At 40.0% G+C, this 57,671-nt stretch carries 57 protein-coding genes, 1 tRNA gene and 1 pseudogene (1 of these 59 running past the window's edge); 26 read left to right on the top strand and 33 right to left on the bottom strand.

Features of this window, described 5'->3' with window-relative positions; genetic code table 11:
* The 6 genes and pseudogenes from B0O44_RS11390 to B0O44_RS11415 all read right to left on the bottom strand — a co-directional run.
* Window positions 1–3,518, bottom strand: a pseudogene (locus B0O44_RS11390) (immunoglobulin domain-containing protein); the annotation flags it as partial.
* 650 nt (window positions 3,519–4,168) lie between these two features.
* The gene (locus B0O44_RS11395) at window positions 4,169–5,068 is read right to left on the bottom strand and encodes an NAD(P)/FAD-dependent oxidoreductase (protein ID WP_110830488.1); all 900 of its coding nucleotides are present in this window, start codon (window positions 5,066–5,068) and stop codon (window positions 4,169–4,171) included.
* Between the two features lie 97 nt (window positions 5,069–5,165).
* Entirely contained in the window at window positions 5,166–5,756 is a 591-nt protein-coding gene (locus B0O44_RS11400; RefSeq protein ID WP_170123320.1) for a TetR/AcrR family transcriptional regulator, read from the bottom strand.
* A gap of 76 nt (window positions 5,757–5,832) precedes the next feature.
* Complete coding sequence (locus B0O44_RS11405; RefSeq protein ID WP_110831912.1) at window positions 5,833–7,467, bottom strand: ABC-F family ATP-binding cassette domain-containing protein; 1,635 nt, start codon at window positions 7,465–7,467, stop codon at window positions 5,833–5,835.
* A 65-nt stretch (window positions 7,468–7,532) separates the two neighbouring features.
* Window positions 7,533–8,225 (bottom strand): response regulator transcription factor, encoded by a 693-nt coding sequence (locus B0O44_RS11410; protein ID WP_110830493.1) that lies wholly within the window; start codon window positions 8,223–8,225, stop codon window positions 7,533–7,535.
* Window positions 8,222–9,679 carry a sensor histidine kinase gene (locus tag B0O44_RS11415; RefSeq protein WP_110830495.1) on the bottom strand — a complete coding sequence of 486 codons (1,458 nt, stop codon included), beginning with the start codon at window positions 9,677–9,679 and terminating at the stop codon, window positions 8,222–8,224. The genes B0O44_RS11410 and B0O44_RS11415 overlap by 4 nt, the downstream gene beginning before the upstream one ends.
* 110 nt (window positions 9,680–9,789) lie before the next feature.
* Here B0O44_RS11415 and B0O44_RS11420 point away from each other — a divergent pair, with 110 nt between their 5' ends.
* The 6 genes from B0O44_RS11420 (at window position 9,790) to B0O44_RS11445 (ending at window position 16,764) form a co-directional block, all read left to right on the top strand.
* Complete coding sequence (locus tag B0O44_RS11420) at window positions 9,790–12,177, top strand: outer membrane beta-barrel family protein (RefSeq protein ID WP_110830497.1); 2,388 nt, start codon at window positions 9,790–9,792, stop codon at window positions 12,175–12,177.
* A 207-nt stretch (window positions 12,178–12,384) separates the two neighbouring features.
* Window positions 12,385–12,894: a GNAT family N-acetyltransferase gene (locus tag B0O44_RS11425; protein WP_110830499.1), complete on the top strand. Its 510-nt coding sequence runs from the start codon at window positions 12,385–12,387 to the stop codon at window positions 12,892–12,894.
* Between the two features lie 638 nt (window positions 12,895–13,532).
* Entirely contained in the window at window positions 13,533–14,666 is a 1,134-nt protein-coding gene (locus tag B0O44_RS11430) for a helix-turn-helix domain-containing protein (protein ID WP_211321367.1), read from the top strand.
* 219 nt (window positions 14,667–14,885) lie between these two features.
* Window positions 14,886–15,113 carry a hypothetical protein gene (locus tag B0O44_RS11435; RefSeq protein ID WP_110830503.1) on the top strand — a complete coding sequence of 76 codons (228 nt, stop codon included), beginning with the start codon at window positions 14,886–14,888 and terminating at the stop codon, window positions 15,111–15,113.
* A 416-nt stretch (window positions 15,114–15,529) separates the two neighbouring features.
* Window positions 15,530–15,991 carry a hypothetical protein gene (locus tag B0O44_RS11440; RefSeq protein ID WP_110830505.1) on the top strand — a complete coding sequence of 154 codons (462 nt, stop codon included), beginning with the start codon at window positions 15,530–15,532 and terminating at the stop codon, window positions 15,989–15,991.
* 11 nt (window positions 15,992–16,002) lie between these two features.
* The gene (locus B0O44_RS11445) at window positions 16,003–16,764 is read left to right on the top strand and encodes a leucine-rich repeat domain-containing protein (RefSeq protein ID WP_146229816.1); all 762 of its coding nucleotides are present in this window, start codon (window positions 16,003–16,005) and stop codon (window positions 16,762–16,764) included.
* A 111-nt stretch (window positions 16,765–16,875) separates the two neighbouring features.
* On the opposite strand, the gene B0O44_RS11450 is transcribed toward B0O44_RS11445, so the two are convergent.
* The 10 genes from B0O44_RS11450 to B0O44_RS11495 form a co-directional block, all read right to left on the bottom strand.
* Window positions 16,876–16,955, bottom strand: a tRNA-Leu gene (locus B0O44_RS11450).
* Window positions 16,956–17,014: 59 nt separating this feature from the next.
* A complete protein-coding gene (locus tag B0O44_RS11455; protein ID WP_245943648.1) occupies window positions 17,015–17,326 on the bottom strand; it encodes a DUF3817 domain-containing protein in 312 nt (103 codons plus the stop codon).
* A 64-nt stretch (window positions 17,327–17,390) separates the two neighbouring features.
* Window positions 17,391–17,909 (bottom strand): iron-sulfur cluster co-chaperone HscB C-terminal domain-containing protein, encoded by a 519-nt coding sequence (locus B0O44_RS11460; protein ID WP_110830509.1) that lies wholly within the window; start codon window positions 17,907–17,909, stop codon window positions 17,391–17,393.
* A gap of 2 nt (window positions 17,910–17,911) precedes the next feature.
* On the bottom strand, window positions 17,912–19,249 hold the full coding sequence (gene rseP, locus B0O44_RS11465) for an RIP metalloprotease RseP (RefSeq protein WP_110830511.1): 1,338 nt from the start codon (window positions 19,247–19,249) through the stop codon (window positions 17,912–17,914).
* Between the two features lie 42 nt (window positions 19,250–19,291).
* A complete protein-coding gene (locus tag B0O44_RS11470) occupies window positions 19,292–20,443 on the bottom strand; it encodes a 1-deoxy-D-xylulose-5-phosphate reductoisomerase (RefSeq protein ID WP_110831917.1) in 1,152 nt (383 codons plus the stop codon).
* Between the two features lie 46 nt (window positions 20,444–20,489).
* Entirely contained in the window at window positions 20,490–21,995 is a 1,506-nt protein-coding gene (locus tag B0O44_RS11475; RefSeq protein ID WP_110830513.1) for a GH3 auxin-responsive promoter family protein, read from the bottom strand.
* Window positions 21,996–22,000: 5 nt separating this feature from the next.
* Window positions 22,001–22,792, bottom strand: a complete 792-nt coding sequence (locus B0O44_RS11480; RefSeq protein ID WP_110830515.1) for a hypothetical protein — start codon at window positions 22,790–22,792, stop codon at window positions 22,001–22,003.
* Entirely contained in the window at window positions 22,789–23,757 is a 969-nt protein-coding gene (locus tag B0O44_RS11485) for a glycosyltransferase (RefSeq protein ID WP_110830518.1), read from the bottom strand. The genes B0O44_RS11480 and B0O44_RS11485 overlap by 4 nt, the downstream gene beginning before the upstream one ends.
* 3 nt (window positions 23,758–23,760) lie before the next feature.
* Window positions 23,761–24,714 (bottom strand): glycosyltransferase family 2 protein, encoded by a 954-nt coding sequence (locus B0O44_RS11490; RefSeq protein WP_110830520.1) that lies wholly within the window; start codon window positions 24,712–24,714, stop codon window positions 23,761–23,763.
* Between the two features lie 170 nt (window positions 24,715–24,884).
* On the bottom strand, window positions 24,885–26,045 hold the full coding sequence (locus B0O44_RS11495; RefSeq protein ID WP_110830522.1) for a TlpA disulfide reductase family protein: 1,161 nt from the start codon (window positions 26,043–26,045) through the stop codon (window positions 24,885–24,887).
* 114 nt (window positions 26,046–26,159) lie between these two features.
* On the opposite strand from B0O44_RS11495, the gene B0O44_RS11500 reads away from it, so the two are divergent.
* Window positions 26,160–27,002, top strand: a complete 843-nt coding sequence (locus B0O44_RS11500; RefSeq protein WP_110830524.1) for a mechanosensitive ion channel family protein — start codon at window positions 26,160–26,162, stop codon at window positions 27,000–27,002.
* Window positions 27,003–27,007: 5 nt separating this feature from the next.
* Here the strand turns inward: B0O44_RS11500 and B0O44_RS11505 are convergent, their stop codons facing one another.
* The gene (locus B0O44_RS11505) at window positions 27,008–27,382 is read right to left on the bottom strand and encodes a hypothetical protein (RefSeq protein ID WP_110830526.1); all 375 of its coding nucleotides are present in this window, start codon (window positions 27,380–27,382) and stop codon (window positions 27,008–27,010) included.
* Between the two features lie 114 nt (window positions 27,383–27,496).
* Between B0O44_RS11505 and B0O44_RS11510 the strand changes: the two genes are divergently transcribed.
* Window positions 27,497–28,075 carry a peroxiredoxin family protein gene (locus B0O44_RS11510; RefSeq protein ID WP_110830528.1) on the top strand — a complete coding sequence of 193 codons (579 nt, stop codon included), beginning with the start codon at window positions 27,497–27,499 and terminating at the stop codon, window positions 28,073–28,075.
* 39 nt (window positions 28,076–28,114) lie between these two features.
* On the opposite strand, the gene B0O44_RS11515 is transcribed toward B0O44_RS11510, so the two are convergent.
* The 7 genes from B0O44_RS11515 to B0O44_RS11545 form a co-directional block, all read right to left on the bottom strand.
* Window positions 28,115–28,492 (bottom strand): winged helix-turn-helix transcriptional regulator, encoded by a 378-nt coding sequence (locus B0O44_RS11515; protein ID WP_110830529.1) that lies wholly within the window; start codon window positions 28,490–28,492, stop codon window positions 28,115–28,117.
* Window positions 28,493–28,696: 204 nt separating this feature from the next.
* A complete protein-coding gene (locus tag B0O44_RS11520) occupies window positions 28,697–29,056 on the bottom strand; it encodes a hypothetical protein (RefSeq protein ID WP_110830531.1) in 360 nt (119 codons plus the stop codon).
* Between the two features lie 105 nt (window positions 29,057–29,161).
* The gene (locus B0O44_RS11525; RefSeq protein WP_110830534.1) at window positions 29,162–29,737 is read right to left on the bottom strand and encodes a DUF4199 domain-containing protein; all 576 of its coding nucleotides are present in this window, start codon (window positions 29,735–29,737) and stop codon (window positions 29,162–29,164) included.
* A gap of 12 nt (window positions 29,738–29,749) precedes the next feature.
* Window positions 29,750–30,421, bottom strand: a complete 672-nt coding sequence (locus tag B0O44_RS11530; protein WP_110830536.1) for a hypothetical protein — start codon at window positions 30,419–30,421, stop codon at window positions 29,750–29,752.
* Window positions 30,414–31,676 (bottom strand): dihydroorotase, encoded by a 1,263-nt coding sequence (locus tag B0O44_RS11535; protein ID WP_110830538.1) that lies wholly within the window; start codon window positions 31,674–31,676, stop codon window positions 30,414–30,416. The genes B0O44_RS11530 and B0O44_RS11535 overlap by 8 nt, the downstream gene beginning before the upstream one ends.
* Window positions 31,673–33,712: a BatA domain-containing protein gene (locus B0O44_RS11540; RefSeq protein ID WP_110830540.1), complete on the bottom strand. Its 2,040-nt coding sequence runs from the start codon at window positions 33,710–33,712 to the stop codon at window positions 31,673–31,675. The genes B0O44_RS11535 and B0O44_RS11540 overlap by 4 nt, the downstream gene beginning before the upstream one ends.
* A gap of 12 nt (window positions 33,713–33,724) precedes the next feature.
* Entirely contained in the window at window positions 33,725–35,296 is a 1,572-nt protein-coding gene (locus tag B0O44_RS11545; RefSeq protein ID WP_245943649.1) for a L,D-transpeptidase family protein, read from the bottom strand.
* A 252-nt stretch (window positions 35,297–35,548) separates the two neighbouring features.
* On the opposite strand from B0O44_RS11545, the gene hisG reads away from it, so the two are divergent.
* The 9 genes from hisG to B0O44_RS11590 are packed head-to-tail and all read left to right on the top strand — an operon-like array spanning window position 35,549 to window position 43,534.
* Window positions 35,549–36,403, top strand: coding sequence for an ATP phosphoribosyltransferase (gene hisG, locus B0O44_RS11550; protein WP_110830545.1), 855 nt, complete (start codon window positions 35,549–35,551; stop codon window positions 36,401–36,403).
* A 59-nt stretch (window positions 36,404–36,462) separates the two neighbouring features.
* On the top strand, window positions 36,463–37,749 hold the full coding sequence (hisD, locus tag B0O44_RS11555) for a histidinol dehydrogenase (protein WP_110830547.1): 1,287 nt from the start codon (window positions 36,463–36,465) through the stop codon (window positions 37,747–37,749).
* A 1-nt stretch (window position 37,750) separates the two neighbouring features.
* Window positions 37,751–38,791, top strand: coding sequence for a histidinol-phosphate transaminase (gene hisC, locus B0O44_RS11560; protein ID WP_110830549.1), 1,041 nt, complete (start codon window positions 37,751–37,753; stop codon window positions 38,789–38,791).
* Window positions 38,792–38,796: 5 nt separating this feature from the next.
* The gene (gene hisB / locus B0O44_RS11565; RefSeq protein ID WP_110830551.1) at window positions 38,797–39,933 is read left to right on the top strand and encodes a bifunctional histidinol-phosphatase/imidazoleglycerol-phosphate dehydratase HisB; all 1,137 of its coding nucleotides are present in this window, start codon (window positions 38,797–38,799) and stop codon (window positions 39,931–39,933) included.
* Window positions 39,934–40,527 (top strand): imidazole glycerol phosphate synthase subunit HisH, encoded by a 594-nt coding sequence (gene hisH / locus B0O44_RS11570; RefSeq protein ID WP_110830553.1) that lies wholly within the window; start codon window positions 39,934–39,936, stop codon window positions 40,525–40,527.
* 1 nt (window position 40,528) lies between these two features.
* Complete coding sequence (hisA, locus tag B0O44_RS11575) at window positions 40,529–41,278, top strand: 1-(5-phosphoribosyl)-5-[(5-phosphoribosylamino)methylideneamino]imidazole-4-carboxamide isomerase (RefSeq protein WP_110830556.1); 750 nt, start codon at window positions 40,529–40,531, stop codon at window positions 41,276–41,278.
* A gap of 3 nt (window positions 41,279–41,281) precedes the next feature.
* The gene (hisF, locus tag B0O44_RS11580; RefSeq protein ID WP_110830558.1) at window positions 41,282–42,037 is read left to right on the top strand and encodes an imidazole glycerol phosphate synthase subunit HisF; all 756 of its coding nucleotides are present in this window, start codon (window positions 41,282–41,284) and stop codon (window positions 42,035–42,037) included.
* A 4-nt stretch (window positions 42,038–42,041) separates the two neighbouring features.
* The gene (hisIE, locus tag B0O44_RS11585) at window positions 42,042–42,632 is read left to right on the top strand and encodes a bifunctional phosphoribosyl-AMP cyclohydrolase/phosphoribosyl-ATP diphosphatase HisIE (protein WP_110830560.1); all 591 of its coding nucleotides are present in this window, start codon (window positions 42,042–42,044) and stop codon (window positions 42,630–42,632) included.
* 5 nt (window positions 42,633–42,637) lie between these two features.
* Window positions 42,638–43,534: a WD40 repeat domain-containing protein gene (locus tag B0O44_RS11590; protein ID WP_110830562.1), complete on the top strand. Its 897-nt coding sequence runs from the start codon at window positions 42,638–42,640 to the stop codon at window positions 43,532–43,534.
* Between the two features lie 4 nt (window positions 43,535–43,538).
* Here the strand turns inward: B0O44_RS11590 and B0O44_RS11595 are convergent, their stop codons facing one another.
* Complete coding sequence (locus tag B0O44_RS11595) at window positions 43,539–44,321, bottom strand: C40 family peptidase (RefSeq protein ID WP_110830564.1); 783 nt, start codon at window positions 44,319–44,321, stop codon at window positions 43,539–43,541.
* A gap of 251 nt (window positions 44,322–44,572) precedes the next feature.
* Between B0O44_RS11595 and B0O44_RS11600 the strand changes: the two genes are divergently transcribed.
* Window positions 44,573–45,022: a universal stress protein gene (locus B0O44_RS11600; RefSeq protein WP_110830567.1), complete on the top strand. Its 450-nt coding sequence runs from the start codon at window positions 44,573–44,575 to the stop codon at window positions 45,020–45,022.
* Between the two features lie 197 nt (window positions 45,023–45,219).
* Here B0O44_RS11600 and B0O44_RS11605 read toward each other — a convergent pair whose 3' ends face one another.
* The gene (locus B0O44_RS11605; protein ID WP_110830569.1) at window positions 45,220–45,570 is read right to left on the bottom strand and encodes a 4Fe-4S dicluster domain-containing protein; all 351 of its coding nucleotides are present in this window, start codon (window positions 45,568–45,570) and stop codon (window positions 45,220–45,222) included.
* A 166-nt stretch (window positions 45,571–45,736) separates the two neighbouring features.
* On the opposite strand from B0O44_RS11605, the gene B0O44_RS11610 reads away from it, so the two are divergent.
* From B0O44_RS11610 to B0O44_RS11645, 8 genes are all read left to right on the top strand, one after another.
* Entirely contained in the window at window positions 45,737–46,666 is a 930-nt protein-coding gene (locus tag B0O44_RS11610) for an acyl-CoA reductase (protein WP_317047146.1), read from the top strand.
* 65 nt (window positions 46,667–46,731) lie between these two features.
* Window positions 46,732–46,935, top strand: a complete 204-nt coding sequence (locus B0O44_RS11615; RefSeq protein ID WP_110830574.1) for a fructose-6-phosphate aldolase — start codon at window positions 46,732–46,734, stop codon at window positions 46,933–46,935.
* 2 nt (window positions 46,936–46,937) lie between these two features.
* Entirely contained in the window at window positions 46,938–47,621 is a 684-nt protein-coding gene (locus B0O44_RS11620; RefSeq protein WP_110830576.1) for a cell division ATP-binding protein FtsE, read from the top strand.
* Between the two features lie 124 nt (window positions 47,622–47,745).
* Window positions 47,746–48,330 carry a nucleotide exchange factor GrpE gene (locus tag B0O44_RS11625; protein WP_110830579.1) on the top strand — a complete coding sequence of 195 codons (585 nt, stop codon included), beginning with the start codon at window positions 47,746–47,748 and terminating at the stop codon, window positions 48,328–48,330.
* A gap of 4 nt (window positions 48,331–48,334) precedes the next feature.
* Window positions 48,335–49,498, top strand: coding sequence for a molecular chaperone DnaJ (gene dnaJ, locus B0O44_RS11630; protein WP_110830581.1), 1,164 nt, complete (start codon window positions 48,335–48,337; stop codon window positions 49,496–49,498).
* Window positions 49,499–49,697: 199 nt separating this feature from the next.
* Window positions 49,698–50,603: an ABC transporter ATP-binding protein gene (locus tag B0O44_RS11635; protein WP_110830584.1), complete on the top strand. Its 906-nt coding sequence runs from the start codon at window positions 49,698–49,700 to the stop codon at window positions 50,601–50,603.
* 3 nt (window positions 50,604–50,606) lie between these two features.
* Complete coding sequence (locus B0O44_RS11640) at window positions 50,607–51,938, top strand: ABC transporter permease (RefSeq protein ID WP_110830586.1); 1,332 nt, start codon at window positions 50,607–50,609, stop codon at window positions 51,936–51,938.
* A gap of 23 nt (window positions 51,939–51,961) precedes the next feature.
* Window positions 51,962–52,870: a Ppx/GppA phosphatase family protein gene (locus B0O44_RS11645; protein ID WP_110830588.1), complete on the top strand. Its 909-nt coding sequence runs from the start codon at window positions 51,962–51,964 to the stop codon at window positions 52,868–52,870.
* On the opposite strand, the gene B0O44_RS11650 is transcribed toward B0O44_RS11645, so the two are convergent.
* The 7 genes from B0O44_RS11650 to B0O44_RS11680 form a co-directional block, all read right to left on the bottom strand.
* Complete coding sequence (locus B0O44_RS11650; protein ID WP_110830590.1) at window positions 52,863–53,432, bottom strand: Maf family protein; 570 nt, start codon at window positions 53,430–53,432, stop codon at window positions 52,863–52,865. The two genes, B0O44_RS11645 and B0O44_RS11650, sit on opposite strands and share 8 nt — an antisense overlap.
* 66 nt (window positions 53,433–53,498) lie before the next feature.
* Complete coding sequence (locus B0O44_RS11655; RefSeq protein ID WP_110831920.1) at window positions 53,499–53,888, bottom strand: DUF4890 domain-containing protein; 390 nt, start codon at window positions 53,886–53,888, stop codon at window positions 53,499–53,501.
* A 169-nt stretch (window positions 53,889–54,057) separates the two neighbouring features.
* Window positions 54,058–54,585 (bottom strand): KdsC family phosphatase, encoded by a 528-nt coding sequence (locus B0O44_RS11660; RefSeq protein ID WP_110830592.1) that lies wholly within the window; start codon window positions 54,583–54,585, stop codon window positions 54,058–54,060.
* Window positions 54,586–54,587: 2 nt separating this feature from the next.
* The gene (gene iscX, locus B0O44_RS11665; protein ID WP_110830594.1) at window positions 54,588–54,830 is read right to left on the bottom strand and encodes a Fe-S cluster assembly protein IscX; all 243 of its coding nucleotides are present in this window, start codon (window positions 54,828–54,830) and stop codon (window positions 54,588–54,590) included.
* Between the two features lie 23 nt (window positions 54,831–54,853).
* Window positions 54,854–55,186 carry a 2Fe-2S iron-sulfur cluster-binding protein gene (locus B0O44_RS11670; protein ID WP_110830597.1) on the bottom strand — a complete coding sequence of 111 codons (333 nt, stop codon included), beginning with the start codon at window positions 55,184–55,186 and terminating at the stop codon, window positions 54,854–54,856.
* 70 nt (window positions 55,187–55,256) lie between these two features.
* Window positions 55,257–56,024 (bottom strand): Rossmann-like and DUF2520 domain-containing protein, encoded by a 768-nt coding sequence (locus B0O44_RS11675; protein ID WP_110830599.1) that lies wholly within the window; start codon window positions 56,022–56,024, stop codon window positions 55,257–55,259.
* On the bottom strand, window positions 56,021–57,671 hold the 3' portion of the coding sequence (locus B0O44_RS11680; protein ID WP_110830601.1) for a heme lyase CcmF/NrfE family subunit. It continues 824 nt past the right edge of the window; 1,651 of the gene's 2,475 nt are visible here — the last part of the coding sequence; its start codon lies off the right edge, out of view; the stop codon is at window positions 56,021–56,023. Before B0O44_RS11680 ends, B0O44_RS11675 begins: the two co-directional genes overlap by 4 nt.

Below are 57,671 nucleotides of genomic sequence, written 5' to 3' on the forward strand. Positions count from 1 at the left end.
GGTAAAGGGTTTACCTGAATGGTAATCACATTGGAAGGATCACTTGGGCAGGTGTTTGTATCGGTAATTGTCAGTGAGTACTTGCCACTGCTTTTCACTATGTATTTACTGCCGGTTGCTCCTGCTATTTTTGCACCGTCTTTGTACCACTGAAGATTGCCAGTAACATTGGAAGTTAAGGTCGCCGAATCCTTTTCACAGAACACCAGCTTATCTGCGGTGATCACAGGTGCCACTGGCAATGGGTTTACCTGAATGGTAATCACATTGGAAGGATCGCTTGGGCAGGTGTTTGTATCGGTAATCGTCAGTGAGTACTTGCCACTGCTTTTCACTATGTATTTACTGCCGGTTGCTCCTGCTATTTTTGCACCGTCTTTATACCACTGAAGCGTGCCAGTCACATTGGAACTTAAAGTAGCCGAATCCTTTTCACAGAGCACCAGTTTATCTGAGGTGATCACAGGTGCCACTGGCAATAGGTTTACCTTTACTGCAACAGATTTGGAATTACTACTACAACCATTTTCATTCGTAACAAGAACAAAGTATATCCCTGGATCTATTGCTTTGTAAGTCTTACCTGTCTCCCCAATTAATATTTCACCATCCTTATACCATTGGTTATTGGTGTCAGCAGAAGACTCCAGCAGAACACTGCCCCCTTTACAAAATGTAGTATCCCCGGTAATTTTGACTTGAGGAACAGGAGGCAAAGGGTTCATTTTTATTTTAACCGCTAAGGACCCCAGGCTCTCACATCCATTCTTATTCGTATAAGTAACGGTATAAGATCCTGTATCCTGCACTACATACGTTTTTTTTACGGCCCCGGGAATTGATTTACCATTTATATACCACTGGTTCCCATCATCAGCTGAAGATTTAAGCACTATATTTTCCCCGTCACAAAATGCAGTTTTTGAAGGCAGAATTGCGGGTGGTGAGGGTTTCGGGTTCACATTAAGCACTGAAATATCTGAATTCAATACACAACCAAAAGCTGAGCTCACAACCACCTGGATATTTGTTTTATCCATTCCCATTGTTACCTTAGAAACAATCAATGTGGAAGTATTAAAGCCTGTAGCCCCCTCGGCACTTGTATAATCCTTCCAAAGTCCGCCATTCTGGTACTGCCATTTATAAGTATTTCCTACTGAAGAGGAAACTATAGTAAACGTCGCATCTTTATCTTCACAAATTGTAACAGAAGCTGGTTGTGTGGTAATAACCGGCATAGGATTTACTTTAATCAACACGGTTGTCTTTTCCTTCTCGCTATTTACTGTTCCTAATGTAAACGCATAAATTCCAGCCAATAAAGGCTTACCCGAAACAGATAAGGTATTGTTCTCAAACTTTGATTCAAGCCAACCAGGTACTGCACCCGTAATTTCGCCTGAAGCTCCTCCAATCGACAAAGTATAAGCCACCCCTAACATCGGGTTCCCAATACAAAATTCCTGTGGGTTTACTATATTGTACTTTATGTTATTACAATTGCTAATGGCTGTCCCATTTAAGCATTCGTCATGTGGATTGACAGGACCAGTATTCGAATCAGGATTGGTTGCATCCGGGTCAGTCACGTCAGGTGGGCGCATGATACTCGCCTCAACAGGCACGATTTGATTTATAAGCGCCCCGGTTACTTTTCCTACAACTGTAAATTCGACAACAGACTGATTTTTCATATCCAGTTTTGCCTGATAACTATTGCCTGTGATCAAAGGAGCATTCACCGTGGCCGTACCCGTTCCACTTATTACAATTGGATTAACTGAACTAATGACAAAACCGGGGGGAGCTTTAAAATCAAATGTGGTTCCCGATACATCACTTGGTCCGTTATTTTTTGCCCTAACGGTATACATTAGCTGGTGATCCGAGAAGTAAAGATCTGTTGAAGGGGTAATACGCTCTATAAGAAGGTCTGCTGTTTTGATGACCATATTAAGGGGCTGTGACTCCTCACTTCCCTGAATATAGGCCCAGGTGTCCATTGATTTTGTATTCCCAAAACTAAATGAGCCTGATCCGGAATTACCAGAGCCCTCAGAAGCCTTGTATGCACCCCACTTATGCCCCAATAACTTACTTGATGCCCCGCCGGTTAAATTCACGAAAGGATTTGATGACTCTGGCAATGTACCAGCCCCAGACACATTTGAATCATCCCAGTACACTTTATCACTATACACCCCTTCATCAGCAGAATTTGTAATCAAATTATAATCCAGCGTATTATCCGTTAACTCTATGATAATCCCTTTAGGATTAATCTCCATATCTATATAAGGGAAATGCACCTCAGCAGATAAAAGCCTTGTTCTGATTTCACTTAATGTGGTTCCTGCAGGCACAAAACTGTTGTTTCCATCTTTTCCATCCCAAAACACCGTATTTGCCCCTACAGCCGCCACTCCAATGATGTTCCTGTCTGCACCGGAAGGAACAGGTATTACAATTTTGTATGTTCCGCCCGTTGTTGAATTAAATTTAATGTAAGCTCCTTTAACACTAACCTGCCCTATTGTTCCTTCTGTACCAACCACTTGTACATCACTGATTTTCGGAAGAACGGCAGTATTCTTTAACCAGGTAGTTGCTCCAGGAGTTCCCGCCAGGTAAATTGCTGCACTTGCAGGCAATTCTTTCGCAGGTTTGGCATAAAATATTTTATGTGTGACATTTTGTGCATCATCAGGGCTTCTTGGGTCGTGGGTTACATTAGAAACCTCAGTTTGGGTAGATACGTCAAGACTTTTATAAGTTGGTACGGAATTGTTCGTAAAGCCATTATTATTCGAAAAAAAAGTAAATCCTACACCATTACTGCCATTTGTCTGAATTCTATATGCTCGACCATCTCTGGTGAGTACATAATGAGAAGCATAATAACTTTTGTTTTCTTCAAAGCTATCCTTGATGTGCAAATTCAATACATTGGTAAATAACCTCCCAGTTTTCCAGGAAATATTATCCGATGTTACAGAAACATCCCAAGCTGCGATAATATCTCCATTGGTACCACCGTTTCCAGTTCCCTGTGTCCAGTCTGCATCAGCTGCAACATCCGGCACGGTGATATTGCTTGTGCCAGCTTCTCCTTTAGGCGGAATAAAATCCACTTTCCACACTCCTTCTTCACCAGATTTAACTATCAATGTATAAGGTTTATAACAGTTTACATTGCTACCCGAATTGATCCAGGGACCAGCCAGTTCCGCAGCCCTGTTGTTGATCCGTCCAACTGAAGTAGAAGTTCCCGAATTGTAAGAAACTCCATTTGGGGCAGTAAAACGGATGGTTCCAAGACCTACCCCCTGAGCGCTCGACCCAGCAGCAATAACCTCTCCGGTTTTCACATAAACATAATGTGTTCCTGGTGTTTTAAAAGGCCACGAATCTGTAAAGCTACTATTAGTATTGCAATAGAGAAAAGCCCTGTTTCCAGGAGTATTTTTGGGATACAAATCCTTACTGCCTTCAGCAAAAGCCAAAGAAGAGCTCATTAGCAGAAAAAAAAGAAAGTAAAGTCCGAAAATCGGATTAATACGAAGTTTGATCACGCTAAGGATTGATTAAATAACATCAGTTTACCCTCAAGAAACTCCTTTATTGTTTTTCTGAAAAACGCATTTCAGACAGATTTTACCCAATTGAATCTGACAACAACACGGACTCTATGTTTCTTTTAGGTTAACATGATTTTACATAACCAAAATACTTAGAATTTAGATTATTATTAAAAAAATAAAATAAAATTTATTTCGATAACAATAATCATTCCACAAACTTAAAAAAAGTATAAAAACAGTTTAATGCAACATTAAAAACCAAATAAAATTTAAAATCAAAATTTTAATAAAAAAATAACGGGTATTTTTGAGGAAAAAAATACCCATATTGTGCAACACAAAAATTATTTAAAATAATAATTTATGATGCCAATTTTTTACAAAAAAATACAATAAGCAAAAAAACTCCTTTTTTTGATTCAAATATTTATTTTTAAAAATTACATTGAAATTAATTTTCTACATTAATTAAACATTATTAAATAAAGAAATAAAAAACAAATTATCAGGTCTCATTAAATGCCTGGGCTCAACCACACCGAGAACAACAAGAAAAAAAGGACGATATACCCCAAAGGCGAGCACTAATTACCCGCTAACAGCTCATGGTTAATTGCCGCTCCAGCTCTTGTTCCGGCAGCCACAGCAGTCGAAACAGCCCTACCCATCGTCGTATTGTCGCCAGCAGCATAAATTCCTGCCACTGAGGTTTTTTGTAGCTCATCCACCTCAATATATCCTGTCGCCCCTATAACACAGCCCATAAGCTCTGGAATTTCACAATGTTGCTCAAAAGGAACCCTTGCATACATCACATCCAGCACCAATCTGCTGCCATCAACAAATGCTACACTGTGCAGATATCCTTTCACATGCTCAAATCCTTTAATCTTTTTCTCTACAATTTGTATATTCAAATCAGATAATTTTTTCATGTCCTCAGCATTAATAACTGACGGGCCATCCGTAAAAACAAAAAGCTCCTTAGTCCAGTTATGAATCAGGCGCCCAAATTCAAAAGCCTTATCCCCATTAACTAAAATCCCTGTCCTCCGGTCTCTGAATTCATACCCGTGACAATAAGGACAATGAATTACAGAAATACCCCAACAATCATCAAAAGAACTGATCTCCGGCATCAAATCTTTTACACCTGTAGCAAACAACACTTTTTTTGCTTCCACAATTTCACGATCATCAATCATGACCTGGAAATTATGATTAACCCCAGTCACCTGACTTACTCTCCCAGTCCTGATCTCAATTGTTGGATAAGCCATTACCTGCTCCCTGCCCAAAACAGAGATTTCAGCCGGTGTCTTTCCATCCTGGGTAAGGAAATTATGAGAATGTGGGGTGTGACGATTACAGGGCTTCCCACTGTCAACAACCAACACTTCTCTAATCGCTCTCCCCAAAGTCATCGCTGCAGACAAACCAGCATAACTTCCTCCTACAATGACTACATCAAATTTTCTGTTCATAATCTTATTTTAAATTTCATTGTTAATACAACCTTCTAATTCATTAATACAATCCACCTTTATGTCTCAAAAAAGAGACATAATAGGACAATTTTTTTTAAGCTCCAATTCCTTTACTAAAAGAAAACCATGCAAAATTCTTAAGCTCTTTTCTTTCAACCAAATGATTCACCTGTGCATTAATTGTCCCTATAATAATGCTGTTGTAAAGAATTTTAACCCATTCAAGCGTAACATGCTTACTAATTTTCCTTTTTTGCTGAAGTTGTTTTATAATATTTTTATAACAGGCATCGATTTCATCATATTCCACACAAGCCTCATTGGCCTTGTGATGCTGATGATCATGCATATTGTGCATTTTATAGAAAAAGGAATACTTTACCCCACAATCTATTCCTGCATAAAGCATGTGTTCCAACTGCTTAAGCGCGTCTGATGACGAATTCATTGCTGCCAGTATTCCCTTTCTGCAATTTCGCCTAATATCCTGCTCACACAGCTGCACCAATTCATTCCGATCCTTAAAATAACGATGTAAAGTTCTTCTGGTCACCAGTGCCTTTTCGGCTACCTTTTCAAGCGGAGAAGAAGGATCTTCATTAAAAACCAATATAGCGGCCTCAATTATTTTCTGCTGGGTATCCTGTACATTCATAACGGTGGCAAGGTAAGGTTTATTTCTCATATTTGAGACATTATTTTTTAAACAAAAAGCCTTAGAATGCACTAAGGCTTTTTGTTTAAATGGCCTGATTAACATCTTAGCCCTGTTCGATTTCCTTTAAGCTATCCATTTTTTTATAAGCCAGAAAGCCTTTAATATCCTCAAAATGCTCCCTAACACGTTTATTTCCAAATTCAAATACTTTTTTAACCAGTCCATCGAGAAAATCCCTGTCATGAGAAACCAAAATTAAAGTACCATCAAAATCCTTAAGAGCGTCTTTTATGATATCTTTAGTTTTCATATCCAAATGGTTGGTCGGCTCATCCAATATCAATAAGTTCACTGGTTCCAACAGTAATTTGATCATCGCTAAACGTGTTTTCTCTCCTCCGGAAAGCACCTTTACCTTTTTAGTGGTATCATCGCCACTAAACATAAAGGCACCCAAAAGATCCTTAATTTTTACAGTTCCATCACTTAGCGGAATCTGATCAATAGTTTCAAATACCGTTAAATTTTCATCAAGTAATGCCGCCTGGTTTTGAGCAAAATATCCAATCTTAGCATTGTGACCTACTTTTAAATCACCGTCAAAATCAATCTCACTCATAATTGCCTTAATCATCGTCGACTTCCCTTCCCCGTTTTTACCGACAAAAGCCACCTTTTCTCCACGTTCGATCACCATAGATGCTTTTTCAAACACAACATGATCTCCATAAGTTTTAGTTAGCTCTTCCACAATTACAGGATATTGACCAGAACGTGGCGATGGAGGAAATTTCAAGCGCAATGCTGAGGTATCCACTTCGTCAATTTCAATTATTTCCAGTTTTTCGAGCATCTTTACGCGTGATTGCACTTGTAAAGTTTTAGAATAAGTACCTCTAAAACGATCTATAAATTCCTGGTTATCTGCAATGAAACGCTGTTGTTCCTCGTAAGCTTTCAATTGGTGTACACGACGATCCGCACGCAACTGAAGATAATGGCTGTATTTGGCTTTGTAATCATAAATTCTACCCATAGTCACCTCAATGGTCCTATTGGTAATGTTATCTACAAAAGCACGGTCATGCGAGATCACCATTACGGCTTTTGCCGAGTTGATCAGAAAATCCTCTAACCATTGTATACTCTCGATGTCCATATGATTGGTGGGCTCATCAAGCAAAATGAGATCGGGCTTTTTTAACAGAATTTTAGCCAATTCAATACGCATACGCCACCCACCCGAAAACTCGGAAGTCTGGCGGGTAAAATCTTTACGCTCAAAACCTAATCCCTTTAATACCTTCTCCACCTCTGCATCATAATTGATCTCCTCGATAGAATAAAATTTTTCACTCAGTTCAGACACACGTTCAATTAGCTTCATATAGTCATCACTGTCGTAATCAGTACGAATAGTTAGCTGTTCATTCAGTTCATCAAGCTCTTTTTGCATCTGGTTTACTTCCTGAAAAGCTTTCATTGTTTCTTCAAAAACAGTAACCTTATCCTGAGTAAGTAAATGTTGTGGTAGGTATGCAATTACTGCATCCTTCGGACCCGTTACATTACCAGAGGTAGGCTTCGCTACATCGGCAATAATTTTTAAAATGGTCGACTTGCCTGCACCATTCTTACCCATAAGGGCAATCTTATCGTTTTCGTTTATTGAAAAGGTTACATCACTAAACAGAGTGGTTCCGCCAAATGAAACGGAGATGTTGTTTACATTAATCACAGTATGAAAATATTGAGTTGCCGGCAAAGATAAGGAAAAGACACCATTCAATGATTTAATACGAATTAACCTCTGTCAATCAGTTTATAGCCTATTCCCCTTATACTCATCAACTGTAAAGAAGCATCGTCTTTCAACATTTTTCGAAGGTGTGCAATAAAAACGTTCATACTGTTACTGTTATAAAGACTATCGTCGCCCCATATTTTAAGAAGCGCTTGCTGACGTTCCAGGATATCATTTTTATATTTCACAAGCAGTTGCAGCAACATCATTTCCTTATAAGACAAATCATAAATAGCAACAGTAGTTTTAAGTTGCTGCTTTACGGTGTCCACACTGCAATCGCCAAACCGTAGAACAGTAATTTCATCAGATGCTTGTCTTTTTACACTAAAACGCAAGAGCAGTGCCTCAATACGAACCAAAAGCTCCACAATACTAAATGGTTTTCGCATGTAATCATTACCGCCAGTCTTGAAACCTTTAACCACATCTTCCTCAAGTGATTTTGCACTTAAAAAAATAATCGGTATGCCAGTATTTAGTTTTCTGATGTCCTGTGCTAAAGTATAACCATCTTTAAGTGGCATCATAATATCCAGCAAACATAAATCAGGCATATTGGTTTTAAACTCCTCAAGGGCCTCCTGTCCATTTTTTGCAATCCATACATCATACCCCTTAGCCCTTAGGTTGTCGCTTACGATTTGAGCCAGAAAAGGTTCGTCTTCTGCGTATAATATTTTGTGCTTCATGATGCCGAAGGTAGATGAATAATAAAATTACTACCCTGTCCCCGTTCACTAATTAACCGGATAGAACCGCCTTGTTTTTCCAAAATATGTTTAACATAATTTAAACCGAGTCCAGTACCTTTAATTGTATGAGTATCTGACGTGTCGCCCGGAATCCTGAAATAACGATCAAAAATTTGGTTGTGATAAATGGACGCAATACCAGGGCCACTATCCTTAAAACTAATTATAACTTCATCGTAGATGCAACTACAACTTAATTGTATATTGACACCTTTACCACCATATTTCAACGCATTTTCAACCAGGTTATAAAATACATTGGTCAGATGCACCGGATCTCCATACACAAAACATGGTTGGGAAATGGGTTGCCAATCTAATTTTGCACCGGCATTGTCGATTTGAATCTTCATGGAAGAAATTATCTCATTTAAACCCTGCTGTACATCATACAGTTCATGACGCAACTGCACCTGAGCATTGTCCAATTGTTCAAGATTTAGCACCTTATCAATCATTAAATTCAAACGCTTTATTTCTCCCCTGCTTATCTCCAGATAATTTCTCAGGATTTCTGGGTTATTTTCCAGGTGGTTTTCCAGGATTGATTCCAAAGCTATAGCTACAGTTGAAACCGGAGTTTTCAGTTCATGTGTCATATTACTGGTAAAGGACACACGGGCATCACTATAAAGCCGCTGGTTATGCATCAGGCGAAGAATAAATACAAACACAGCTCCCGTAAGCACTAGCATAAAAAATGAAGACAATATATAATACCGCATACGATACAATACTGCCCAGGTTAAAGTGGGCACCGCTAATTGATAGGTACGGAAAAAGATAAAATTATAAGCATATTGTTTACTGGTAAATGCTGCATGAAGAATTTTTTCCTTAGACAGCTTACTGGATAGTGTATCCTTATTGTAACTATAAACAACACGCTCTGCATAAACCGAAATCCCCTCCTGATCAAGTAAATGATGCACGAGACTGTCCATTCGTTTAATAGCTACCTGATCCAAAGCCAATTCCTTCTTCAGTGTTGTTCCCTGATCAACGGTTATAACGCGTTGCTTTGGTTTATCGTTTGATTGACCATTTGCAAACTGTAAACGAATATCAACAATGGTACTATCCCCTTTAAAATCAGATCTGAGATGAGTTGCGACCTGATTAAAACGCATATTTTGATAGGCATGACTAAATTGTAACCAATCCGATGACAGAAAAAATTTCTTAAAATTTTCGTTCCCTTCATGCCCCTGAACAACACTTAGATATGTGCTCATTTTTGCCGCATCCATCACCACCTGCTCCAGATCGACTTTTAATTGCTTACGTTGTGCAACAAACAGCTGGTTAAGCCAGACCAATTGTAAAATGACACATACAGCAATTGCCAGCACTACCATTGGGTAAGCATATCGGTTTGAAAGCCATTTCATAACACGAAGTTGATCATAAATATTTTAAATAGATCAGTGTCACATGAAATTTAATGTTATTTAATACTTCTTAATGAGCCTTAATATTACTTCAATGTAGGTTTGCTACCATGAAAAAGCTCCTATTTTTTTTTATGGCCTTAATGCCATTTACCTTAAGTGCCCAGTATTCCCTCAAAGGTATAGTTACCGATGAAACCGGCCATTCACTCGATGGTGTCACCATTACTTTAAGCATAAACCATAAAAATGTGTTGGCTGTACTTACCGATATGGGAAATTTCACTTTAAATCAAATGCAGAAGGGTACTTATCAGATATCTGCCACTTTGATAGGTTATAAACCTGTTGTGCTTTCAGTTCCGATACCTAAAGACAGCCTTAAAATAATGATGCAAAGTGATAGCAAAGCCTTAAAAGAAGTAACCATATCCTTTAGTAAACCGGTCATTGAGCGTAAAGCAGACCGGGTAACATTTAATGTAGAGCAAAGTATTGTGGCCAGTGGAGGTACAGCCTGGGATGCATTAACCAAAGCACCAGGAGTACTATTAACGTCAACAGGCACCATTATCGCCAATCAAAAGGATGTTCAACTTTATTTAGACAATAAACCATTACATTTATCAGGAGATGACCTCTCTGCTTACCTACAGGGTATTCCCTCTAGCCTCATCGCTAAAATAGAAGTATTTTCCAATCCGCCGGCCAGCTTTGAGGCAGAAGGCGCCTCGGTAATCAACATCATAACTAAAAAATCAAAAGTACTGGGATTCAATACAACAATTAATGGCGGCTTCACTCAAGCGACATACGGTAGCTCTGTGATTGGCTCTAATTTTAATTATCGGAAAGATAAATTAAACATTTATGGGGGCTACAGTTTTACATCCCGCAAAAATCGATTTGAAAAACACGATTATGTCGTTTATAATAGTCCTGGTGAATACTCCTACTGGGACAGCCCCAGCTATAGTATACTGCAATATAAAACCAACAACTACCGTTTCGGGCTGGATTACCAGTTGACCAGTCAACAGGTCCTTGGTTTTTTAATAACCGGAAATAACCGAACCGGCAATACGATGATAAATACGCATACCCAGGTTACCAATAACTTCAGGACAGTTCCTGATTCTACTTTACAAACCAATGGCAGTACCCGACAGTACAATAACCAATACGCCTACAACCTTAATTATAACCTTCAACTGGATACAAACGGACAAGGCCTCAATTTAGATCTGGATTATTCCCCTTACCGGGTTAATCGTCAACCATATTTAAATAGTCATTCTTTTTTGTCCAATGGCAGCCCTACTTCCAGTCCATATTATATTTATACACCCACTACCCAAAATATAGATGTTTATTCAGCTAAACTCGATTACAATTATAAAACAGGCAAGATCTGGAACTTCACATCTGGTTTTAAATACAGCAGCATTAAAAGTCAGAATAATTTTGACTTTTACAACAATGCAGGCCAACAACCATTGTTTTTAACAGCGAATAGTAATCATTTTGAATACACAGAAAACACTGCCTCCATGTATACCAGTATGAGCCTCAGCATAGGAAAATGGAACTTGCAAGGCGGTTTACGAGGAGAGCATACACGTACCAAAGGCTATTCAATCACCACCAATTCACAAGATAAAAGACAATATTTTAAGCTTTTCCCAACCTTCTTTGCACTTTACAAACCGGATGAACTGAACCAATTGCAGTTTACTTATGGTTACCGCATTGAACGTCCGGAATATAACCGTCTCAATCCGGCAAGACAATATTCAAACCCCTATAGTTATCTGGTAGGCAACCCCTCATTACGACCAGCCTTTGTACAAAATATAGAGTTAGGATATACTTACAATAAGCGATACAACCTAACGGCTTATTATACTGCAACTCACGATGTATTCAGCAACATTACCATACAGGATAATATAAATAAAGTCCTTTACAATACACATCAAAACCTAGGCTTAAGCTTAAACACAGGCATCCGTTTATCAACTGCATTTCAATTAAACAGTTGGTGGGAAATGAGTACTATGCTGGAACTTTACTATCAACGCGAAAAATCTGCCTATCAGCAAGGCAGTTATGATTATCATCAGTTTTCTTACGACGGCAATACGACTCAATCCTTTACAATCGATAAACTACACGGCATTAAAGCAGAGCTTTCTGTTATGTATGATTCTTTCGGTATTCAGGGTATATATAAAATAGGGTACAACTACAATGTAGATGCGGGTATAAAAGCAACTGTCTTAAATGGCCAGGGTACCATTAAACTTTCTGCCGGCGATATTTTCAACAGCAACAATTATCATGTCAGCGTAAACTACCTCAATCAAAACAACGGCTTCTTCAAAAGAAATGACACCAGATATGGTGCATTAAGTTTTAGCTATCGCTTTGGAGCAAACATCGCTGCTGCCCGTAAAAGAAATGCAGGCATTGATGAAGAAAAACAAAGGACACAATAAAATTTGAAATGACCCACACGTTTCAAAGCGTAAAGACACGTTAAAGATCAAAAAGCTGATCATGATTTAATGAAAAACGGGTTGAGCCTTTAAGGCAATACTCCCTCAAATTCACACCTCATTAATACCGGTAGATTTCCCCTACTTGAACAGCAACAGCTTTCTTAAAATGTTTTGATAGCTTTACAACATTTATCTAGTGTACCTATGCAGCAAATCATCATTCCCAAACTATCAGATTTACGACTTGAACTAGTCCCTTTGACGAAAAACGATGCCAATCGTTATCATGAGCTCTATACAACTCTTGATGCGCTTGAAGTTTATAATGAAAAAGCCATCCTTGACCGTGAATCGCCAAGTGAATTTACGGCTCGCATCCTTTCCTATTGTGTTGGTATATGGACTATACGCCTTACTGAGGAGCCCGATAAAATCATTGGTGACTGTGCACTGCATCACTGGATGCAAGTCAAAGGTGAAATTGAAATCGGGGGGACCTTATTTCCAGATTTCTGGGGAAGAAATATGATGCAAGAAGCATTCAGCCTGCTCTTCACCTTCGCACAACAGACCTTAAATGTTCACACGATTATAGGCATTACTCAAGCCAATAATTCCCGTGCAACAAGGATGGTTTTGAAATTGGGATTTAAGATCACAAGCCGTAACGAAAATGAAATCATCTTGAAGAAAAAACTGAGCTATACAGTTTAAGTCACCATACAAACAGGCTGCTATTAAGTTCTACAGTATAACTCAGTGCACAATTTTGATACTAATCAACCCAGATTCGATCATTGCATTCAAGACACTCCCTATTTTTTATGTTTAAATAAGGTTGAAACAAGAACGCTTGCAAGTTATCAACTTACAGGCGTTTTACTCATTAGAATGTACTCCCTGCCCTATTGAGATCGAAACAATTTAAAGACGACTTAATGAGAATTGCCGGCATACCACTCTACCTGCAAAAAACATAATTTCAGTATTTGTGCTTTATTGACCATTTATAATTGCGTTCACATATATCATATTTTAAGTTATCACTGAAGGGAAAATTATTATTTTTCAATCCTCAAGTGGCAAAACTTCAATAGACGTCAAACTACATGACGAAACAGTTTGGTTAACACAGGGTCAAATGCTGCTATTGTTTGATCAAACAAAACAGAATGTGAGTTTCCAAATAGTAGTAGCAGGACTCCGAAAAATGTTTGATTATAAGCTAGTGTTTGCAACCAATGGGTCAGAACTTGGAGATATTTCATATTTTTGAACTGATCCATAACATCAGGCTACCCATACAAAACAACAGCATGTTATACTTTACCAGTATTGCAATTTCATTATACTTGTTCATACTACTAGCAGTTAAGCCTGATAAAATAACTGCTGATAAACTACTAATGATTTGGCAGCTGGTAGCAACGCTTCATTTAGCCAGTCTGTATTTACTGGTTTCAGGAAATTATCACCAATTTCCCAATTTAATAGGATGGGGAGATTTATTAGCATTTGTTCATGGGCCTTTCCTGTATTTATATATCCTTCATCTTACCACACCAATAAAATTCAATAAGAAAAACCTACTTCATTTCTTACCTGTTGCTTTTGCCTATCTTTTATGGATATCTTTTTTACTACAAAACCCGGAGCAAAAGCTATTGCTTTATGATCAGGGCTTTTCCTCTTCCTACTATAAGATCATTGGAATCATTACCAATGTTGGCATCATCATTTCGGGAATTGTTTATGTCTTAGCCTCAGTTGTTTTACTGCATCGATATAAGAAAAAAATAAGCGAAGAATTTTCAGATAAAGATAAAATCAGCTTGAATTGGCTGCGCTACCTCATCGCAGGCATAGCTGGAATTTGGGTCTTTGTTATTTTTTATCCTACCGCAGAGAGCATCTATTTGAGTGCCTCGCTATATATCTGTTTCATTGGCTTTTTTGGTGTACGTCAACAACAAATATTCAAAACCACCAATACTTTATCCCCCTCAGCAACCGAGCATCACACTTCATCTCCTCAAAGCAGAAATCCTTTAGCAGAACCCATTAATGTAGATTTATTATCCAATAAAATAAAATACGACTGGTCTTCACTTACAGAAGACGAAGTTGAACGTATTTTCCTGCAACTAAACAGGATAATGGAGCAAGAAAAACTATACAAAAACGCGGAACTAACGCTGAGCAAATTAGCCGAATCCTTACAGCTAAAAGATGCTGCGCTATCGCAAGTCATCAATTCTAAATTTAAGAAGAGTTTTTACGACTATATCAATTCGCTTAGGGTAGTTGAATGTGTAAAAATGATTGCTGATGAAAAAAATCAAAACTATACACTGCTATCTATCGCTTTTGATTGCGGCTTCAATTCCAAATCGTCTTTCAATCGTAATTTTCGAAAATTTACAGGTAAATCCCCTTCATATTTTTTCAAAAAACCAACCGAAATAACATATCCCAAGGCGCTATAGTGCCGCCATTCATTCCTTATTACCCAATTATTCCTTCCTGACAACACACTTTCAAAAGCGATTTATTTCACTTATTACCAGAAACTTAAAGCGGAGCTCCACTTTAACCAACTCGTTATTACAAACCAATAAGAGGTGCCACTAAGCCTCGTGGGGCGATTATCATTTCTGAGTGTTCCACCTTTGTCATTAAAACTCTGAAATTTTAGATCGATAATCATGAAAACAAAACTTTTTTTATTTTCCGCACTAATCTATACAATGATATTGACCTTCGTATCCAGCAAAAAAGATAAGGCTGAGGTCTCCACTAAGGTTTATCCAAAAACTGTAAGCATTGAATATAAGTGCAAAGTAGCTTCAGGAATCCCAAGCGGCTTAAACCTCATTTACACCAATGAAAATGGCGGTATGCATTTGGCACACCAACGTACCATTGTCTTTTAGTAAAAAAAACGTGTCGTAAATGCAAATAACGACATCACAATGGGATTTACGGCTGTTGGCCCTTGGGGAATAAAGGGTGAAATTTACATCGATGGAAAGCTTGTAGATTCAAAAACAGCTTCGTCAAATTCATCATCTAAGTCGTTTACAGAAACTGTTTTATGTTAAAGCGGCTGGCAATGGCTCCCTAAAAAAACAGGAGGGTGCAACTTCTGGAATTCAAATATTTTTTAAATACTTGCATAACAGCACATTTACATATTGTAACTATCTAATATATAACCCGCTAAAATATGAATACACGATCTATAGGTTTGGTAACCATCTTGATCCCGCTAGTCTTCCAGCTACAAGCGCAAAAGACACCTAAAGTAACTAGCCCGAACACCCCCTTTGACAAAATAGCAGCTGAAGCCATGATCGGCAAAGACGGTACCTGCACCATCAAGGGCTTTGTGTCTAAAAAAAGCAACTACATGGTCAACCTGGTAGAGCTATATCCCTGCACCGATTATTTCCTCGAATTTCTCGAACTCAAAAAGAAAGACAAAAAGGGTAAGAAAGCGATATACCTCTCAGATGAAGCCTTCAGCTACCGGATATTGACTATGATCGGTGCAGATGGCAGCTTTGAATTCAAAGGGCTGAATCCGGGCAAGTATTATCTGCAAACAAGGGTCGTACAAACCAAGGTAGGTAACGGTGAAAAGCAAGTGGGCACTGAAACCACTACCACCTACAATGGTCATGGGATACAGGTGGGACAAGGCAGCCGGGCCATCATGGAAAAGACCCGCTACCTGTACCAGACCGACGAGAACCTTGCCAAAATTGTAGAGATCAATGCCAATGGGCAAGTTATTAATCTTACACTCTAAAATTACCAGACATGACCACAAAAATAATGGCAGGCTGTGCCTTATTCATGGTTTTATCGATAAAAACCATGGCACAGATTGTACGTATACCTGATGCGAATTTCAAAAGAAGTATCATTGAGCAAGGTGTTGATACCAATGGAGACGGAGAAATCCAAGTAGAAGAAGCCAGAAAGGTGACTGTATTGTATACTACCAAATCCAATATTGTTTCACTGGAAGGCATCAAAAGCTTTGTCAACCTGGTGGATTTTGGCTTTCACGAAAACAAAGTGAAAACGGTAGACGTTTCGGGTATGAAAAAACTCAAATTTATATATGGTTTTGACAATCAGTTGGAAACCATTCTGACAAAAGGCTGCGATAGCCTGGTGAATATCAGTTGCCACAAGAACAAACTCAGGAGTATCGATGTTTCTCACCTGAAAAAATTAGTCATTTTAAGCCTGGGGTGGAATCTGCTTACCCGGTTGGATGTAAGTAATCATACCTCACTATTGCAATTGGAGGTGAATGACAATTCACTCCAGGAAATAAAATTCAACAATTGCCCTGAAATGCTCGATATCTGGATGTCTAAAAATCAAATAGCACATCCTATCGACCTTAGAGCAATGCCCAAGCTGAAGTTCTTCAGGGCTTATTCCAATCCCATCCCTGCGCTGGATATCCGGGGCCTTGCCAATCTTGAAACCTGCAGGTGTTATGATTCGAATATCAAAACGCTCAACTTAAGTGGCACGGTAAAACTAAATGACCTGAGCTGGTATTAATAAAAAATGGTACAGATTAAAATAATTCTTCTCTTTTAGATACATGGTTTGAACTAAAAGACTTCACAAAACGAAAACAGCTAACAATAAATTGTTAGCTGTTTTCTAGTGTACCCAGCGCCGGAGTCGAACCGGCACGGTTTCCCACAGGTGTTTGAGACCAGCGCGTCTACCAATTCCGCCAGCTGGGCATTTGCTTATTAGCGGGATGCAAATCTATTAAATGCATTTCTAATTAGCAAGACTTATTTTAATTATCTTCTTTTAATTTTTTATCAACATAAAATGGTGCAAATGGCAGCAAAGAAGCCAAAACAATTAAAGCAGATTTTCCTATTTTCCATTTCGCTTCCTGCCAAGCCATTACAAAACAAGCAATGTATAATACGAACAGCATGCCATGTGCCCAACCTGTATATTTAACTGCCATTGGCATATCGGCAAGATATTTCAGTGGCATAGCAATAAAGATCAGCAGGATATAGGATATGCCCTCCGCAACGGCAACTTTTCTAAAAATGGATAGAGAATTCATAACAATTGATTTGCCGCTAAAATACATCAAAGCCGACTGTAAAAAATCAATAATTCACTTTTTTACAATAAGATAACTTCCTTCGTTTGGTTTATTTGTCTAATGTTTCCCTAAGCCGCAATACATATTTATTGCGATAATAAAGATCCTTTACTTCGACAAGGGTACGGTCCTGATCCGAAACTTCCAGTCCGTCAAAAGAAGATGTTAAATCCAAAAGCTCGTCAAATAGTTTTTTTTCAACCTCGTCCACCTGAGCTTTAATTTCCATCAATTTGCCTGGATCTGGTTCAAACTGTAAATCCATCAATGCTTCATTAATATCCATCATATCCATTAGAAAGTCTTGTGGGAGTACATAATTCTCCCCCTCTTTCAGAACATTTTTCAATTCAAGGATATAATAAAGCAGTTTATGCGGATCATTAAAAACCTGATATGCCTTATTATTCAGCGTAGAAAGTTCGAGTACCTCCTGTTGCTTCTCCGGACTTTCATTGATGTAAAAGTCCGGATGAAATTTTTTGCTCAGCGCATAAAACTTTTGTTTGATCAACGCAGGATCCGGATGAAAACTTACAGGCAGTTCATACAGCTCAAAATAGTTCATAGCTATTTATGAAGAAAAGCTTTAAAAATGTCGTTTCCAAGCACAAATACCATCAGGGAAAGCAGCAGAACAAAACCTACTATTTGCGCACGCTCCATAAATTTATCACCAAGTGGCTTACCTTTTATCATTTCAATGATCAAAAAGACCACATGCCCCCCATCCAGCGCCGGAATTGGCAATAAATTCATAAAAGCAAGGGCAATGGAAATAAAAGCAGTTGAAGCCCAAAATCTCGCCCATATCCATTCACCACCATATACTTTTCTGGCAATCTCCACAGGACCTGAAAAAGCTTTTGTGGCTTTGACCTTACCCGTTATCACTTTCCATATCCCTTTTGCATTCGTACTGAATTGTACCCAGGCCTGCTCGGCACCTTTTGGCAAAGCCTGGAAAAAACCATAATGAATGGTCTCTTCTTTAATTTCCTTAATTCCACGGAAACCGACCCCTACAGTACCGGCTGTATCAGCTGGCACATTAAATACCATACTCTTACCTGCACGTTCTACAGTCAGTTCTACCGTTTTGTTTTTAAACTTCTTCATTTCCGGGTACACATCAATAGTGTACCGTACAGGAATTTTATCTACCGCAGTAATCCTATCCCCTTTTTGAAGACCAGCTTTAACAGCAGGTCTGTTTGGCATAATAGAATCAATCACTGTTGTAAACAAAGGGACCCTGCTGATAAACTCTTCAATTCCAAGATCAGAGACCTTGTTTAAAATGTTATCCGGAACTTTTATGTCAATAGCCTTGCCATCACGCAGTACAGTTAAGTTGGTATTTCCAAGCAAAACTGAAGGACTGATCAGTTCATCAAAACGGATCACCTTATTGCCATTTACGGCAATAACCTTGTCTCCTTTCTGCAAACCAATCTCTTTACCAATTACACCCGGGTTAATTCCATTTTGAACCGAGTTATTGGGAATATAAGTTTCTCCATACTTAAAAGTCAGCATCCAGAAAATGAAAATACCAACGATAATATTCACGACAACACCACCTAGCATTACAATTAACCGTTGCCAGGCCGGTTTGGACCTAAATTCCCATGGTTGTACCGGTTGTGCCATCTGCTCGGTGTCCATAGATTCATCAATCATTCCCGAAATCTTTACATAACCACCTAATGGCAGCCAACCAATTCCATACTCACAATCACCACGTTTAACACTAAATAATTTCACTCCCCAGGCGTCAAAAAACAAATAGAACTTTTCTACTTTAATCCCAAATGCACGTGCAGCCAAAAAATGTCCTAATTCATGTAGTATTACCAATATTGATAACCCCAGTAGCAACTGGGCAGCCATAATCAATCCGTTCATATCTTATTTTAATGTTTTTATATTTATTTAGATGAATAAAATTTACTTTGTTACGAGTTGCCGGGCAAATATACGTGTATGCTCATCGGTTTCTAAATAATTAACCAAGCCCGGCTCTCCAATAAAAGGAACCTCCGACATACATCGTTCGATCACATCGCTCATCTCCAGAAAACCCAGTCTATCCTGTAAAAAGGCATTTACCACAACTTCATTGGCCGCATTTACGATACAAGGCATATTTCCACCTTTTCTCATTGCCTGGAAGGCAATATCCAGATTTCTGAAACTCACCGGATCCGGCGGAAAAAAAGTCAGTTCGGGATAATCCAAAAAATTAAACCTTGGAAATTTAGTGTCCACCCTTTCCGGATATGCAAGGGCATAATGAATGGGTAACTTCATGTCCGGAAGCCCCATCTGGGCCTTCATAGAACCATCTTTAAATTGCGCTATGGAATGTACAATGGACTGAGGATGGACAATGACATCAATCTGGTCCGCAGCAAGTCCAAATAACCATTTTGCTTCAATAACTTCAAGGCCTTTGTTCATCATCGAGGCAGAATCAATGGTAATTTTAGCGCCCATGACCCAATTCGGATGTTTTAAGGCTTGAGCCTTGGTAACACCGGCAAGAAACTCACGGTCTTTTCCTCTAAAAGGCCCACCAGAAGCGGTCAGATAAATCTTCTCCAGAGAGTGCTCTTCCTCTCCCACCAGACACTGGAAAATAGCAGAATGTTCAGAATCAACAGGTATGATCTTTACAGCATGTTTCTTTGCGAGCGCGGTAATCAGTTCACCAGCAACCACCAGCGTTTCTTTATTGGCCAACGCGATATCCTTTCCAGCCTCAATAGCAGCAATGGTTGGTCTCAAACCTGCAGAGCCAACAACAGCGGTCAATACCATATGAGCTGAAGTTAGTGCAGCTGCTTCAACCAACGATGCTTCACCAGTTATAACCCTGATGCCTTTACCTGAAAGCGCTTCTTTAACTTTTAGATATTTTCCTTCATCCGTAATGACTACCAGTTCAGGATGAAATTCCAGAGATTGCCGGATCAAAAGTTCATCATTAGATTGACCCGTGAGTGCCACTACCCGATATCGCTCCGGGTTCGCCCTCACTACTTCTAATGTTTGTGTACCAACTGATCCCGTAGAACCCAGTATGCTTATATTTTTTATAATCGCCAAAAGCTTGTTTCTCCTCTTCAACGTCTACCAGACGATATTATTTTTTAAGTGTAAAATTACTTAAACTATCCGCAATTTTTCTGTCATTGGACAGACGCGGTACTTTATTTTGTCCGCCCAGTTTGCCTTCAGACCTCATATAATTTACAAATGCATCCTTTTGCAAAGGACGTATAATAAGCGGTTGAAGAATTTTACCTTCAATGAGGTCAAAGTAATAAATATTTTTCTTTTGCAGGGCCTGATCTACTTTTCTGCTAAAATCATTAAAATCCCCTGGCAGCTCTGCAAATTCGACAAACCATTCATGATATGGTAAACCACCGTCAGGATCTACAACCTGAGGTGCCACTGTAAATTCAGTAATCCCAATTCCTTCTTCATTTGCCACACTCAGTAAAGCATGTTCCACTTCCTCACCGATCACATGTTCTCCAAAAGCGGAAATAAAATGTTTGATACGGCCGGTGACTACAATTTTATAAGGCTCTTTAGAAACAAATTTCACCGTATCACCAATGCTGTAACCCCATAGCCCCGCATTGGTATTTAAAATTAATGCATAATTTACATCCAGCTCTACCTCTGCCAAAGTCAGACGAGCGGGGTTATCGTTGTAATATTCATCAGCAGGAACAAACTCATAAAAAATCCCCGCATCCGCCAATAACAACAGTCCTTTTTCCTTTTGACTGTCCTGATAAGCTATAAAGCCTTCTGAAGCCGGATAAGTTTCTATAGAATCAATTCTATGCCCGATACTTGCCTCTATTTTTGCTCTGTAAGGTTCATAATTTACACCTCCATATACAAACAGCTTAAAATTGGGAAAAATAGTCTCAATCCTTTTTCCTCCCGATTTTTCAGTCAAACGGTCAAAGTACATCTGTACCCAAGGCGGAATCCCTGAAATAACGGTCATATCCTGGTGAAAAGTCTCTTCAACTATAGCATCAACTTTTTCTTCCCAGTCTTCGATACAATTTGTTGCATAAGAAGGCAAACGGTTTTTCTGCAGATATGCTGGCACCAAATTGGCAACAATACCTGACAAGCGGCCTATTTTAATTCCGTTTTTCTTTGCCATTACAGGGCTGCCCTGCAAAAAGATCATTTTACCATTTACAAAATCGGCATTACCCGTCTCATGCACATAGGTCAACAGTGCATTCCGCGCTGCTTTAATATGCTCTGGCATGGATTCTTTCGAAATAGGAATATATTTTGCACCTGAAGTTGTTCCCGATGTTTTTGCAAAATAAGCTGGTTTCCCTTTCCAAAGTACATTTGGTTCCCCTTTGACAATCCTGTCAATATAACTTTTAAGTCCTTCGTAATCTCTTATAGGAACCCGTTTTTTAAAATCCTCATGATTTTTTACCGAAGCCAGGTCATGATCTTTACCAAAAGCCGTATGTTTTGCCTCTTTTACCAAAGTAAGGAGCGTTCGCTGCTGGGCTTCAACTGCATTTTTTTTCCATTTCTGAATTCCCTTAACCACAAAGGCCGCAAAGGGTTTGCTTAAAGCTGCTTTAATCCCCATGAATCTTAAACAATATTATGAATAATGTCCGGATGCTCATCTCCTTTATATTCGCTCATCATTTTTCGGTAAGCAATCGTCAGGGCAACATTAGACAAAGGAACCACAATAAAAGAACTCAAAATATTAATCATAAAAGAAACAACCGGCCAGTGCAGATAGCTTGCACAAAAAAGGTATAAAATATAAAAACCTCCCAGAACCAGAAGGAGCAATAAAATTTTTGTAAAGTTGCCCTTGGTGATGGCCAGGCTAAATTTGATAGAACCAAATGGAGGTTGATTTTTATCAATAATAAAAAACGGAAAAAAAGAAATTCTTATCCAGGTAATAAAAATAGCCACCGTTCCTACAGATATGGCAATATTGGTGATCACTTCCATGCGAATCCCTGTATAGATAAAAGGAAAACCAACCAGAGCGACAACTGTGTAAACCCCTAAAATGCAGAACATAAAATAACACATGGCAATCAGGAAACGAATAATTTGCTGACGGGTTGGTAAAGTACTGACAATACTGACATCATGCTCTTCGTCATCCAGTAAATGAAAAATATACTTCAGCAGTGAAAGATTGATTGTAAAGTACAGCATTACAAAAAGGGCAGCCATAAAAATACTCAGTCCTTTGCTGACATCCTTCAGAAAAAAGGCCATCAGTCCTGAAGCATTGGAAGTGAGGAACATTAAAAAACACAATGTCGCAATAGAAAAATAATTTCTCTTGGTCAGCGTCCATGCCTTACCAATGACCTCATTAACGGTAAATGTACTTTCTTTTAAAAATTCTATCATGGTTGTTTCAATACTACTCTTTTAACAAAATCCTGTATAAACCCCATACCATAAGCAAAAAGCTGTATAAAGGAAGCAATAATACTTAAAAATGCAACTTTAAGTGATTTAGTCACACTCCAGGCATGAAAAAAAATCATTGCAAATATGATAAGCAGCACTATATTACAAATATACGCCAAAGGCGGATACAATATATTCAACAACAAAGTTAGTATAAAACCAACAGTAAAGGCAGCCGGAAAAAAATGGATGAGTTTCAATTCAGAAGGAAAATGCTTATAGATATTGATCCTGGCCCTCCCAAAAAAATGAAGTTGTTTATAGAACTGTAAAAAACTTGTCCTACGTTTATGATAAACCTTTGCGGCAGGAATCAAACCTATTTTAAAGCCACTTTCATGGATCCGGATGCTGTATTCAATATCCTCCCCTAAGCGGGTCAAAATAAAACCGCCAACTTTTTCCCAAACCTCCCGTGAAACCCCCATATTAAAACTTCTGGGGTGAAACTGTCCAACGTGCTTTTTGTTTCCACGTATTCCTCCTGTGGTAAATGGAGAAGTCATGGCATAGCTGATTGCCTTTTGAACAGGTGTAAAACTACTGTGTGCAGCATCAGGGCCACCATAAGCATCCAGCTTATGTTCAAAAAGATAATCCTTCACGATTTCCAGATAATCCGAAGGAATAAGACAATCTGAATCAAAAATAATAAAATAGTCCCCCTTTGCCCTTTCAAAGCCAAAATTACGGCTAAAGCCCTGCCCCTCATTTGGCTTAAAGAAATAGTGAATATCCAGTTTGTCCCGGTATTTTTCAACAATACTTTTCGCATCATGTACAGAGCCATCCTCAATAACCAATACCTCAAATTGCATATAACTTTGCCTGCATAGGGTAGCAAGCAATTCATCTATCTCTTGCGGACGGTTATAAAGCGGAATAATTACAGAGAAAAACATCTGTTACTGGATCTCCTTTTCTATCAGATACTGATTCCGTTCCGGCGCATTTCTGGTCACCAGTTCTGCCACAAAACCTGTTAAAAATAACTGTGAGCCTACTATAATAGCAACCAGAGCGATATAAAATAAAGGCTGATCTGTAATTTCCCTTTTATAAGGAATCCCCGCCGCTATGTGGTAAAGCTTCTCACCAATCATCCAAAGGGCCATAAAAGTACCAATAAGAAAACTCAGTACCCCAAGTGAACCAAAAAAATGCATGGGTCTTTTACCAAACTTTCCAACAAAAAAAATAGACAACAGATCCAGAAAACCATTGATAAAACGACTAAAACCAAATTTAGTCACCCCGTACTTTCTGGCACGGTGTTCCACAACCTGTTCACCGATCTTTTTAAAACCTGCCCATTTTGCAATTACTGGAATATAACGGTGCATTTCTCCATACACCTCTATGGTCTTCACCACATCATTCCGGTAGGCTTTTAAGCCACAGTTGAAATCATTTAATTGTATGCCCGACATTTTTCGGGTTGCTGCATTAAATAATTTCGTCGGAATGGTTTTGGTAATCGGATCATAACGCTTTTTTTTCCAACCGGAAACCAGGTCAAATTTCTCTTCCCGGATCTTTTTATATAAAGCAGGAATTTCGTCAGGACTATCCTGCAAATCCGCATCCATGGTAATCACCACATCTCCCCTTGAGGCTGTAAAAGCAACATTCAGCGCTGCAGATTTACCATAATTTCTCCTGAATTTAATGGCCTTTACCCGACTGTACTGTTCCTTTAACTCCTCAATTACCTGCCAGGAACTGTCAGTACTACCGTCATCCACAAAAAGGATTTCGTAAGTAAAGTTATTTTCTGTCATTACCTTGGTGATCCATGAGGTCAGTTCTGGCAAAGACTCTTCTTCATTATATAATGGTACAACAACCGAAATATCCATGTATGGTTACAAAGCTTAATACAATCTGCAAACTTAGACAAAACTGTGCATCCATTCATGTACATTCTTTAAAAAAATAACACCAATTTTCCATAGCAATCCACTCTTTGTCTTTTTATCTAGCCCCATACCCTGGAATACTGAGGATGTACACTGTGGATCTTTAAATGTTATGGAAGCAGTTCTTCTAATTTTTTAATCAGGTCTTGGGAAAACAAGTTTTTGGCAATAATTATCCCTTGAGGATTGATCAGAAAATTCTGTGGGATTTCGTTAATAGCATATTCCTGGGCAGCTTTATTGTTCCAGCCCCTTAGATCACTCAGCTGCAGCCATACCATACGGTACGCTTCCACTGCTGTAAGCCAGTTTTTTTTGTCCGTATCCAACGAAACTGAAATGAGCTCAAAATTCTTATTTTTAAACTGCTGGTGAACACGCTGCAGATTTGGATTCTCTTGCAGGCAAGGCATACACCAGCTTGCCCAAAAATCAATCAAGATGTATTTTCCTTTGTATTTATCTAAGGAAACTATTTTCCCATCTATACCGGGTAATGTAAAATTGATCATTTTTACACCAGGCGCGGTCCTCTTAACCAGCAGCAACTTGTTTGTCAATTCTTTTCCGAGCCTGGAATTTTTCATCCTGGGGCTCAGACGGTTCAGCAGGGGTTCAAACACACCAGGCCTCATCAGGTTACTCCGCTGCTCCATCAGGTCCAGGGAAACATAGGAATCCGGATAAGCCCGGATAAAATGTTCTTCTTTATCTCTAATGGCTGCAACCAGTGGCTGCATTTTCAGGCTAATGGATTGAACAATCTGATTTGTGTCAATCCCCAGGCCCTGGGTCTCAATCAAAACAGGAATCATTTCTTGTTGTAATGTGCGCATCTGATCTGTTTCTGCTTTTTTTAACCGCTGCAATTCCAGAAATTCCTCCTGGGTTTTACCTCCATGAATAATTGCCGTATTGATCAGACTGTCCCCCTGGAGGTTAATGGCTCCTTTTTCGAGAAAAAGGTCCTGTTCATCTCTTTTGAGCAGGCGCTCCAGGTAGGATACATGGGTATCCTGATATAAGGATTTCAATTGAAGTGAAGCCTTAACCGGCTGAGAAACGGTTAAACTCCCTTTGAAGTTAAATTCCCCGTTCTTTGTAGCAACTGAATCTAATACCCTTTTATTTCCAATCTCATAAAGTAATAAGACTTTCATCCCATTCTTCAAACCAGAAAGTTTTCCATGCAACGTAAAGTCATTCTGGGCATTTATTTTCAATGTACCCAAAAGCAAAATCATCACCAGGCACCACGCTGCTTTTTTCATGTCCAGCAAACATCAAAATCCGAACCAGAGCCAGACATTTTCTCAAAAAAACCCTTTATTTGCGGATTAATGGCATTATATATGCTCAAAAGATAAATATTAAAACAAAATTACATGACAAGAACAGAGCTTACGCTTGAAAAATTACTTAATGGACTAATAGACCGTATTCCATCAATACTGCTTGCTATAGCCATTTTACTAATTGGGATCTGGCTGATTAAATACCTGATTCGTTTCCTCACCAACCGTTTCACAAAAAGTAACGTAGACGTGTCGCTGTCTAACTTTCTGATCAGTGTTTTCAAGGTGATCCTTTATGTCCTGCTGATTCTCAATGTCATTTCTACTTTAGGTATACCCACAACTTCTTTTGTTGCTGTGCTGGGTGCAGCTGGTCTAGCTGTTGGTCTGGCCCTGCAGGGAAGTCTTTCAAATTTTGCTGGAGGGGTATTGATCCTGCTGTTTAAACCTTTCCGGGTAGGACATACTATTACAGCCGCCAATGGCGTAAATGGGACTGTTTTAAAAATTGATATTTTATATACTACCTTAAGGGCCGTTAACGGCACAACCCTTTATGCACCTAATGGCCCTTTGGCAAATGCAGTAATCAATAACTTCTCAGACAGTGACACCAGAATGCTGGAATATATCATCGGTGTTTCCTACGAATCCAATATTGATACCGCCAGAAAAGTCATAGTTGAAATTCTAGAAAAAGACTCAAGGATTCTTCATGATCCAAAACCTGCTGTCCTGGTGAGCTCACTTGGTGACAATGCAGTCAATCTAACTATACGTGCATGGGTGGCCAATCATGACTATGCCGGTGCATATTTTCACAATTATCAGGTTATTAAAGAAGAGCTTGACAACAACAAAATCGGCATTCCTTTTCCTCAGCGTGAACTTCGCATCATTCATACTTCAACACCAACAGAAGGAGAAAAGTAGTTCTTTTACCTGAGCCTGTACAGTTGTATTTTCCTTATTTTACCACCCGAACAGTATTTTCCGCTGATTGAAGATGGTGATTGTTCATATACATCTTCCATATGATCCAGGATAAAATAATCTTTCCTTCCGGTTCGAAAAGCTTCGAACCGGATTTGTTTTTTTTGGTCCGGGACACCCATTTCAGGGTAAAACAGAATTGGTTTTTTCTGCAGGTACAGTTTTAATTCTGATGCCCCTATATACCCATTTCCCAAAACAAACCTGATGATTTTATCACCCAACCTTCCTTTATAATAAACAGCTTCATAGGCTTTTTGGCCGTAACCATAAAAAGATACCAGCGTCAGACAAAAAATTAAAAGAAAACGATATTTCATAAGAAGTAAGATCAGATAGTGATCTTATGTAAACAACGTTTGTAAAAAACAATTTGTTTGTAAGGATCTAATTCTTTGCCCGACTAAGCTTTTAAATTTCAAATTTTATCAAACATGAAAAAAACCGGATTAACGCTGTTTGTTCTTTTCTTAGGACTTCAGTTATGGGCACAGACAGGTCTTAAAACAGGGCAACAGGCTCCAGAATTTACCGCTAAGGCAAGCGACGGGACAAATATTAACCTCAAAACACTTTTAAAAAAACACCAGAATGTGGTTTTGTTTTTTTATCGGGGCTGGTGGTGTCCATATTGCAATAAACACATCAAACAGCTGCAAGACTCTTTACAGCTATTAAGTAAAAAAGGGGCCTTTGTTATCGGTGTAACCCCCGAGTCTGAAAACGCAGTAATCAGGACACGCGAAAAAACTACTGCTACTTTTCCGATAATTTCTGATAAAAACTATACGATCATGAAAGCTTACGGCGTTGATTTTACCATGGAAAAGGAACTCCAGGACAAATACAAAAAATATGGAGTGGATGTCGCATTGAATAACGATAGTAAGGATGCTATTCTACCTATTCCAGCTACTTATGTTATCGGTGCCTCAGGAAAAATCAAATATGTTCAGTTCAATAAGGATTACACCAAAAGGGCCAGCGTAAGTACTATACTTTCTATGCTCTGATTTTTTTTAGAAACGAAGCAGCTAAAACCTTCGCATCGTTTAAGCTGCTTCGTTATCCTTTTTAAAAATACTTTTGTGTTTGGCGCCCCAGCGGCAGAGCATCTCCCAGATCGGGATCAATTCCTTTCCAATGTCAGTCAATTCATATTCTACCCTTACCGGTACTTCAGCATAAACCGTTCTTTTGATAATCCCATCATTGACCAATTCCCGAAGCTGCAGGGTAAGCATGCGTTCTGTGATGTTACAAATTTCATTTCTCAACTCACTGAAACGCAGTTTTCTTTTTTCCAGCTTACCTAAAATAAGCAGTTTCCACCTCCCCCCAACCATACAAATGGAATAGGTCAGGTTCGAATCTGTGGTGATGTATTTACGGTTAAGACTGTTGGTCGAATTCTCTTTTCTCTTTGCCATGACTTAATTTTTGTGAGCACCATATCGCAGGACATACAAATCTAAATTTTCCGCTCTAACTTCGTTTCTGCAATTTAGAATTCAAACAAAAATGACAAAGTATCCACTATTGTTGGCAATAAGCTAAAGTGTTTCTGTATAAACCTTATTTACTACCCACTGTTTCCTATTCAAAAAAAACGGCCTCAATTGAGGCCGTCTTCCTTAGTTCCGCTTAATGGGTGTTGAGCAGGCTAACGTTTCTTTTTTTGTTGGCCAGATCTCCACGTAACTCGATTCCGTTAAATGAACCTCTGTTTTCTGCTCAGGTTTAAAACCCTCTGAATGCATCTGGCCCAGAAGTTCCCTGCTTACAATGTCCAATTCTGTTTTCTTTGAACCCAACAGCTCCTGCTGGATTTTGATATTCTTTTTTAATCCGGATATTTCCAATTCCAAATCTGGTGTTTGAGGATCTTTCAGAAGATCATTAACCAGTTTTTCTGTTAAGAGCAGATCTTTTTCCTGTTCACAGAAGCTTGTCTTAACAGCATAAAAAGACTTAGCCAATTCACTGATTTTCATAAATTTATAATTTAACCTGTAAGGTAACTATAATAAATAACAACAACTGGCCTGATACAAAAAAAGGCAGCGGTAAACCGCTGCCTTTAAAATTTTTGATGGTTATTATTCTCCCTCCGGAGCTTTAAACAATGGAGGTGTTTTTTTGAAAATCGCCGCAAAAATCAAGGCACCAATTGCATAAAAGATCGCCTGTATACCAAAACCAACAATTGCCTGAAAGAAACTTGGATTAAACTGTTCTTCCATTTTTGCTTTTTGGGTTTCTTTCATTTCTTCAACTTTCGATTCATCCAGACCAAGTTTGGAAAGCATCTCAGAAGTTTTCTCTGCAATGATTTCTTTCATCCGGACCGGGTAAGTGGTGTCAATATATTTGCCAAATAAAATCGTAAATACATAAACAATACCGGCAGAAAGCAGGAACATGATAAATATATGCAATAGGGCCTCACTGAAAGTCCAGTATCCACCAGCCTTTTTTCTCATATCTATGCAGAAAAAAACAGCAAGGGCCACACCCACAGCAAGGGAAATACCCGAGATCAAGCCAGAACCAAGCATATCCGGCATTAAATAATTGGTTGCCAAAAAGATAATAAGACTGAAAACAGCCATAATAAGACCATCCTTAATGGCCTCTGACCTTAGATTTACAGGCTTTTGTTCGAATACTTCCATATTGAGTTTAATTTAAATTCCGTTAAAATTAGTAATTAACGTGTAAACTGCAACATCAAAATCTGCATTGGAACTATATTTTTTCAAATCGTTTAGCACTGTTTCATTTGCCTTTGGTTGATAGAAAAAAGCCATAAAAGGAACAAATAATTCTTCCATCTCTTCACCAAGATCTACCATTCCGGCGTGTGAACAGATGTCTTCAATACTGCTGTCCGCCAACTGCTGGTTACTGATCAGGTCTTCATAAATATGAAATTCATCCTGAAACTCATCTTCTTCAACCAATAAAAATTCCTTTAGAAAATCACCAAGTTCAGGTTTGATTTTTTCATCATGACATTCATTGATGTAAAGTAACAGGTTTAAAAGCTCGGTTCCACGATCAATAGTCTGTTCCTCAATGTCTGCCCATTCTTCGGTATCCAGATAATCTTCTTCTAGTTTTTTGACATCGCTGGCAAAGAAATTAATCATCAGCAAATCGAAAAACACTTCCCGAAGCTCATCAAAAGCGGGATAATCGTCAAAAGCAGCATCAAAAGCATTTACTTTTTCCAGAAAACCCAGGTCTGCATTAAATACTTCTATCAGACTGCGTTGTAATTCGGCCTGATCTTTTCCAGCCAATGCAGCAAATTTACTTAAGGACGCAACTAATGCCCCTTCTACTTTATTATCCATATACCTGATATTTTTTATTGTTATACACCAACGCCACCTTTCCTGTCAGGGTTTGGCCAAGCAGTGGTGAGTTGGATGATTTTGATTGATTTTGTTCAGGACCATACAGCCATTTTTGCGTTGTACTGAATACCGTAAAGTTTGCGCTTTGTCCCGGTTCAATTACAGGCACTGGCAGGCGGAGGATCTGACGGGGTGCTATAGCCATTTTTGCTACTATCTGCTCCGCAGTGAAACCCGCTTTTAACAATAAGGGCAAAGCTGTTTGCAGTGCGATGATGCCATAAGCAGCAATTTCAAATTCAACATCCTTAAACTCAATTTCGTGAGGTCTGTGCTGTGTACTGACTGCATCCACTGTACCATCTTTCAATCCGCCAATCAGTGCTTTGATATCTGTCTTACTACGTAAAGGAGGTTTTACTTTATAATTGCTATCAAAGTCGTTCAGTAATTCTTCTGTAAATACCAGCTGATGGGCAGCCACGTCGCAGGTAATGTTCAAGCCCTCTTTCTTGGCTTTTTTGATTAAGGCTACTGAACCAGCAGTGGAAACATTATTAATGTGCAAAGGAGCCCCATGATAGGTGGCCAGAAAAATATCCCTGGAAATCTGCATTTCTTCCGCCAATGCCGGAATACCTTTCATCCCCAATAAAACACTGGTCTGACTTTCATTAACCTGGGCCTTACCAGCAATGGATTTGTTTTCAGGATAAACCATCAGCAAACCATCCAGGCCCTTTGCATACTGCAGGGCACGGCTCATAAAGCCATCATCGGTAATAGGCTTTACTCCATCCGAAAATGCAATAGCACCCGCCTGCTTCATATCGTATAACTCTGCCAGTTCTTTCCCTTCCAGGTTATAACTGATGGCACCTATAGGAAAAACATCTACCATATTGTTCCTGGATCTGTTGACCACGTATTCTATTTCTGCCTTGGAATGCAATACGGGTTGTGTGCCTGGCAGTACTGCAATTCCGGTAAAACCACCCGCCCCCGCTGCTGCCGTAACGGTAAAAATGTCTTCCTTTGTTTCAAAACCAGGATCACCCGCGGTACAGTTCAGGTCAAAAAAACCAGGAGAAAGGAATAAACCAGCTCCATCAAAGACTTCCTCGCCTGCCAGCGGACTTAATTGTGCTGAAATTGCATCGATCTTCCCTTTTTCTATACGTACACTACAGATTTGTCCGTTAAACTTACTGCCTGGATCGGCAATTGTAACGCCTGTGATCAGAAGGTTCATGTTTTTTGTATGTTCTTAGTATGGTTAAAAAATCTTATTAATAATACTTCAACCGCTAGAAAAACAGCACACAAAACTAGGCAAAGTTTCCATAAGTCCGTGCTGTTATTTTTAGCTGATGATCCAAAATTGAGTTTTTCTTTGGACGCCTGATAAACCCTGACTTGATGGTCCGGGAATATTTTTCTTAATCCTTCATCTGAGGCATATTGCATTTCAGATTCTCTTCTGTCGTCATTAAACGCATAGATGGCCAGTAGTGAATCTGTTTTTTTTAATTCGTAAAACCCTGGCTTCTTTACCTGGTCTGCAATATAAAGCAGGCTTTTACCAGGTGTTTGTCTCAGCTCCGGAATGGCCTCAAAATTTTCAGAAAACAACCTTAAGGATTGGTTGTTCTTCAGTACAATCTTTTCATGCTCCAGCAAATCACTGCTTCCAATGGTATAATACAGAGGTTGCTTTCTGGAATTGCTCAATGCAATCTTATACATTAATGGAACAAAAACCGGATGTTCAGGAAGGTTGCTGTCTTTAATATCAACAGAGGTGGCTGACAAATAGAGCTTACCTTGCCCTGCAATGTACTCAGCAAAGAACAGTTGTTTTGGTGGCAATTCCATTAAATTCTGTTTGTTTACCCTGTTTTGTTCCTTATAGCTAAAAAAGCGGTTCACTTTTGGAAGATCTATGTTTTTGGGAACCTGCTCAAATACGCCTCTGAAAATTTCATGTCCTAAATTAATATGATCTACAGTCAAAGCAGATACACTTAACCCGCTAACCTCTGGCAGGGATAAAGATTTTAAAAAGGATGAATACAATACCGGGCTAACATTCAGGTCAGGGAACAATACCACAGTGCCTCCCTGTTGCAGATAGGTATTCAGCTGTCCAGCCAAACCTGAGGACGGCTCTTTTAGCTCATTGAGGACAATCAGATCAAAATCAGAGAAGCTTGTGTAACGGATATTAGATTCAGGCATTTCCGTTACTTTAAAATATGGATCTGCAACAAACAAAGTACTGATGTATTTTTCTGCCACATTGCCTTTAATGTTCAAAATTTTGCGTTCCTTGTCTACTTGAAAAGTAAAATTTAAAACATCATCAAAAGTAACCGGATAATCTTTAATGCTCAGTGTTCCTTTTTGCCATCCAAGCTGCAGTCCTCCAAAAGAAAGCGTGTCGTTTAAAACTCCATGAGCTGGGATCTCCAGAGTATGTGCAGCCTTCTGCGTATTGGCAATCATTAACTTTAAAGGCAGGCCCCTTGCAGGTTCAGCTGTATAATTCCTTAACCTGACCACCAGCTTTTCTGTATCCTGCGGCCGGTGTACCGCAGACAGGAACCAAACACTGTCTATAGCGATATTGGGCAATACGTTAGGGTTAAGTTTAACCAGTGAGACTGGCCCTGGGGACTTGAGAACTTTTGATCCTGTAAAATTGCTTTGAAAATCAGAAATCAGAAAATCCTGGTGATTAAATCCTGGATGGTCCTGGGCAGCCTGTCTGCTGAGCACCTGGTCCAGTGTCCGGTATACAGCCGAGATCTTTACTTCATCTAAAAGCTGCATCAATTCTTCATAACTGACCAGGCGCTGGTGTTTACCCAGAAAATCATTGGTCATTAACTGAAATTTTGTATTAGGGCCATAGGAACCCGCGATTTCCTTTGCCCTTCTTTTGGCTTCGTCCAACAGGCTTCCATCTTTATTCACGGACTCCATACTAAAAGAATTGTCAATATATAAGCGTACAACCAGGGCTTTACCTGGATCAACAGCATCTTTTGAACTTAAATAAGGACGGGAAAAAGCAAAAACAAGAAATATAATGGCTAATATTCTGGACAAAAGAATCAGCAAATCTTTAAGTTTTTCTTTTGAGGCATCTCTTTCTTTGACCTCCTTTAAAAACTGTATGGAACTGAACTGGACTTTGGTGTATTTCCTGAAATTAAATAAATGAATTAAAACAGGTATTGCGACCGCCGTAAGTGCAAAAAGAAAACCTGGATATAGGAAATTCATTAAAAACCAAAGTTAGAGAAATTTTTGTAATTTCTCCCAAAGTGTTTCATCTAATCCATAGACATCTGGCCGGACCTGCAAACTACCGTTCTGCCACCAGGCTGTCACATAGTTAATAATCAGCGGAATTTGCTTTTTTGTCCCGAACCATTTTGGTTTAAGTTCATAAACGTTTACAGTGTCGGCTTTTTTTGCCATTCTTTTTTTGTACACGTCCATTTTAGTGCTGTCCAGAGGTGGAAGATTTACTTCCATTCTCAACTGATCGAACTGGTATTTATCATTGACCAGTTTCTCTGCAAATTCAAGTGGTTTTTCTACACGTACACAGCCATGGCTGATGGCCCGGTTGCCCAGGTTAAATGCATATTTATTATTCGTGTCATGCAGATAGATACTGGACCCATTGTCAAAAATAAACTTGAATTTACCCAGCGCATTGCCTGCACCTGAGCCCTGTTTAAACTTAAAAGGCAATTTCTCCCTGGAGTACTTATTCCATTGTATGGTATCCGGATCGGTCACCAACTGTCCTTTATAATATACTTTAATATTGCTGTTAGACAGATAATAAGGATCCCGGACCGCCTGATAATAAATTTCACTTTGTGCAATGCTCACCGGAATGTTCCAGACCGGGTTAACCTGTATGGAATTAAGTTTACTAAACAAAATTGGGGTTTCGTGGTTTTTAGGTTTATCATCCAGTTTACCTGACTTCAGAAAAGCCTTGATTTTATCTTCATAACCTTTTTCTCTTCTGGCCCCCACACAAACCTTCATACGTGTCAGTGTATCCCCATGATCAAACCAGGTCAATGAAAAATCAGGAATATTGACCACCACAAACTGGCTCCCCGTTTCGGGCAGTTTCCACCTCAGTCTTTCCATATTCACCAGCAGGATTTTCTGTTTTTCATCACGCACACCGGGTTTATATTTTGACAACTCTTTTTGGAAAGCAATATATTGCTCGGATTTTGGTTGTACTTCCTTTAAAAGCGCAGGAATACTTTTTGTTTCCAGGACTTTGATAATTCCAAGACTATCTGGTTTTTTGATATTGATATAATACCGATTTAAAATCTTCCGCGGGTTCAATACCCCAAAATTCACAAAATCATAATACTTGCTCAGCGCTTCCGCGCTCCCAAGTTCAAGATCGGCAATAACCGGATAAAGTTCATCTACGGTCTTAAAAGCATTGGCATCTAAAGTTTTCTTCAGTGTCTGAAGTTTTTTAAGACCAAAAAGAGAAGGATTAAAACCATGTTCTTCACTTCGGTTTAAATAAGAAATCAGGCTGTCCAGGTCTCCATTGACATAATGACTGGACACAAAGGCAGGTTTAAACTCTCTGCTTTGATAATAGGCTGCTATCGTTTTAGGATTGGACAATTGTTTCCGTGAAGCATCCAGGTGCTCCAGAAATATCCGATTATACACGGCAGTATCAAAATCTTTATACAGCTTATTTTTAAAATGTTCTGACAGTACAAGACCCACTTCCGGAGTCTCCTTAAACCAGTTACAAGCCTGCAGCAAGAGACTCATCAGTACAAACAGGGGAAGCGTTTTCTTCAAATCAATTAAATATTATGGAAAACTGAAATCAAATTAAATGCCATTTATTTTTGAATTGTCAATCCAATCAATATATTTGCATTTCCTCCTGATGCATTGCATTAACGATTAGGAACTTATAATAAATGAAAAAACATTTGAACCATCACTTACATCTGCACCATCGCCTGTCGGCGATGTATATGTAATGTTTTGTACTTCAAAACTTGTTTCCGAATTTTATTTTCTTGTTCCATACCATAATCAGCAATAGTGAAAACACTTAAAATAGCTATCCAGAAATCGGGTAGATTAAACGAAAAATCAGTAGAGATTCTAAAAAATTGTGGCCTTTCCTTTGAAAACTACAAAAGTTCCCTCATTTCCTCAGTAACCAATTTTCCACTTGAAATTCTTTTCCTGCGTGACGACGATATCCCTGAATATGTACAGGATGGCATTGCAGACCTGGGAATTGTAGGTGAAAATGTGATTACTGAAACAGGGGCAGATGTGACCTATTTACAAAAACTGGGTTTTGGAAAATGTACGCTAAAAATTGCCGTACCCAACAACAGCAACATCACAAAGATATCCGAACTCGAGGGTTTGGCCATAGCCACTTCCTACCCGGTTATTCTGGAAAAATTCTTACAGCAAAATGCAGTTCCAAATGTACAGGTACGTACCATTTCAGGTTCCGTAGAAATTGGTCCGGGGCTTGGATTAAGTGACGCCATTTGTGACATTGTTTCAACCGGTGGTACGCTCAAAAGCAACGGGCTTAAACCATTTGCCGAGGTCATGAAATCCGAAGCTGTCCTAATTGGAAATAAAGGTACAGAATTCAATCCCGAAGTTCAGGAACTGATGCAGCGGATCCGTTCGGTACTTCGTGCAAAGGAGACCAAATATGTGGTGCTCAACGTTGCAAAAACCGATCTTAAAAAAGTGGTGGAATTGTTGCCCGGCGTAAAAAGTCCAACGGTTGTACCCCTGTTTGATCAAGACTGGGTAGCGGTTCATTCTGTCATTGCAGAACATGATTTCTGGGAAAAAATAAATCTGCTCAAAGCGGCCGGTGCAGAAGGTATTGTGGTGATGCCCATTGAAAAAATAATCACCTGATCAGCCTTGTTGTTCTCAAAACAACCATTAACTATTAGTTAATCAAAAAACATAAGACATTGAAAATCTATAATTATAAAGATTTATCTGAACAAAAAATTAAGGAACTATGCTTGCGACAACAGGAAGATGACCGCAGTATAGCAGAAACGGTTCAGGAGATCATATCACAGGTAAAAGCCCGGGGAGACCTTGCTCTTTTTGACTATGCTAAAGCCTTTGATAAAGTTGCATTACAGAAGATTTTTCTGGATAAACAGGAATTGGACAATCTTTCACAAAGCATCCCCGTGGAGGCAAAAAAAGCCATAGACCAGGCCTATCAAAACATCCGGAAATTTCATGCCGCGCAGATCAACCCCGAAGAAATCATAGAAACCATGCCAGGGGTAAATTGCTGGAGAGAGGCTCGCCCTATAGAAAGGGTGGGACTTTATATCCCTGGAGGCACAGCTGTATTGCCCAGCACCTTTCTGATGCTGGCCATACCTGCAATGCTGGCCGGTTGTAAAGAAATTATTGTTTGCTCGCCACCACAATCTGACGGAAAAACCAATTGTTACCTCGCTTACTGTGCAAAACTACTGGGCATTGACAAAATCTTTCTGGCAGGCGGAGCGCAGGCTATTGCTGCAATGGCGTACGGTAGCGAAAGCATTCCAAAAACAGACAAGATATTCGGTCCGGGAAACCGCTATGTAACCACAGCTAAACAGGCAATACAGTCGAGTACATTAACCGCAATAGATATGCCTGCCGGGCCTTCAGAAGTATTGGTCCTTGCAGATGAAAGTGCAAACCCTGCTTTTCTTGCGGCCGATTTACTGGCCCAGGCTGAACACGGTACAGACAGCCAGTCCATTTTGGTTTGTACTGATCCAGATATCATCAGAAAAACCATTGAAGAAATCAATTTGCAACTGGACGCACTGCCAAGAAAAGACATCGCCGCAAAAGCGATAGAGAATTCCTACACCCTATTGGTTTCTTCTGTTGAAGAAGGTATGAAGTTCTCCAATCTTTATGCACCCGAGCACCTGATCATAGCTACAGAAAAGTATAAGGCCTTGGTTCCCCTGATCCTCAATGCCGGTTCTGTTTTCCTTGGAAACCTGACACCAGAAAGTGCTGGCGATTATGCCTCTGGCACCAATCACACCCTTCCCACCAGTGGTTTTGCCCGGTCTTATTCTGGGGTATCTGTCGATTCATTTGTTAAAAAAATCACTTTTCAGCACATCAGTCCCCAGGGGCTGCGCAACATTGGTCCAACCGTAGAAACTCTTGCAGCAGCCGAAGGCCTGCAGGCACACCAAAATGCAATAAGCATTCGTTTAAAGAATTAAGATGGATATTAACAACCTGCAACGCGAAAACATAAAAAACCTGCGCCCCTATTCTACCGCCAGGGATGAATATAAAGGGCAAGCCAGTGTATTTCTGGATGCCAATGAAAACAGTTACGGTTCCCCGCTGGAACAAAACTACAACCGTTACCCCGACCCACTTCAGCTGGACCTGAAAGAGGCCATCAGCAAAATTAAAGGTGTACCTATTGAAAACACTTTTTTAGGGAACGGAAGTGATGAAGCAATTGACTTGCTTTACAGGGCTTTCTGTGAACCTGGAAGGGACAATGTCATTGTACTCCCGCCCACTTATGGAATGTATGAAGTGTCAGCCGGAATCAATAACGTGGAACTGCGCAAGGTAAGCCTGCTTCCAAATTTCCAGCTGGACCTGGAAGGTATTGCCGAGGCCATTGATGAGCACACCAAACTGATCTTCATCTGCTCACCAAACAATCCGACCGGAAATTCTATTATCCGTACAGATATCGAAACCATTCTGGCCAATTTCAAAGGTCTTGTCGTGATTGATGAAGCTTATATCAATTATGCCAAACAAAAAACCTTTATCCAGGAGCTAACCGAGTATCCGAACCTGGTGATTCTTCAGACTTTTTCCAAAGCCTGGGGACTTGCCGCTTTACGTCTGGGCATGGCTTTTGCCCCGCGCCCGGTCATTGACATTCTGAATAAAATCAAACCCCCTTATAACATCAATCAGGCCACACAGAATCTTGCACTTGAAGCCCTTAAAAACCTTACACAGGTGAACCAATGGATTCAATCTACTGTACTGGAGCGGGAAGCGCTATCGGAAGCGCTGAAAGGGCTGCCCAAAGTAAAAAAGGTATATCCTTCAGATGCCAATTTTATTCTGGTGGAAGTAGAACAAGCACTGGACACTTATAATGCACTTGTTGAAAAGGGCATCATTGTAAGGGACCGTTCAAAAGTAACCTTATGTGAAGGCTGCCTGAGAATTACGATTGGCACACCGGAAGAAAACCAAAATCTTGTACAAGCTTTGAAATCCATTTAAACCTCATGAAGAAAAAAGTATTATTTATAGACCGGGACGGTACCCTAATCCTTGAACCGGAAGATGAACAGATTGATTCCTTTGCAAAACTGGAGTTTTATCCAATGGCTCTATATTATCTGTCCAGGATTGCCAGGGAACTTGACTTTGAACTGGTTATGGTCACCAATCAGGATGGACTGGGCACTTCGGTGTATCCTGAAAATACTTTCTGGCCCGTACACAACTTTATCCTGAAAACTTTTGCTGCTGAAGGCGTTGAATTTAGTGCACAGGCCATTGACAGGACTTTTCCCAGGGACAATGCACCTACCCGTAAGCCCGGAACTGCACTGCTGACCAGGTACTTTGAGCAAGATTATGATTTAGAAAACTCCTATGTAATCGGTGACCGTCTTAATGATGTGGTTCTTGCCCGAAACCTGGGCGCCAAAGGAATTTTTATCCGGAACAACGATGCCCTGGGTGCCGCAGAAGCCCTGGGCACCATTGACAACCTTAAGGACAGCATTGCCTTGCAAACCAAAAGCTGGGAAGACATTTATACCTTCCTGAAAGCGGGTGGCCGAAGGCTGCACCATGAGCGCAACACCAATGAAACAAAAATCAGTATTGACATAGATCTGGATGGTACGGGAAAAGCAAACATCCATACTGGCCTCCATTTTTTTGATCATATGCTCGATCAGATTGCCCGTCATGGTAGTATAGACCTGGACATTGAAACCAAAGGAGACCTCCAAATTGACGAGCACCATACTATTGAAGATACAGGGATTGCTCTTGGGGAGGCCTTTGCCAAAGCCATTGGGAATAAACTGGGACTAGAGCGTTATGGTTTTTGTCTGCCAATGGACGACTGCCTGGCACAGGTTGCTATAGATTTTGGGGGCCGCAGCTGGATTGTATGGGAGGCCGCCTTTAAAAGGGAAAAAGTTGGTGATGTACCTACAGAAATGTTTTATCACTTTTTCAAATCGTTCAGTGATGCTGCAAAATGTAATTTGAACATTAAAGCAGAAGGCGAAAATGAACATCATAAAATCGAAGCCATTTTCAAAGCATTTGCTAAAGCCATAAAAATGGCCATTAAACGGGACGCTGAAAAATTAGTCTTACCAAGTACTAAAGGTGTATTGTAAATGATTGGGATTGTAAATTACGGAGCAGGCAATATTTTTTCACTAACTTCCGCACTCCAGCGGTTAAATCTGGATTACGGAATGATTAATACAGAAGCAGATCTGGAAAAATACAGTCACATCATCATCCCTGGTGTAGGCCATGCCGCAGCAGCGATGAAAAAACTGGAACAGACCGGACTGGTAAATGCCTTAAAAAGCCTTAAAAAGCCGGTTCTAGGAATATGTGTTGGCATGCAGCTGCTGACACAGCATTCTGAAGAAGGGGATGTAAAACTGATGAATATTTTTCCGCTCCGCACAAAGCTGTTTGACAAACAACAAAACATCAAGATTCCGCATATGGGCTGGAACAATGTCGAATTTAAAAACAATTTATTATTTGAAGGTGTTGATAATCAGACACAATTTTACTTTGTGCATTCGTACTTTATCGAATATAACCCTATTTTTGACATCGCAACTGCAAACTATGGGATCCGTTTTTCAGCAGCAATACAAAAAGATAATTTTTACGCCCTGCAATTTCACCCGGAAAAATCCGGGGCTGCCGGTGAACGTTTATTAAAGAATTTTTCAACTATAAAACAATAACATGTACATTATTCCCGCAATTGATATTTTAGATGGAAAAGTGGTCCGCTTAAGAGAGGGCGACTACAATCAAAAAACAGTTTATGATGTTTCCATTGCCGACATGATAGAAACTTATCGGTCCAATGGTACAGAGTTTATACATATTATTGACTTAAATGGTGCAAAAGGCGATTTCAGCAATCAAAAAGCCTTGTTTGAAATCATCAAAAAAACAGATATGCGCGTTCAGTATGGTGGCGGGATTCGCACCATAGAACAAGTCACCAATTTATTGGATTCGGGTATCCACCGTGTTATTGTGGGCACTCAAGCCATCACCAACCCCAGCTTCCTGGAGGAATTAAGCAAAGAAGTCGGAAAAAAATATGATTACGCCAATCGTATTGTCATTGCAATTGATGTTCTGGATGAGGTCATCAAATATTCCGGGTGGATGGAAAGCTCCCCTATAAAATTAATGGACTATGTGGACAGGTGCCTTCAACTGGGCTTTTTTAGATTCCTGTGTACCGACATTAATAAAGATGGTAAACTAGGCGGCGCAGCAGTAGACCTTTATAAAAAATTGTTGGAACATTCTCCATTTATCAAACTTATTGCTTCAGGTGGTATCAGTTCTATGAAAGACATAGAAGAATTATCAAGTCTTGACATCCGGTCAGTCGTGGTGGGCAAAGCCATTTATGAAAACCGCATCACCATTGAAGAGATTAAGGAATGGAACCTGAAAGCCATGTCATCCTTATAAGGCATGCTCAGTAAACGAATTATCCCTTGTCTGGACGTTAAGGACGGAAGGACGGTGAAGGGTGTTAACTTTGTAGACCTTAAAGATGCCGGTGATCCTGTTCAGCTGGCCTGGCAATATGCACAGCAAGGTGCAGATGAATTGGTTTTTCTGGACATTACCGCTACCCATGAAAAAAGAGGCACCACCATTGAAATGGTCAAAGCTGTGGCCAGGCAACTTAATATTCCCTTTACCATTGGTGGGGGCATCAGCTCTGTTGCCGATGCCGAAGCCTTACTGAATTCCGGGGCCGACAAAATCAGCATCAATTCAGCTGCTGTGAGAAGGCCTGCCCTGATTCAGGAACTTGCCGAAGCATTCGGAGTACAATTCGTTGTAGTGGCAGTTGACACAAAACTAACCGGGCAAGGAAACCTGGTACACCTTAATGGGGGTCGGTTGGCTACAGAACTGGATACACTATCCTGGATCAAAGAAGCTGAATCACTGGGTGCAGGGGAAATCTTGCTGACCTCTATGGATCATGATGGCACCAAGCAAGGTTTTGATTGCAGGCTGCTGGATCAGGTTTGCTCAAGCATCAATATACCCGTCATTGCTTCGGGAGGAGCCGGAAAAACAGCACATTTTACAGAAGTATTTACTCAAACAGCCGTAGATGCCGCATTGGCGGCCTCCGTATTTCATTTTGGGGAAATCAACATTCCCGATTTAAAAAAAGAATTAAAAACCTACGGTATACCCGTCAGATTGTAAACAGATGAAGATAGATTTTGATAAAAGCAACGGTCTGGTCCCGGTAGTGATCCAGGATGTACAGACCCTGGAAGTACTGATGCTTGGCTATATGAATGCTGAAGCCTGGTCCAAAACACAGGCCGAAGGCGTTGTTACTTTTTTTTCCCGCACAAAAAACCGTTTGTGGACCAAAGGAGAAAGCAGTGGAAACTATTTAAAAGTACAAGAGGTTCATCTGGATTGTGACAACGATACCCTGCTGATCAAAGTCGTACCAGCCGGCCCAACCTGTCATACAGGAAGCAGAAGTTGTTTTAAAACCAGTTTTAATCAGAACTTTCTTTTTGAACTGGAAAACATTATTGCAGATCGTTATGCCAACCCTGCCGAAGAATCCTATGTCAATAAACTCCGGAAAAAAGGTTTGAACAAAATTGCGCAAAAAGTAGGAGAAGAAGGCGTAGAAACCGTTATCGCAGCATTAAACGAAACCGATGTAGATTTTGTCAATGAAAGTTCGGATTTGATTTTTCACTTACTGGTCCTGTTAAAAGAAAAAGGCAAAACCCTTGGTGACATTGCACTTAACCTGGAAAGCAGACATCAGAAATAACTCAAATGATCAAACTCCAGCACACCCTCAGTGGCCATCAGAATCCGGTGTATGCACTAAGCCTGGCACCAGACCCTACAAGGTTTTATAGTGCCGGAAACGATAAAGGTATTGTGGAATGGTCTCTTGATGAGATGGCTTTTGTAAAGGTTCTGGTTCCTGTACAGAGCTCTGTCTACGCCTTGCACCGCTATAAGCACCTGCTCTTTATTGCTCAAAGGAGCGGATTGATCCAGGTTTTTGACCTTCAGCAACAAAAGATCCTGGCTACTTTAAAACATCATCAAAAAGCGGTTTTTGATTTAAAAACAATTGCCTACAAAAATGAATTGCTCAGTACAGGAGAAGATGGAAGTCTGGCCATATGGTCTTTGGATGACTTTTCTCTCCTGTACCATTTTCAGGTCCTGAACAATACTGTCCGTGTAATTGCTGTCAGTCCGGATGAAAAAGAGATCGCCCTGGGTGCAAAAGACGGTATACTACGCCTGTACAATTCAGAGGATTACAGTTTGCTAAAGGAAATTCCTGCCCATAGCTTTCCGGTAACCTCCATACAATATGAACCTTCCGGAAAATATATGATTTCTGGAAGCCGGGATGCACAACTGAAGGTATGGGGCTTGCCAAGCTATAAGGAGGAGAAAAATATACCCGCACATTTGTTTAGTGTTTACAGTATTGCTTTTCACCCCCACCTGCCCTATTTTGCCACCTGCAGCCAGGATAAGAGCATAAAATTATGGGACAGCTCCAGTTTTAAATTGTACAAAATCCTGAGCATAGAAAAAGGTATTGAGGGCCATTTTCATTCCATCAACAAAATGATCTGGACGCAAGATGGAAAACACCTGATTTCTACCGGTGATGACCGCAGCATTAAAATCTGGACCTGGACTTAAAAGGTTATATAAATCTTTTAATGATCCTCAACTGATGGGTATATTTATTCAGTTCTTTATTAAATATACCCTGATCATCAATTGGATCAATCCGTACTTTACCTGAAGCATGAATAATTTCATGATGATTCAGTAAAATTCCTACGTGGGTAATCCGGCCTTCCGGATTGTCAAAAAAAGCGACATCCCCCATCCTGGCTTCAGGCAAAAAATCGACCAGTGTGCCTTCTTCGGCCTGTTGGGATGCATCTCTTTTGAGTTTAACCCCTGCCATTTTAAATACAGACTGCACAAAACCGGAACAATCTATTCCAAAAAGTGTTCTTCCTCCCCAAAGATAAGGTGCGTTTTGAAAAAACAGGGCCAGGTTGCTCAATGCACCTGCAGGCTCCTTATAATTTACCTGTAATGGTTCAAAATCTACTTTAAACCGTTTGTCACCAAGATGGCAGTACCCATCCCGAAAATCTGGTAAACTACTGCTTGCCCCTAAATAAAACCGGCTTCCATCTTCTGCAATCAGGCTATTGTTTAAAGCTGCAGGAGCGAGATAATTACTGTTCCCATACCGGACATAGGATTCCGCAGAAAGCAGCTCCAGTTGTTTAAAGTCCATCCAGCCTTCATAATCGTCAAAAGCATTCTTGACGCGCCACCATTTTTCTGTTTTTTCTGTAATCTCTACAAAATCCCCAAAAAGCAGTTGGGAAACAATTTCAGCCTGATCTCTTGGTTCTGACCTCAGGGGAGCTATGGATACCCTGCAGACACCAAATTGTTGTTCCATAATTAGATATTAAGTCCAGACGATAAAAATAATCAACAAAATTATAGAAACGATTAAAGTTTAAACAATTTATCTAACCTCCAGGTTAATGCCTGGACCAAAATAAATACTCCACATAAATTTTGTATTTTTATATAAAGGAATTACCTAAAAGGCAAGGATTTAAATAATTTAAAGAACTTTATCTTTCAAGGCAGAGAAACAATTCAAGACCAAAACTGGTTATATACAGCACATAACACATTTGAATCATGAACGTAAAAAAAATATTAATCGCGGTGGACAACAGCACCTGTTCAGAAAAAGCAGCAAAAACAGGTTATGAAATTGCCAAAACCTTTGGAGCAGAGGTGGCCCTGGTCAATATTATTGAGCCCGTACCTGCTAACATCAACCCAGATCTTTCGATGGCTCCTGTTTTTCTGGAAACCTACGACAACAGCGAAGAAAATAGTCATTTGCTCTTAAAAGAAATGGAAAATAAGTATAGTCAGGGAATAAAGACATCCTACCTGAGTGTTGTTGACAGTGCCGCCCATGGCATCATCCAGCAATCAGACCAGTGGGGTTCAGACCTGATTGTGATCGGGACTTACGGACGGACCGGGCTGTATCATTTTCTGATGGGCAGTGTAGCTGAACATGTAGCCAGAAAATCGGCATGTCCGGTTTTGATTGTACCCAATAAAGCCGAAGTCTGACACTTGTACAACTGAAGGACTGGTGCTCACCTGGTGCTCACCTGGTGCACACCTGGGTCACACTTTGTTCACAAAAAGGTACTCTTTTGTGGGTTAGGTGTGAACAAGGTATGAGCAAAGTGTGAAGGAGGGATAAATTTGTGAGCATAAAAAAAGCCACCTTTATGGGATGGCTTTTAAATTTTAAGCTTTTATTCTTAATTTTCCTGGTGCAGCCATGCTTTTTTAGCCAGCAGTTCTTCTTCTGTTTCACGGATATCTTCATCATCCACACAGCAATCTACCGGACAAACCGCCGCACATTGAGGTTCGTCATGAAACCCCTTGCATTCGGTACATTTATCTGAAACAATATAATAAACTTCATCAGAAACTGCTTCCTGACTCGCTTCTGCATCAATTTCTTTATTACCAAAATCAATGATACCGCTTAAGTTGGTACCATCTGAAAATCTCCAGGCCGTGCCTGCATCATAAATTGCATTATTAGGGCATTCAGGCTCACATGCTCCGCAGTTAATACATTCGTCTGTTATTTTAATAGCCATGTCTTCGTGTATATCTATTGCTAAGGTTAACTTTGCAGTGCAAATATAACACTTATACTTTAATTTTAGTTTCAATATGTCCAGCCTTAGCACAGAAAAAATAATTATTGCATTCAAAAAACTTGGCACCTGGCTAGGTCGGCCTGAAGGAAAATTTAAAACTCTCATGGAATCCTGTTCTGCCACAAATGCCTGGTTCACATCTGCAGAGGTAGAAAGAGCGGTCGCTTCACTACATTTTATGTTAAATGAAAAGGACCTGGAAAAATGGTTTGAAGGAATTAAACTGAGCCCTGTTCCAAAAACAATTGGTCTGATTCTAGCTGGAAATATTCCAATGGTGGGTTTTCACGATGTCCTGTCCGTACTGGCCACCGGCCATAAAGCCCTCATCAAATTATCCTCTTCGGACGACAAGCTGCTGCCCGCCCTGCTGGAAGAATTGATTGCCATAGAACCTTTGTTTGCTGAAAAAATAATTTACGCCGAACGGTTAAAAGATTTTGATGCCGTTATTGCGACCGGGAGCAACAATACTTCCAGATACTTTGACTATTATTTTGGAAAAGTACCCAACATCATCCGTAGAAACCGCAACAGTGTAGCGGTACTCACCGGATCTGAAGATCCAAAAGACATCCAGGCCCTTGGCCATGACCTTTTTGATTATTTTGGTCTGGGCTGCAGAAATGTCTCCAAAATCTATTTACCCCAGGATTATGAGATTAAAAATTTCTTTGAGCCCCTGGAAAGTTTCCAGCCCATCATTAACCATTTTAAATACAATAACAATTACGATTACAATAAGTCTATTTATCTGGTTAATTCGGCAAAACATTTTGACAATGGTTTTTTACTGATGAAGGAAGATGTTTCATTGAGCTCTCCCCTGGCTGTGGTTTATTATGAACATTACCGAGACCTGGCAGAGGTAGAAGAAAAACTCCGGACAGAAGAAAACAATATACAATGTGTGATTAGCCTGGCAAATTTAAACCTCGACACAACTATACTTGAATTTGGACAGAGTCAATATCCAAGGTTATGGGATTATGCAGACAATGTAGACACGATCGCCTTTTTGAACAAGATTTAGATGCAGGTGCATATGCCCTGATACAATTTTCCATTTTTATCATTTTGAAATACTATTTTTGAACAATGTATGTTATCAAAGTAAAAGGCATCGCCAAAATTCCGGATTACGTACAATTAAGGGATGAGAAATTCACTTTATTGGCATATTTCAGGGTAGACCGGCCGGACAAATCACTTGATAAGCTGGGCCTGGGAGATAAACTGCCTTACATTATGGATATAATCAAAGACCTGCCCTTTGGGCAGATCGCAAAACTAGATATTTAAGCATGACAGAAAACACAGTTATCAATTTAAAGAATGTAGATGTTTTTCAGCAAAAGCACCTGGTGCTGTCTAATGTGAATTTAAACATTAACAAGGGTGAGTTTGTATTTTTAATCGGCCAAACCGGTTCGGGAAAAAGCAGTTTACTAAAAATCATTTATGGTGACCTCCATATTGGTAATGGCGAAGGACAAATTGCAGGATTTGACCTAAAAAAACTGGCAGAAAAAGAGGTTCCTTATTTAAGACGTAAACTGGGAATTGTTTTCCAGGATTTTCAGTTGCTGACCGATCGCACGATTGAAAAAAACCTGGAATTTGTTTTAAAATCTACCGGCTGGACAGACCAGAACCTCATTCAGGAAAGGATTAAGGATGTTCTGGACAAAGTTGGCCTGCGTTCAAAAATCAAAAAAATGCCTCATGAAATTTCCGGAGGTGAGCAGCAAAGGATCGTTATTGCCCGGGCTTTATTGAATAACCCCGAAATTATCCTTGCTGACGAGCCTACAGGAAACCTGGATCCGGATACTTCGGAAGAAATTGTCATGTTGCTTAAGCAGATCAGTCAAAGTGGTACGGCCGTACTGATGGCTACCCATGATTATCACATCATCCGGGCAATGCCTTCAAGGATCATTAAATGTGAAGGTGGTGTCGTTCATGAAGACGCCACAATCTCCTGAATCATCTGACAAAAAAATCATTTTTCAGCCATTCTGTTCAGATAGTTAAAGAATAACTGACAGCATGGCTGATTTTTTTCATTGGCAAAACTTTTGAGTTTACCACCAAAAATTCTACTATACCATGTTTAGCAAGAAGAAGAATAACGATAACGAAAATCCAAGTGCAGATAAAACTGCTGAGCAGCCGTTAAATAACGAACTGCCCAACGAAGAAAACCAGGCTGCTGAACCTGAAATTGCAGAACCAGCAGCATTGACAGCTGAAGAAAAACTGGAGCAGGAAAATACCGCTCTGAATGATAAATACCTGCGCCTGTTTGCTGAATTTGATAATTTTAAAAGAAGGACTCAAAAAGAGCGTGTAGAACTTTTACAAACGGCAGGCAAGGATGTCATTATTTCTTTACTGCCTGTTCTGGATGATTTTGACCGTGCAAACAAAGCTATGGAAAATGCGACCGATGTAGCCTCAATTAGTGAAGGTGTACAACTGGTCCACCATAAGTTAAAAAATATACTGGCTCAAAAAGGCCTGAAAGAAATGGAAAGCAACAGTGCTCCTTTTGATACAGACCTTCATGAAGCCATCACTAAAATCCCTGCTCCTAATGATGAGCTTAAAGGAAAAGTTATAGATGTATTAGAAAAAGGTTACACCTTAAATGACAAAGTGATCCGCTTTGCCAAAGTTGTAGTGGGTAGTTAATATTATGAGCAAAAGAGATTATTATGATGTGCTGGGGGTGAGTAAAAACACCTCTGTCGAAGAGATAAAGAAAGCTTACCGTAAGCTTGCTATTAAATATCACCCGGATAAAAATCCGGATGATAAGGCTGCTGAAGAAAAATTCAAAGAGGCAGCAGAGGCTTACGAAGTTTTAAGTAATCCAGAGAAAAGACAGCGTTATGACCATTATGGTCATGCCGGTGTGGGAGGTGCATCAGGCGGCGGTTATGGCGGCGGCGGCATGAACATGGAGGACATCTTCAGTCAGTTTGGAGACATCTTTGGTGGCGGCGGCGGCAGTCCTTTCGAAAGTTTTTTCGGTGGCGGCGGTCAATCCAGAAGTGGCAGACGTGTCGCTAAAGGTTCTAATCTTAGAATTAAAGTAAAACTCACCCTGGAAGAAATTGCCAATGGTGCAGAGAAAAAAATAAAGGTCAACAAACAGATTACCTGTAAAACCTGTGATGGTTCAGGCGCAAAAGACCGTTCGTCGATCAGCACCTGTAAAACCTGCGGAGGAAGTGGTTCTGTCAGAAGAGTAACCAACACCATTCTGGGCCAGATGCAAACCACCTCTACCTGCCCTACCTGTAACGGATCGGGATCGCAGATCACTTCAAAATGCAACGCTTGTCATGGGGAAGGTACCGTACGTGGTGAGGAAACCATCACCATTAACATTCCTGCAGGTGTAAGCGACGGCATGCAGCTGAGCATGAGCGGAAAAGGTAATGCTGCCCCTAATGGTGGTATTCCGGGAGATTTGATCATTCTGATCGAGGAGCTTCCTCATGAGACCTTAAAACGCGAAGGCAATAATGTAGTGTATGATCTTCACGTAAGCATTATTGATGCTGCCCTGGGTTATAGCGCTGAAGTACCAACAATTGATGGGAAAGCTAAAATCAAAATTGAACCTGGTACCCAGAGTGGAAAATTATTACGCCTAAAAGGCAAAGGCATTCCTGAAATCAATTCTTACCACCGTGGAGATGAGATCATTCATGTAAACATCTGGACGCCGAAAGCATTAAGCAGTGAAGAAAGAATGCTGCTGGAGCGTTTAAGGGAATCGCCTAATTTTAAACCTCAGCCAGGTAAAAATGACAAAAGCTTCTTTGAGAAGATGAAAGAATATTTTGAATAACAATTTAGTTTTTTTTTAAAGCCGCCTTATGGGCGGCTTTTTTTTTACCACAAACAATTGTTTTGTAATACCTTAGCTACAAAAGCATCTTTATTTCCAAAAAAACTGTAACGTTATTTCATTTTGTGATACTAATGAAGAACTTGTTGGAGTGAACAATTAAAAACAAGCACTAAAAAACCAAACATTTAAAATCAACATGCTCAGCGTAAAAAACATTGTAAAACAGTATGCCACACACCGTGCCCTGGATGATGTAAGCCTGGAAATAGAACAAGGCAAGATTTTCGGACTTCTTGGACCCAATGGTGCAGGCAAAACTTCTCTCATCAGGATCATTACTCAAATCACAGCCCCTGACAGCGGAGAAGTTATTTTTAACGGGCAACGCCTGAATTCTGATCACATCTCACAAATCGGTTATCTGCCTGAAGAACGTGGTCTCTATAAAAAAATGGAAATCGGTGAACAGGTCATGTATCTGGCCAAATTAAAAGGTCTGAGCACTGCAGAAGCAACAAAAAGAATTAAATACTGGTTTGAAAGACTGGAAATGGGCAGTTGGTGGAACAAAAAAGTAGAAGACCTGAGTAAGGGGATGCAACAAAAAGTGCAGTTTGTGGCCACCGTGCTCCACCAACCAGAACTGATCATTCTGGATGAGCCTTTTTCCGGTTTCGACCCAGTTAACGCAGACATCATTAAAAATGAGATTCTGGAGCTAAACAAGCAAGGCTGTACCTTCATCTTTTCTACGCACCGGATGGAATCCGTAGAAGAATTATGCGACCAGATTGCCTTGATACATAAATCCAAAAAGATCCTTGACGGGTCGGTGGAAGACATCCGTCACCAGTACAGGAACAATACCTTCTGGTTGGAATACCAAGGGGATTACAACACCAGTCAGGCCACTGAACTCTTTCACGTTTTACAAACCGATGAGCATAAAGGCCTTACCCGGATTAAAGTCCAGTTGCAAAACGGGACCACCGCCAATCAACTTTTATCTGCCTTATTACCTCATGTGGCCATTCACCGGCTGGATGAAGTGATTCCAACAATGAATGATATTTTTATTGAAAAGGTTAAACAAACGAACTAAGCCATGAACAAAATTTTACTAATCATACAAAGAGAATATTTATCAAGGGTTAAGAAAAAGTCTTTCATTGTAATGACCCTGTTAACCCCTATTATCATAGCCGGGTTTTACGGAATTGCTATTTATTTTTCGGTACAGGGCATTACCGGTACAGTGAATAAAATTGCCGTTGTCAATGAAAACAAAACCCTGACCACCCAACTGCCCTCCACAAAAAACAGGACTTATGTTTACGTGCCTCAGTCACTCAAAGAGATAAAATCTTCGATTAATAAATCGGGTTATGACTATATTTTGTATCTGCCCGATTTCAGCATAGATGACCCTAAGGGTATCCAGCTCCTGGGTAGCAAACAAGCCGGTCTGGCACTGAGCAGTAAAATTTCAGATGATATAGAAGAACTGATTCGCAACCAAAAACTGAAAGCCTCTGGCATAGCGCAGAAAGATCTTGACAAACTGAAAACCTCTGTGGAAATAGACACCAAAAAGATAGCAGACACAGGTAAGGAAGAAGATTCCAGTGCTGGCGCAAGCACCATTATTGCTTATGTTTCCGGTATCCTGATGTTTATGTTCATTATGCTGTATGGCGTACAGGTCATGAGGGGCGTAATCGAAGAAAAAACAAACCGGATCATAGAAGTAATGATTTCTTCTGTAAAACCTTTTCAACTAATGATGGGTAAAATTATTGGCATTGCCCTGGTTGGCCTAACCCAGTTTATTTTGTGGATTGTATTGACAGCCTCCATTTCTACGGTCGCCATGAAAGCTTTTGTCGGAGATAAAGAAATGAAACAAAGTATCCAGGCCACCGAGGTTCAGACTAAAAACATGCCTGGCGCTAAAGTTGCGGCAGCTGGTAACCCGGCTTTTTCCAATATCCAAAAAAGCCTTACGAACCTGCCTGTTACTAAAATCATTACCGTATTTGTTTTTTTCTTTATTGGCGGCTACTTGTTTTACAGTGCTTTATATGCAGCCATCGGCTCGGCAGTAGACAATGAAACCGAAACTCAACAGTTTATGATGCCGGTGATGATGCCTTTGCTCTTTGGTTATATTTTGTCCCTAAGTGTGGTCACCAATGATCCTTATGGCCCCCTTGCTTTCTGGTTATCTGTGATCCCTTTTACTTCTCCGATTGCCATGATGGTCCGTTTACCCTATGGTGTTCCAGACTGGCAACTTGCTCTTTCTATGGGGCTGATGATCATCGGTTTTATTGGAACGGTATGGATTGCCTCCAGGATCTACAGAGTGGGCATTTTAATGTATGGTAAAAAAGCCAGCTTTAAGGAAATGATCAAATGGTTTGCTTATAAGAATTAATATCTTTGCAGAAAGACAATTTTATGAGAGCAGCAGTAATCGATTTAGGCACCAATACTTTTCATTTAGTTATTGCGGATCTTTCTGATCAGATCAAAGTTCTCTATAAAACCAACATCCCCGTAAAACTTGGGGAAGGAAGAATTAACGACAATATTATTATACCTGAAGCCTTCGAAAGAGGGCTTCAGGCTTTAAAACAGTTTAGCGAACAAATTGACCGCTACCAGATAAAAAAAGTCAAAGCAACAGCTACTTCCGCAATCAGAAGTGCCTTGAATGGCACCGACTTTGTAAAGGCTGCGAAAGAAAGGTCCGGGATCGATATTGAGGTCATTAGTGGTGACCGGGAAGCAGAATATATATTCAAAGGCGTTCAGGCCAGCGGTGCTGTTCAAAAGATGTCCTTGATTATGGATATAGGTGGTGGGAGCACGGAATTTATTCTGTGCAGCCCGGACGAGCTTTTCTGGAAAAAAAGTTATAACCTTGGGGCCGCGCGTTTGATGCAGGCTTATTTCAAATCCGACCCCATTTCTAAAAAAGACCAGTCCCTGATCACTAAACACCTGGATGCAGAACTTTCCAGCCTGAAAGAGGCCTGTAACAAGTATCAGCCTGAAATTTTAATTGGTTCAGCAGGTGCTTTTGAAACTTTTGCAACGATGATCCTTAAAGATCCTTCTGCTGGAACCCGCCCCAGTTGTTCTATTCCCCTGGAAGGCTATAAAAAGCTCTCCAGTCACCTGATCACATCTACTCATGCAGAAAGATCCGAAATGGAAGGTTTAATCCCTTTAAGGGTCGATATGATCGTTCTTGCGGTCCTGTTAACCAATTATGTCTTGGATAAAACTGGCTTAAAGAAAATAGAACTTTCCAGCTACGACCTCAAAATGGGGGTGTTATACCACCTGCTTCAAACTAAATAGCAGAAAGTGCCCGGTACAAGCGTTCTGTAGGCAAGCCCATCACATTGGTATAGGAGCCAATAATTTTTTCAACCGCCACCATTCCAATCCATCCCTGAATACCATAGGAACCTGCTTTATCATAAGGCTCATGTTCCTGGATGTAATATCGGATCTGTTCTGTGCTCAGCGGTCTGAAAGAAACCTCGGTTACATCGTAAAAAGACAACATCTTTTCCCCATAAATCAGACTTACCCCTGTAAATACTTCATGTGTATTGCCTGAAAGTTTGGTCAGCATATCTTCAGCGTGTGCTGCATTTTCCGGTTTACCCATAATTTCATCCTCAAAAGCGACAATGGTATCGGCGGTAATCACAATGCTTTGCGCATAGGCACCCAGAAAAGCATCCGCTTTTTTTTCAGCAATATATACTGCAATTTCTGCAGGGGAAAGACCTTCCGGATAACTTTCATCAGTTTCTTTAAGCACAACCTTAAAATCAAGGTCCATTGCTTTTAACAATTCCTGTCGTCTTGGAGATTTAGAGGCCAGTATAATTGGCAGACTTTGCTGGTACATATATTTTTTTTTGCTAAAATAATAAAAGCGGCCAGGAGCCGCTTTTATTATTTTAATTATTGAAGTTTATTGGTTGCCTCCCCCACCACTTCCTCTTTTTTCCATGGCTTCTTTACGGGCAGCTTTTACAGCTTCATATTGTTTTTTCTGATCATCAGTCAGTACCGCAGAAATTTTACCATCTGTATCCGCTGTTAAGGCTTCTACTTTAGTTTTCATCGCATCGCGGTCTCCTTTGCTTTCTTCTCTGATTTTGCCCATCTGTGTAGCCTGATCTGTGAAAATTGCCAGGACTTTGGTTTTCTGATCTTCGTTCAGGTTCAGTTTTTCAGCCAGTCTGTCGGTGTTTCTTTTTGCTCTTTCGGCCGGATCAGCCATTTTACGGCCGCCATCCTGTGCATTTGCAAATGTGATTACACTAAACAACAATCCGCAGATCATCAATAACTTTTTCATAATTTTCTCTTTTTTAGGGTTCATTAATCTGATGGGCCCCGGTCATGGGAAAACCACACAGTTTATTTGTTTATGTTTTGTATGGTTTGGAGAAAAAAAAAGCGTAAAGGTTTAATGACCCTGCGTAATTAATTTGTTGCAAACAAGCAGAATGTAGGCTAAAGTAAATTTATCTTCCGGAATCGGCAGCTGAAGGGTTTTCATCGGACCATTTTTCCTGAACCCGCATTACCTTTTCGATCACATCCCGAACGGCACCCTTTCCACCATTTTTTGGGGAAATGTATATAGACAAGGCCTTGATCTCTTCGGCGGCATCCGCCGGACAAAGGGGTAGGCCAACTCTTTTCATCACTTTATAATCAGGAATGTCGTCACCCATATACAACACAGCAGTTTCTTCTATCTGATGCTGCTGTAAAAAATCTTCATAGACTTTTACTTTGTCAGAAACTCCCAGATGAATGTGCTGTATACCCAGGCCTTCAAAACGTTTTCGCATTGCAGCACCATTACCACCAGAAATAATACAGACATGATAGCCTTTTTTGACGGCAAGCTGAAGTGCATAACCATCTTTAATATTAAAAGTGCGCAAAAACTCGCCATCCTGAGCAGCGAGGATATCGCCATTGGTCAATACACCGTCGACATCAAAAATCAATGTCGTGATTTCGCTGAGTTTTTGCAGAAACATCTTTAATCCTGATTATCCCTCCATTCATACACCCAGGCAGACTGGATTTGCTCCAGATGACCTTCATTGCTTTCTTCTCTGGTCCCTTTGAAATTAGGTAGTTCCAGAACCCATTCCAGCAACTCTGTAAAACGGATGCGGTAAATTTTGGCCTCATTAAATTCAGCACCAAATTTTTCATATAACTCCTGGGCAATGTCTTCGTGATCATTCCAGTAAATTGGCAGGGCAAATTTATCTTGCATATATTTTCTTATTTATAAGGAACTTAGTGACCTAAAAACTCAGACTGATCGGGTATGGTCACTTCTATATCACCATCTATGACCACACATTGACAACCCAGTCTCGAGGTAATTTTCGGACGGACGGCCCTGTCAATGAAATCTTCTTCTTTATCAGAAATTTCCTGGATATTGTCCATTCCCTTTGTCACATATACATGGCAGGTGCTGCAGCCGCAAACGCCACCACAATTGTGTTGCAATTCTATTCCATGATCAAGGCAGGCATCCAGAACCGATTCGCCACCAGTTATAGGAAGTTCAACAGGCGCTTTACCTTCTTCTTCAAAATTTATTCTTAGTTTAAAAATACTCATAATTTGTTGGCAAAAATAAGAAGCAAAAACGGCAATTCGGTTAGAAACACCTAATTTTTTAAAGCACTTCCTACAGATATGTTTTTTTTATGCTTTTACTTAAAGTTTTATAGATCTCCTCCAAATCCGGACGGTCTTTCAACAGATCCAAATGATTTTCCATGGTCTGTTCATCATTTCTTACTGCCGGACCTGTCTGAACATCAAAAGGTGAAGCTACCTGGACTTTTTCAGCAGTCTCTAAAATCAGGGGTTTCAGTAATTCAAAATCCAAATGATGATGCTGTAGAATTTCCTGACCAAGCTGGTAGAGGTGATTGGTAAAATTACAGGCAAATACAGCTGCCACATGTACGATTTTACGGTCATCGCTGCTCAGGTTATACACCAGAGGGCTTAAACTCCCCGCAATTTCCTGCAAATGGATTAATGTTTCGGGACTGTCTGCTTCCAGACAGAGAGGGACTTTAGAAAAATCCAGCGCTTTGCTCTTTGAAAAGGTCTGCAAAGGGTAAAGCACACCATATTGCTTAAGACCCTGCTTTTTAAGAACATCTATACTGGTTGCTCCCGAAGTATGCAAAACCAGCGCATTCAGCCCTCTTAAATGTTCGGCAACATTGGCTATGGCATCATCTTTAACTGCAATAAGGTAAAGATCAGCAGTTAGATCTACTTCTCCCAAATCATTGGTTGCCAAAGCCCCTAGTTTCCCAGCCAAGGCCTGAGCGTTTTCAAGACTTCTGCTCCAAACTTGCAGCAATTCTGCTCCCTTAGCCTTAAAAGCAGCTGCCATATGACTGGCCACATTTCCGGATCCAAGGCAGACTACCCTCATTTTATCGTTTTTAGTTCTTTTTTACGTCTCAAAATAGAAATAAAGAAGCCCACCACCATTACAATGGTACCTACCCAGTAAAGGTTAATATACGGAAATTCAATGGATTTGAAAACCACCCAGTCTTTTGCCTGTTGCGGTTTTTCGTAAACCTGCAATTCGACCTTTTTCTCTGCCGGAAGGATTTTTGTGAACCTTAACCTGATGCCAAGGTCATCGATGTTTCTTGCAAAGTCAAAAGTATTGTTTCCTTTAACCAGAAAGATGGGTTCTGCTTTATAAATTTTTCCATTCAGGTTAATTTCCAGTGGTAAGCCTACCGCTACATCTTTTGCATCCAATCTGAGGTCTTTGGCAACCGGTTTAAAATTCAGATTTTTTACCGTAATAATACCGCTACTGGTATGAATGGTATCGCCTGTGCTCACGTTTAGTACCCTTGGGGCTTTGTAATTTTCTTCTTCGGTATGCCCTTCATGTCCACCATGATCGGCTTGTTTATCCGGTGCACTGGTGATGTGGGTATAAATGTCGTACGTCAGGTAATGTTTGGTGTCCGGAGAGGCAATCAGTCCCATCTTTTCATTAACCTGAACATGCGGATTTAAATCAAAGTTTTCTTTTATTGTCCCCGTTTTTTCGTCTATTACCTTAAAATTCAGTTTGTAATAGGTATTTGGGGCAACTGCCGTATCACTAACATACGTCACTGTATAGCGCCCCATCTTTTTGGGTTCGTTTTTATACAGGACAATGTTCTGTCCTGGTTTTTCAACTTTTTCAAAATCCTTTACCGGAATAAAATTAGTAGTATTGATGGAGATCGGTTTACTGGTTGCGGCTGCAACCAGGGCCCCCATAAGCAATAAAGCAAAACCGATATGTGCCACTGCGGCACCAACCAGTTTAGCCTTCCCGCCAAAACCTTGTGCAACCACGCGGGCATTTGATAAAATGGCAAATACACAACTGAATGTCAACAGGATATACATCAGGTTATTATAAACATCTGTAATCCATACGAACAGCGCTGTAGCCACAAGGGAAAAGATCAGGGAAGCCACCAGGCTACTGTAGAATTTACGGGTATCTGTTCTTTTATACTTCAGAAACTGGGAGAAGCCCGAAATAATGGTAACCAGAATGGCAAAAGGTGCCTGCCACTGGTTATAATATTTTATAGCATCAACCGGAGGGGCAAAATTGGTCCCAAAAGCTTTATTAAATACAGGTACAGAAGTCGAAAAAATTACCTGTATACAGGCGACAGTCACCACCAGGGCACCAATGAACATCCAGAATTCCCTGGAATAAGTTTCTTCATCTTTATTGGTAATGGGAAGTTCTTTCCAACGGGAAATAAGCAGGTATACCGGAATAGTAAGAAATACAACATTATACAAAATCAGGTGGCCAAACATCCCCAAATCTGTAAAGGAATGTACAGAGGTTTCACCTAAAATACCACTCCTGGTTAGGAAAGACGCATAAAGCACCAAGACAAAACTCAACAAGACCAATACAATGGCCGTAAAGAAAGCATGCCCCGTATTTTTATAAGCGATCATCACGTGGATCCCCCCAATCAGCATCAGCCATGGGATCATAGACGCATTTTCAACAGGGTCCCAAGCCCAGAAACCACCG

The sequence above is a fragment of the Pedobacter nutrimenti genome, from assembly GCF_003208655.1.
Lineage (GTDB): Bacteria > Bacteroidota > Bacteroidia > Sphingobacteriales > Sphingobacteriaceae > Pedobacter > Pedobacter nutrimenti.

Excerpts from the sequence above, each read along its gene's own strand:
- B0O44_RS11395 (WP_110830488.1), bottom strand. The coding sequence starts at position 5,068 with ATGAACAGAAAATTTGATGTAGTCATTGTAGGAGGAAGTTATGCTGGT.
- B0O44_RS11650 (WP_110830590.1), bottom strand. The coding sequence starts at position 53,432 with ATGTACCAGCAAAGTCTGCCAATTATACTGGCCTCTAAATCTCCAAGA.
- hisIE (WP_110830560.1), top strand. The coding sequence starts at position 42,042 with ATGAAGATAGATTTTGATAAAAGCAACGGTCTGGTCCCGGTAGTGATC.
- B0O44_RS11460 (WP_110830509.1), bottom strand. The coding sequence starts at position 17,909 with ATGAACTATTTTGAGCTGTATGAACTGCCTGTAAGTTTTCATCCGGAT.
- B0O44_RS11510 (WP_110830528.1), top strand. The coding sequence starts at position 27,497 with ATGAAAAAAACCGGATTAACGCTGTTTGTTCTTTTCTTAGGACTTCAG.
- B0O44_RS11610 (WP_317047146.1), top strand. The coding sequence starts at position 45,737 with ATGGAATCCTGTTCTGCCACAAATGCCTGGTTCACATCTGCAGAGGTA.
- iscX (WP_110830594.1), bottom strand. The coding sequence starts at position 54,830 with ATGCAAGATAAATTTGCCCTGCCAATTTACTGGAATGATCACGAAGAC.
- B0O44_RS11520 (WP_110830531.1), bottom strand. The coding sequence starts at position 29,056 with ATGAAAATCAGTGAATTGGCTAAGTCTTTTTATGCTGTTAAGACAAGC.
- B0O44_RS11500 (WP_110830524.1), top strand. The coding sequence starts at position 26,160 with ATGACAAGAACAGAGCTTACGCTTGAAAAATTACTTAATGGACTAATA.
- hisC (WP_110830549.1), top strand. The coding sequence starts at position 37,751 with ATGGATATTAACAACCTGCAACGCGAAAACATAAAAAACCTGCGCCCC.
- B0O44_RS11615 (WP_110830574.1), top strand. The coding sequence starts at position 46,732 with ATGTATGTTATCAAAGTAAAAGGCATCGCCAAAATTCCGGATTACGTA.
- B0O44_RS11635 (WP_110830584.1), top strand. The coding sequence starts at position 49,698 with ATGCTCAGCGTAAAAAACATTGTAAAACAGTATGCCACACACCGTGCC.
- B0O44_RS11490 (WP_110830520.1), bottom strand. The coding sequence starts at position 24,714 with ATGGATATTTCGGTTGTTGTACCATTATATAATGAAGAAGAGTCTTTG.
- hisH (WP_110830553.1), top strand. The coding sequence starts at position 39,934 with ATGATTGGGATTGTAAATTACGGAGCAGGCAATATTTTTTCACTAACT.
- B0O44_RS11640 (WP_110830586.1), top strand. The coding sequence starts at position 50,607 with ATGAACAAAATTTTACTAATCATACAAAGAGAATATTTATCAAGGGTT.
- B0O44_RS11675 (WP_110830599.1), bottom strand. The coding sequence starts at position 56,024 with ATGAGGGTAGTCTGCCTTGGATCCGGAAATGTGGCCAGTCATATGGCA.
- hisB (WP_110830551.1), top strand. The coding sequence starts at position 38,797 with ATGAAGAAAAAAGTATTATTTATAGACCGGGACGGTACCCTAATCCTT.
- B0O44_RS11505 (WP_110830526.1), bottom strand. The coding sequence starts at position 27,382 with ATGAAATATCGTTTTCTTTTAATTTTTTGTCTGACGCTGGTATCTTTT.
- B0O44_RS11485 (WP_110830518.1), bottom strand. The coding sequence starts at position 23,757 with ATGTTTTTCTCTGTAATTATTCCGCTTTATAACCGTCCGCAAGAGATA.
- B0O44_RS11535 (WP_110830538.1), bottom strand. The coding sequence starts at position 31,676 with ATGAACCTTCTGATCACAGGCGTTACAATTGCCGATCCAGGCAGTAAG.
- B0O44_RS11435 (WP_110830503.1), top strand. The coding sequence starts at position 14,886 with ATGAAAACAAAACTTTTTTTATTTTCCGCACTAATCTATACAATGATA.
- rseP (WP_110830511.1), bottom strand. The coding sequence starts at position 19,249 with ATGAACGGATTGATTATGGCTGCCCAGTTGCTACTGGGGTTATCAATA.
- B0O44_RS11590 (WP_110830562.1), top strand. The coding sequence starts at position 42,638 with ATGATCAAACTCCAGCACACCCTCAGTGGCCATCAGAATCCGGTGTAT.
- B0O44_RS11495 (WP_110830522.1), bottom strand. The coding sequence starts at position 26,045 with ATGAAAAAAGCAGCGTGGTGCCTGGTGATGATTTTGCTTTTGGGTACA.
- B0O44_RS11420 (WP_110830497.1), top strand. The coding sequence starts at position 9,790 with ATGAAAAAGCTCCTATTTTTTTTTATGGCCTTAATGCCATTTACCTTA.
- B0O44_RS11645 (WP_110830588.1), top strand. The coding sequence starts at position 51,962 with ATGAGAGCAGCAGTAATCGATTTAGGCACCAATACTTTTCATTTAGTT.
- dnaJ (WP_110830581.1), top strand. The coding sequence starts at position 48,335 with ATGAGCAAAAGAGATTATTATGATGTGCTGGGGGTGAGTAAAAACACC.
- B0O44_RS11425 (WP_110830499.1), top strand. The coding sequence starts at position 12,385 with ATGCAGCAAATCATCATTCCCAAACTATCAGATTTACGACTTGAACTA.
- B0O44_RS11595 (WP_110830564.1), bottom strand. The coding sequence starts at position 44,321 with ATGGAACAACAATTTGGTGTCTGCAGGGTATCCATAGCTCCCCTGAGG.
- B0O44_RS11515 (WP_110830529.1), bottom strand. The coding sequence starts at position 28,492 with ATGGCAAAGAGAAAAGAGAATTCGACCAACAGTCTTAACCGTAAATAC.
- B0O44_RS11410 (WP_110830493.1), bottom strand. The coding sequence starts at position 8,225 with ATGAAGCACAAAATATTATACGCAGAAGACGAACCTTTTCTGGCTCAA.
- B0O44_RS11400 (WP_170123320.1), bottom strand. The coding sequence starts at position 5,756 with ATGAGAAATAAACCTTACCTTGCCACCGTTATGAATGTACAGGATACC.
- B0O44_RS11475 (WP_110830513.1), bottom strand. The coding sequence starts at position 21,995 with ATGGGGATTAAAGCAGCTTTAAGCAAACCCTTTGCGGCCTTTGTGGTT.
- B0O44_RS11445 (WP_146229816.1), top strand. The coding sequence starts at position 16,003 with ATGACCACAAAAATAATGGCAGGCTGTGCCTTATTCATGGTTTTATCG.
- B0O44_RS11455 (WP_245943648.1), bottom strand. The coding sequence starts at position 17,326 with ATGTATTTTAGCGGCAAATCAATTGTTATGAATTCTCTATCCATTTTT.
- B0O44_RS11540 (WP_110830540.1), bottom strand. The coding sequence starts at position 33,712 with ATGAATTTCCTATATCCAGGTTTTCTTTTTGCACTTACGGCGGTCGCA.
- B0O44_RS11625 (WP_110830579.1), top strand. The coding sequence starts at position 47,746 with ATGTTTAGCAAGAAGAAGAATAACGATAACGAAAATCCAAGTGCAGAT.
- B0O44_RS11670 (WP_110830597.1), bottom strand. The coding sequence starts at position 55,186 with ATGAGTATTTTTAAACTAAGAATAAATTTTGAAGAAGAAGGTAAAGCG.
- B0O44_RS11415 (WP_110830495.1), bottom strand. The coding sequence starts at position 9,679 with ATGAAATGGCTTTCAAACCGATATGCTTACCCAATGGTAGTGCTGGCA.
- B0O44_RS11600 (WP_110830567.1), top strand. The coding sequence starts at position 44,573 with ATGAACGTAAAAAAAATATTAATCGCGGTGGACAACAGCACCTGTTCA.
- B0O44_RS11440 (WP_110830505.1), top strand. The coding sequence starts at position 15,530 with ATGATCGGCAAAGACGGTACCTGCACCATCAAGGGCTTTGTGTCTAAA.
- B0O44_RS11480 (WP_110830515.1), bottom strand. The coding sequence starts at position 22,792 with ATGATAGAATTTTTAAAAGAAAGTACATTTACCGTTAATGAGGTCATT.
- hisF (WP_110830558.1), top strand. The coding sequence starts at position 41,282 with ATGCTCAGTAAACGAATTATCCCTTGTCTGGACGTTAAGGACGGAAGG.
- B0O44_RS11530 (WP_110830536.1), bottom strand. The coding sequence starts at position 30,421 with ATGGATAATAAAGTAGAAGGGGCATTAGTTGCGTCCTTAAGTAAATTT.
- B0O44_RS11655 (WP_110831920.1), bottom strand. The coding sequence starts at position 53,888 with ATGAAAAAGTTATTGATGATCTGCGGATTGTTGTTTAGTGTAATCACA.
- B0O44_RS11605 (WP_110830569.1), bottom strand. The coding sequence starts at position 45,570 with ATGGCTATTAAAATAACAGACGAATGTATTAACTGCGGAGCATGTGAG.
- B0O44_RS11660 (WP_110830592.1), bottom strand. The coding sequence starts at position 54,585 with ATGTTTCTGCAAAAACTCAGCGAAATCACGACATTGATTTTTGATGTC.
- hisA (WP_110830556.1), top strand. The coding sequence starts at position 40,529 with ATGTACATTATTCCCGCAATTGATATTTTAGATGGAAAAGTGGTCCGC.
- B0O44_RS11525 (WP_110830534.1), bottom strand. The coding sequence starts at position 29,737 with ATGGAAGTATTCGAACAAAAGCCTGTAAATCTAAGGTCAGAGGCCATT.
- B0O44_RS11620 (WP_110830576.1), top strand. The coding sequence starts at position 46,938 with ATGACAGAAAACACAGTTATCAATTTAAAGAATGTAGATGTTTTTCAG.